Below are 57,671 nucleotides of genomic sequence, written 5' to 3' on the forward strand. Positions count from 1 at the left end.
CCGGTACGTTGGAAAACGACCACGTTGGTGATGCTTTTCACGCCAGGGTTTTTCAGCGCGTCGTCGACGTTCTTTTTCAGCGGCACGGCACGCCCGGCGCGCAGGCCTTCGTCAGCGGTGATAACCAACTTGGCGTTGGAGTCGATAATACGGCCGGCGACCGCCTCTGGCGAGAAACCGCCAAAAATGACCGAATGCACCGCACCGATACGTGCACAGGCCAGCATGGCGACCGCGGTTTCCGGCACCATGGGCATATAGATAGCCACGACGTCGCCTTTTTTGACGCCCAACTTTTTCAGTACGTTGGCGAACTGACAGACATCGTGATGCAGTTGTTTGTAGGTCACCTGTTTCGACTGGGTGGGATCGTCACCTTCCCAGATAATGGCGGTCTGGTCACCGCGTTCGGCCAGATGGCGATCGAGGCAGTTGGCCGCCAGGTTCAGTGTACCGTCTTCAAACCAGCGGATACTGATATGGCCCGGGTCGAACGAGGTATTTTTTACCCGGCTATAAGGTTTGATCCAGTCCAGAATTTTTCCTTGCTCTCCCCAGAATGCTTCTGGGTCTTGCACCGACTGTTGATAATATTGTTGGTATTGTTCTGGGTTAATCAGGGAATGCTCTGCTATGGCAGCGCTAACAGTATCAGAAGAAATCTTCACCAAAACTTCTACTCCTTGAAATATTTAGTTAATATAAACAACTTAAAAGATGGGAGTGTATCACCATAATAAACATGCCATCAAAATTTCATACTTCCAAATACGAATCCCCCGCTAACAGTCTAATTCAATCGAAATAAAACAGTTACAGAATTAATGACATCACTATAGGAAAAGAATATTTTTGACCGTTTCAATCATAAATTATGTATACTTTCACTCCCACACAGCCTTAGAACAATACCGACAAACTCTCACTTTCAGATTACTTCAAAACACTCTAACTTAGGATGATCAATATACATATGCCGATTTCCACCACTGGTCTTATGTACATTTTTGAAGTGTTCAGAATGAACCCAATCCATGAACTTCTCCTTGCTCTCCCACTCTGCATATGAAGAAAACAAGACATACTCTTTTTTCGAACTATCCATTCTAAAAAATTTGAACTCCATAAAGCCAGCCACATCACTTACTTGAAGCTTGGACTGTACCCTCTCCCAAACCTTAAGATAATCATCTGCATACTCAGGCTTTATTTTAAAGCGGTTCATTGTCACATACATGCTACACCTCCAAACCATTATTTTGTTAACAACAAAAATCGACACGTACTGAGCGCCAACAATAAATAGATCAGATAAAATCAATGTTCACTACCCAGCACAAAAATATGTTTAAAGATTTATTCTGAGGATTGACATTCATCACAAAGGCAAACAGATATATTCTTATATCCTTTCAATTTTGCCTGTCTGATTGCTTGAAATGGCGAAAAAAAAACCCCTAAAGCATCCAACTTATCAGTACACGGTTTTTTATTACAAGATGATTCATGTATGAAGTGGGGTATATCAACATAACTTTTTTTTGTAATGTAATAATATTTTTGCACTCCCTCCCCTCCAAAATTCTTTCTGGTTTTTAAAATTCACCAACCTTCATAACACCGATTTGAAATAGTGAAGGTATAAAAAAACCACCTTCACTTTTACAAACTATGGATTCTGGCAGTTATGACAAGAGCACGTAACTACACTTTCAAAACCACGTTTTATTGCTTCTTTTTCAGCATCGCGAGGAGTTTCAAATAGCCCTAAACACTCACGATAAATAATGCAAGGGATATCTTTACACCAGCCAGAATGAATATCATGTTTTCCGGCAATATTAGTCAACCTATTAATATAATAATAGTCGCTCATTGAACTCATTAGCTCACCTAAATGAAAATAGTTTAAAATTAATATTTCCCCTAGGAATATAGTGTGATTTTTTTATTTTTAGGTTGTAACTCAAGGGATAAATTTAAACCATCACTAATTTAAAGTTTCCTTTAGCTTTCTTTTCACCTTCCACATCCCCCAGCTCTTGCTACAGTTGCAATCCTAGGGGAATGTACTAAGGATTGGGATTGATTCGTTGCCTCCTTTTCTTCTATACGCGACACGACTACGAACAAAGCGAATCATTAAAAAATCTAATCATTAACTTGGTCTGCATACTAGAACATCAGTTAAGTACTGTAAATACCCTGATCACCTAAAAAAACACAAAAAGACAAAATAGAACTCTGACACTCATAACAATTTCAGGCTAAAGCATCGAAAAAACAACAACACTCAGCACATCAACCCACAAAATATTTGCATAAATATACCCCTTTCCCCGCTCTACTCAGCTTTAGTGACTATTCTCAGAAGCTGGTCAAAAAGCCCACCATGGATAAATTAATTTAAAAATCAATCACAAAGAATAAAAAAGAGAAGATTGGATTGAAAAATGACCAGGAGAATTGTCATAATTCAATATCGACATAGCACTCTACAGAGAAAAAGAGGGTTTTATTTGATGAATTTTAGAAAGGTACAATTCAATTTTTGCAACAAAAAACATTAAAAAAAGTGATGTAATGAAATGTCATTTAGCTAGCGTTTAGATTTTTCCTTTCATCTACCGGCAGCGAACACAGTTAAATTAGCGACAGGGGATAACCCAGAAAATAAAAAACCACAAATAACGAATAATAATTCAATTCGTAAATATATATACATGCCATTTAAACTCCTGGAACACCTATCAGACTTGTTACATCTTACTGCGTACGAAGTTAAGAGCGTTCGACATTACCTCTTCTTGAAAGTGAGGGAATCTTCACCTATGGAGAAAAGGATGATAAATCAGTATCGCCCTATAGGTCGCTGGTTTCCAGCAATCAGGCTTAGCCCTGGGATACCTGGAAACAAGCTTACGCTATGGCACATTTCAACCCCAGCATTGCCAAAGACAATGTCCGCGCAGTGTTCGCCTTCCAGATCCAGCCCAATGATTCGGTTCGACCGTGGGATGCTGGCTTCATCCCAGATCTCGTTGCCTATAATTTCAGCCCGGAACGCGGCGGCAATGGCGGCAACTGACAAAACTGGCAAGTGAACTTTGCCGAGAGCCGTAGACCAGGCTAGCTATATGTACACCGACAATAACTATCTGGCCCATATGGCGGCTATTGTAGGGCAGAACGCCAAGGCCGCAACATTCTGGGCCGAAGCCGATAAGCTTGCTGACTACATCAACACCTGCATGTTCGACCCCAAAAGTGGTTTCTTTTACGATATTCGCATCGAAGAACGGCCGCTGTCGAACGACTGTGCCGACAAACCTATCGTAGAACGTGGTAAAGGGCCTGAAGGATGGTTACCACTGTTCAACGGTGTGCGGTAATCCTCCCATTCTCATGCACTCTTTAACACAGTAGTCATTACCTGATATCACTTCGCATTACACTCGACGTATCAGTTAGGGGTATGAGGTAGCCATACGGATCGCTCGTCTCTCAATGGTCGGGGATTTCCTTCCCTCTTTTTGACATAGACAGACCTACAAATAAGAACTGTATATAAAGAGGAAAGGGACAGCGTTAAAATATTATTTATAAAGTCGGAGATAAAGTTAACATCACCGCTGCCATTAATATTGGGAAATGATTATAGGCAGTATTATGAACATATTTTCTGAAAGGCCGCTTGTCCCATACGCTATAGACAGGGTGCTTTAGCAGGCTTCAGGCAACAAAGGTGGTGCTGTTTATATTACTTCAGCCGTGACGCCACCGGTGGCAAGACTGAAAGCGCCGAACACACAACCTGTTTTCAGGACTGCCGCTCGGCAATCAACGTCAGTTTTTCATCGGTTGCTTTCTCTTCTTCAAGCGTCTCCCCCAATAATTTTACGGCTTTGGTGTAACCCAACTTCGCGGCCAGAGCACGCAGCGTGCCATAAGTTGCAATTTCGTAGTGTTCCACTTTTTGCGCCGCACCGATTAAGCCCGCATCTCTCACCGGGCCTGCCTCGACCGATTCAATAAGCTCTTGGGCTTCTTCCACCAACCCTTCTAAAGCGTGGCATTTCATACGTTTGATCTTCAGCCCCTCTTCACTTTCGACCAGTTGATCGAGACGTTCAATCTGGCCCTGGGTTTCTTCCAGATGTTGTTTAAAGGCGGCAATAAGTTTTTCATCCGTCGCGGCTCGAGCCATTTTCGGCAATGCACGAGTGATTTGTTTTTCAGCGCTGTACACATCTGATAAGTCGTGAATAAATAGTTCTTCCAATGTGGTGATTTTCATATTTAACTTCCTATCATTGAGGGAATAGTATGTTCTGATCAGACTGAGGATATTTTTAGTGAACATTAAGCATAGTTCAATCCGCAGAAATAAGCAGTAACCACAGGGTTCTTATTTTTATTTAACGGACCAATCAGCCCTATTGTTCAACAAAAAAAACGCTTATGCCCCTGATAAAAAAACCAACAAATAAATTGTCTTACAAATAACCCCCCCTCGTAAAAATAGCATCAAAAAATTGAGTGCTATAATTAACCCAGCTTAGCCACATTCATGAAAGGATGGTAAGACAGAATAGAGGTGATTGTTGTTAACAGGTGCCGTATGAACTACGCTTTAATTGGAAAAAACATTTTCATTGCATTGACAAGTAGTAAAAGAAGCCATTTTTATCATTAATGAATGATAAAAAGAGAGATACGAAACGGTTAGCGTCTCCCCTCTAACCTTCACAAATATTTAATCCATCACCTGGTTTTTTCAAACAGTTATCTTATGAGAAACAAAATGAAACACATCACACCAAGATTTATCAAAAAAGCGCATCTTTCCATGTCATTTTTGTGGTTGATTTTAGCTATACCCTCAGTCATTTGGTGGAAAGACAGCGTATTATGGGTCATCATCATCAGTATTTATGCCAATATTGTCGGCCATTTATCCGGCTATACTGCGGCAAGAGCCGACGAGGCCGCCGAAGAAAACGAGCAGACGGAAAAAGACAAGGGGCAAGAAAAACATGAAAAACCGAGCACGTAAAAGATACAGTTCACCCTTTATTTACCTCATGTTTTCACCCTGGCCGGTGTTATTTTTCTAAATGAGTTTCTCGCTAACATCTGATTATCGCTTCAGTCAAAACATTCAATTAAATGACAACCAATCACACTGATTCAAAATCGCTTATCTATAGGAGAAACTGACGCATGCTATTGATCATCATCAAGCGCCACATTTTTTAACGGGATAGCACATGACTTTTCTTGGTTGGATCGCAGCAACAGGCATTCTATTTTTATGTATGTCGCTGGCATCGGGCTGGCTTCATCGCGGGCCCATCACGTCATTCGGGTTATATCTGCTGACAGGCATTGTCTGCGGCCCCTGGGTCTTGGACTTAATTCGGATAGACGTTGTCACGCATGCGGAATCGATGAAGCCGATCACGGATGTCGCCATGGCCGCGTCACTGTTTATCACCGGTTTAAAGCTGCGCCAACCCTTTAGCACCCAAGCCTGGCGCATCGGTTGCCTGTTGGCTTTCCCCACCATGTTGCTGACCGTTCTGTCGATGATGGTCATAGTGCATTACCTGACCGGCCTTCCCTGGGCATTGTCGCTTGCGTTTGGTGCCATCGTTGCCCCTACGGATCCGGTCTTGGCCAGTTTGATATCCGTGAATAACGCACGGGATGATGACTCGCTCCGTTCCTCGCTCTCTGTCGAAGCCGGCCTCAATGACGGGTCCGCTCTGCCCTTTTTATTGCTGGCTCTGCTGTTATATGGCAGCCAGCAAGATCCCTGGTCCTGGACGCTCTTTGCCCGATGGGGGGCGATTGATGTGATATGGGCTTTGTGTGCAGGCCTGTTGATTGGTTATTCACTAGGATGGTTGATCGGCATGCTGGCGGCGCGGATGCGGCACATTTATCAGGACAGCACACCTAATGATCTGATTGCGCTGGCGTTGATTGCACTCAGTTATGCCGCAGCGCAATACGTTGACGCCTCCGGCTTTCTTGCGGCGTTTGCCGCCGGCGTGGGATTGCGACAAGCGGAAAAAAGGATTATCAGCCGCCATCCGCCTGACGAAATAGCGCAAGATGACGAAACTCCGCCCGCCGAAGAACTGGTTAACCCCAACACGCGGCACAGCCAGCAAAAGAAAGGCCGCGCCAAATCGGTCGGCTTAGTGGTCGGCGACGCCATATCCTTCGGCGGTACGCTGGAACGCCTGTTCGCCGCCGGCATTGTGATCGTCCTGGGCGTCACCCTGGCCCAACATTGGGATCCCAGAGGTCTCTATTTAGGTTTGATCCTTTTTGTGTTTATACGTCCCATAACGGTATTTTTTGTCACCCTGGGCAACCGCATTCCCCCCTCGCGACGCATTTTACTCGGCTGGTTTGGCATCAGAGGCATCGGCAGCATTAACTACATTGCCTACGCCTACTTGCACGGCATGAAGGACGCCGCCAGCGCTGACATGGTAAACATGGCGTTAACCTTGGTGATCACCAGCGTAGTCTTGCATGGCATCACGGTTGCCCCCATTTTAAATTCAAGCAAATTTAAAAATACCGAATAAATCGGCTCAATGATGAAAGCAACATTTTCTCAATCGAAGATAGAGCCTCCATGAGCGGGTGTATCCAGATGAAAATAGGCCAGGTTTTCCACCTGCTGACTCATGATGCCCCATCTCAACGTTAAAAGTTCATTGGGCAAAATCTTACCGTTTTCCATCGCCATTTTTCGGTAAAGAGCACAGTAATTTTTTCGATGGTAAACCCTAAAACGCCGGGACCCTCCCCTCTTTCCAACAGCGGCAATATTGTTTAATCTTTCTTTTGGCGAAATAGCGGTATAAAAAAGGCAGAGTAACAACGAAATAAACAACATCAATAAAACAGGGGCCTGCTCATGAAAAAATCAACTTCATGAAGTCGCTGCGCCAGTGAAAATGAGTTGCCCCCCTTCATCGCTGAAAACAGATTAATGGCTGAAGACATACCTAAAATCAGCAATCCAAAAATCACAATAATCCCTCTCAAGTAAAAGCAAAAAAACAAAACATCAGGACATCCTTTAAAACATATTGAAATATTAAGTTAACGTTGAAAAAACGTATATACCGCCGTAATACACTCACTGTCAACATGGATAACATGATAAATAGGACGATTTACCTCTCATTCCAAATAAGCCTGAACAAAAGAGAAGCGACACGCGTAAAACCCAGTTAAACCGATTATTTCCATCACGTAATTAAAAATCACCAAAAAACAAAGAACTGGCTAGCTTGTTGTGAAAACTCATTATTTAGCCTACGCTTAAATCTGCAACGAATTAATTCAAATATTATTTCATATGAATTACATGAGGTGAGTTAATGGCGAGTAAAAATAAATCTCCGAAAAGTGGAGAGGCAACTGTTTCATTACAAAAAGAAAAAAAAGAATTATTAAATGACGGCTTGCACTTGAAAGATACCGCACCTGCAGACAATGCGCACACGCCGGACAGCAAACCCACGCCCCCTGGAAAGCAGCCAACGGCCCCCGGCAGCATGAAAGAAACCGGGGCGGTGAGCGATAAAATTCGGCAACTCGAACACAACCGTAAATATGATCAGCATCAGCCGCTGACGACCAATCAGGGCACCAAAGTCTCCGACGATCAAAACTCCCTCAAGATGGGCGTACGCGGCCCTACCTTGCTGGAAGATTTTATAATGCGTGAGAAAATTACGCATTTCGACCATGAGCGCATACCGGAACGCATCGTTCATGCCCGCGGTTCGGCAGCGCACGGCTACTTTGAGCTGTATAAAAGCCTGGCTTCGGTCACGAAAGCAGACTTTTTGCAACACGAGGGCCAACAGACGCCGGTGTTCGTGCGCTTCTCGACCGTGCAAGGTTCACGTGGTTCCGCCGATACGGTACGTGACATTCGCGGTTGGGCCACTAAATTTTACACCGACGAAGGCATTTTCGATCTCGTCGGCAACAATACCCCGGTATTTTTCATTCAGGATGCGATCAAATTCCCTGATTTTGTCCATGCCGTAAAACCGGAGCCTCACAACGAGATCCCGCAGGGGGCTAGCGCCCACGACAGTTTTTGGGATTACGTTTCCCTTCAGCCGGAAACCTTGCACAACGTCATCTGGGCGATGTCTGACCGTGGGATCCCACGCAGCTATCGAACGATGGAAGGCTTCGGCATACATACGTTCCGGTTGATCAATGCCCAAGGTAAAGCCACCTTTGTGCGTTTTCATTGGAAGCCGGTTGCAGGAAAAGCCTCTCTGCTCTGGGACGAGGCGCAGAAACTGGCGGGTAAAGACGCAGACTTCCATCGCCGGGATCTCTGGGAAGCGATAGAGGCCGGCGATTACCCGGAATACCAGCTCGGTCTGCAATTGATACCGGAAGAAGACGAGTTCAAATTCGATTTTGATTTATTGGATCCGACGAAGCTCATTCCCGAAGAATTGGTGCCCGTGCAACTGGTCGGGAAAATGGTGCTCAATCGCAATCCGGATAATTTCTTTGCCGAAACCGAGCAGGTGGCCTTTCATCCGGGGCATATCGTTCCCGGCATGGACTTCACCAACGATCCGCTGTTGCAGGGGCGGCTGTTTTCCTACACGGATACGCAAATCAGTCGTCTGGGTGGCCCTAACTTCCATGAAATCCCCATCAACCGCCCAACCTGCCCTTATCACAACCTGCAGCGTGACGGCATGCACCGCGTCGAGATTGATACCAATCCGGCCAACTATAGCCCCAACTCGCTCAACAATAATTGGCCCAGAGAGACGCCTGCAGCGGCCAGCGGCGGTGGTTTCTCCAGCTATCCGGAGCGCGTTGATGCCCATAAAATCCGCGAAAGAAGCGACTCTTTCCTCGAACACTACGCCCATCCAAGGTTGTTTTGGCTTAGCCAAACGCCGGTTGAACAGCAGCATATCGTGGATGCCTTCTCCTTCGAGCTCGGTAAAGTGGCACGCCCCTACATTCGCGAACGGGTGGTAGAACAGCTGGCGCATATCGATACCACCCTGGCCGGCCAGGTGGCCGTCAAGCTGGGTATCACCCTGTCTGCCGAAGTATTGAATACCTTGCCGCCCAAACCGGTTAACGGACTGGAGAGCGATCCGAGTCTGAGCCTGTATGCCTTGCCGGGCGGCAGCGTCAAAGGGCGTATTGTCGCTATTTTGCTGGCGGATCATGTTTTGTCGGCAGATGTGCTGGCGATCCTGAAAGCTCTGAAAAAACGCGGCGTGCATGCCAAATTGCTCGCGCAAACCCAGGGCCGTATAACGGCGGACGATGGCTCGGCGATCGCCGTTGACGCGACCTTCGCCGGCACGCCATCCATAACGCTCGACGCCGTCATCGTGCCCGGCGGCGTGGCGGAGGCCTTATTGCGCAGCGGCGACGCGAAGCACTACCTGCTGGAAGCGTACAAACATCTGAAGGTCATTGGGCTCAGCGGCGATGCGAGTCGTTTAAAAACCCTGTGGCAGAACGAATCCGCTGCCGAGGAAGGGATTATCGAATCGCCAACGGTGAAAGGCGTAATGATGGAGCGTTTTATTGAAGCCCTGGCCGGCCACCGCATTTGGAGCCGCAGCGAGAAAGCGGCAGCCGTCCCGGCTTAGCCCACATTAGTTTCACAAGTGACTTCATTGCGTTAGACAGAGGACGAATCATGACTGACATAGTGAAATATCAAAACAATCTGGTTAAAGGAGCCGAATTGTTGCCTTCGCCCCATCCTATGGATGGCAGCAGCAAAAGCAGCATCCTGATCTATGGCGACCAAGAGCCAGAGCTGAGCGAGACGTTGAAAGCGCTCAGCGAGGGGGAAGAGGTTTTTTTCGACGTCAACGATGAAACCCTGTCGTGTCGGATTGAATCAGTTGATCGGCAACGAAACATTATCGTACTGAAAACCGAGCAGCAGCAAAGCGAAGCCGATACTCCCTATCAGCAACCGACATAGATGTAGCCGCTCTTCCCTGCACCTTTACTTTTTGAACGGAGGAAATATGGAACAGACACAACAACCGGCGCAGCATCAGGATCGACAACCGGGGTTGGAAAGCGACATGACCCCCGAGCCAAAATATGACGATCCGCTTTATCGGCCCGGCGGCAAACTCACCGGAAAAGTGGCGATAGTCACCGGTGGCGACAGCGGCATCGGCCGTGCCGTTTCCATCGCGTACGTCAAAGAAGGTGCCAAAGTCGTGGTGGTCTATCTGGACGAAGATCAGGATGCTCAAGAGACGCAAAAAAGCGCCGAACGCTATGGCGGCGATGTTTTATTGCTGAAAGGCGATCTTCGGGATCGGAGTTTTGTCCGTGAAATCATAGCTAAAACCATTGAGAAGTACGGCCACCTGGACATTTTGGTCAACAACGCAGGCGAACAGCACCCGGTTGAAGAACCGGAAATGATCACCGAGCAGCAGTTGGAAAAAACCTTCCAGACCAACTTTTTCAGTATGGTGGCACTCTCATTGGCCGCGTTAGAACATTTGCCGGCTGAGGGCGCGATAATCAACACTTCGTCGGTCACCGCCTACCATGGCAACCCGGCGTTGATCGACTACTCTTCCACCAAAGGCGCCATTACTTCGTTTACCCGCTCTTTGGCCCTCAAGCTCAGCGAACGCCAGATCAGGGTGAATGCTGTCGCACCCGGCCCTATCTGGACGCCGCTCATTCCTTCGACCTTCAGCGCCGAAAAGGTAGCCAAATTCGGCAAGGACACGCCGATGAAACGGCCGGGCCAACCCAGTGAACTGGCCGCCGCCTACGTCTATCTGGCATGCAATGACTCTTCGTATATGACAGGGCAAACCCTGCACATTAACGGCGGTATCATAGTCAATAGCTGACCTGCGCTAATGGCCTGATATTCTTTTATCAGGCCACGCTCTTTTAATTTATTTAAAAGCAATTACCGTTAATCCAAGAGCAGCGGAAAAAACTGTACAGAATAAAAAGATAGCGTGGAGATAACCCGACGCCCTATCAGAAGGTTACCCATACATCACGTTATAAAACAGCAGCATGAGAACCATGATCGCCGCAATGATATACCCTCGATAAGGGCGTGGCCCCTTTAATCCGGTTTTGGAGGCAGGCTCTCTCTGCGCCTCGTTTTTTATTGAACATGGCAATACCTCGTAAAAGCTAAGTTAACGCTGGCCGTTTTGCACCGACCAGTTAACGGCGTAGACAGTTAATTAAGCCGCCTGATTAAAAATCAGTTTAACACCCTGCCCTCACAGAATTCGGTTTGGATCACTGTTGCAATCCGCACGGCAGGACTCACTATCCTTCAGACTGTCACATCATTATATTTAACGCATTGAATTAACTGTATAAACATCAAACACAGTCAAAAACACTGTTTTATCTTATTTTTAAGCTATTTTTTTATAAAAAGAACAATGATTAAAAAACATTCCATTGCGCAAAGTGATCATGAGTGGCTAAAATTAAATAAATCAAGATTAAATTATGACAATACTCGCACTTGGTCGTTTACCCTTTTTTATTCTGCCGAGGTATATCATGAATAGAGTATTGGATGACATGAAATATGAAAATATTGATACGCTATCAAAAACACCAAATGAATCAGGCGGTAAAGAGGTTATCTTTGGCTACCTAATTGCTGAAAATGTTTTATTTGACATAAAAAAATACAACCTAATCAACATCAACTGCAAGAAAATAAAAAGTGTTTCGACCTTTTCTGGCATGCGAGAAACCATGTCAAGACTGTTGATTTACCTTCTGGAAAATTGCACTCGTGAACATATCAGCATAGAAGACATTTTATTCAATGTATGGGATAAGTATGATCTACAATCATCAACATCCAGACTTTGGCAGGTAATGCAAACACTTAAGATAAATTTAAATGAAATCGGTGTGCCACAAAACTTTATCACACAAACCAATAGTAACGCTTATACGATAAAAACCGATCTCGTTAGAGTTTTATATTATTGCGAGCCGCGGACAAACTGATACCGCCTCAGTTCACACTGTGAATGTTCATGCGAATAAGAGTCATGTTTCAGAAAACAAAAACAGTCACCGATAGCTTATCCGTTATCAGCGACTGCGCCTGCATCATTTTTATCTGTTGTACCTGATATTGCTAACGAAAATACCGGGCGACCTGCGAAATATCCTGCTCATTGAGCTCCCCCGATAAACTTTGCAGGGCCACCCATGCCTTCAAATAGGCATATTTAGCTTCCGCATACTCTTTCTGCGTCATATAGCGCTGTTGTTCGGCGTTCAACACGTCCACGTTCACCCGCATGCCGGCCTTTACGCTCTCGCGCGTCGCCACCACCTGTTTGTCGGCGGCCTGCAACGCCAGTTCGTAAGCCTTAAGCTTGGTCTCGCTGCTGCGACAGAGATTGTATTGTTGCTGCAGGTCGGTGAGCGTTTTGTCTGACTGCGCCGCCATTTCATATTTTGCCTGCATATAGCGCGCCGCCGCCTGCTCCGTCGAGGCCGAGACGCCGCCACCCGCATATATCGGCACGCTCACCTGCACGCCTATTGAGTTGGTGCGGTACTGCTGGCCGACGGTGTTGTCGCTGTTTGAATCGTTCTCCGAATGTGATGCATACAGCGCCACCCGCGGGAAATGGCCGGCCCGGTTTCTCTCCACTTCATAATGCGCCACCTCGATGCCTTGTCGTGCGGCACGTAATTCCGGGTTGTTGCTTCTGGCCTGGCGTTGCCACGCATCCAGCGTCGGGAACTTCAACGTCAGCGGAGCAAAGGGGCCTTTTTGCGCCTCGATAGCATCAATATTGCCCGCCGGCACGCCGATAATGCTGCCGAGTTTGCCCTGAGCGGCGTTCAGCGCATCCTGCGCTTCGATCACCTGCGCTTGAGACAGGCTGTAACGGGCCTGAGTCTCCGCTTCGTCGGTGACCGTGCCTTCCCCCAGGTTGGCCAACCGTTGGTTAAGCGACAGTTGTTCACGGTAAGTAAAGGCTTGCGCCTGCGCCACGGCGATGTTCTCACGCCGATAGGCCACATCAATGTAAGCCTCCAACAGGCGCGTCGTCATGTCTTGCAGCTTACCGCGATAGCGTTCGTCCGCCATCAGCGCCCGCGCTATCCCACTCTGGTAACGCGCCCAGGCTTCGTAATCGAACAGCGGTTGGGTGACGGTCACCGAAAGCGAGTTGCTGCGGTAACGGGTGTTAACGTTTTGCTCCTGAGTGTCCCCCAGAATATCAGTAGCCTGATATTTCTGGTTCTGCCAGTTGCGCGGTGCATTCTGGTAGTTGGCGGAAACCTGCGGCAACAGGCCCGCTCGTCCAATGGCTTTGTCTTGCTCGCCGGCCAGCTTCTCCTGCACCGCCGCCTGCAGGGTCGGATCGTTGTGCAGTGCCAGCATAAAGGCCTCTTTCAACGTCAAGGCATGTGCTGGCGTAGCATAAAACCAACAGGCGGCAAACAAGGCGGCGATTATCCCAATCGTAATACGATGGATCATGTTCTTTATTCCTCCGTCAGGGACATATGCGCGCGATCGACCACCGGTTTAAACAGGTAGTTGAGCAGAGAACGTTCGCCGGTGCGCACGAACACCGATACCGGCATGCCGGGAACTATGGTTTTCTCTCCCAGTCGCTTGATTTGCGCCTGCGGTACCGTCACTTTCATGTTGTAGTAAGGTTCGCCGCTGCGCTGATCGGTCAGACGGTCGGCAGAAATCAGCGCCACCTCACCTTGTACCTTGGGGGTCGCATTCTGGTTAAAAGCGGTAAACATCAGGTCGACCTGCAAACCAGGCTGTACCTTATCGACCAGATTCACCGGCAGTTGGACCTCAACGTCGAGGCGGCGGTTGCTGGGAACGATATCCAGCAGCGGTTCGCCGGTGCTGACCACGCCGCCCGCCGTGAACACCTTCAGGCCGACCACGGTGCCGTCCAGCGGCGCACGAATTTCGGTATACTGCAGATCGTTGCTTGCCATCGTCAGCTTGCTGCGGTATTCGGCGATATCCATCTGGGTCTGGGTCAACTGCGTGCGCACCTCTTTCTGATAGTCGGCCTGGCGACGGGCGATATTTTGCTCCCCCTCCAGCAACTGCTGTTTGAACTGGCCCCGTTGCCCTTGCGATTGCGCCTGGATGCTGCGTATATCCGCGTACTGGCGCTGTATTTCCAGATAACGGTTGCGCGGCAGATAACCATCGGCAACCAGGCTCGCCATGTTATTGAGTTGTTCGCGGAAGCTTTGCAGCTGTACTTGCCGGCTGCCCTGGGCATTTTCTACGCCCTGCAACTGGAAGCGCACGCCGGCCATCGACTGACGGTAGGCTTCCAGTTCGCTGTTCAGCGCGGTCCGACGCGAGAAGAACAGCTGATCCTGAAGTGCGAGAATTTCACCCAGGCGAGGGGTGTTTTGCACCTGCTGCTGTAACTCTGCGGGGTAGTCGACGCGCGGCTTGCCGTCGCGCTCAGCCAGCAAACGGGCTTCCATGGCACTGGAGGTCAGGTAGTGCTCGCGATAGGTATCGACTTGCGCCTGCGCCTGTACGGTATTGAGCTGGATCAACAACTGGTTGGCACGCACCCGCTCCCCCTCTTTGACTTTGATGGCCGCAATGGTGCCGGCAGCAGAGGACTGCACTGTTTTACTGTTGCCGGCCACCTGCACGATACCCTGCGCGGTCACCCCTTGGTCCAGCGGCGCGAAAATTGACCAGAGCAGGAAGCCGCCCAGACCAAACAGCAAAACCAGCCAACCGAATCGGCCATAATGCTGCACGTCGTTGGCCGCGGGAGGGTTTTGCTGCCCGGAGTTCTTCAAGCTATCAGGCTGCACCATGCGGTATCTCCTCACTGCTGTCGTTAATGGCGGCCTGTTGCGGTTTCGCCCGTTGTAGGGCGGCGATCACCTGTGACGTCGGGCCGAAAGCCAGCATTTTGCCGCCGTCGAGCAACAGCAGGCGGGTGGTGGTAGCGATCAACTGCGGGCGGTGGCTGACCAGCACCAGGGTTTTGCCCGCCGCGCGCAGTTGCATAATCGCCTGATTGAGCGCCAATTCGCCGGCCTCGTCGAGGTTGGCGTTGGGTTCGTCCAGTACGATGAGCACCGGATCGTCATAAAGTGCACGCGCCAGGGCGATACGCTGTTTTTGCCCGCCGGACAGGCCGTTTCCGCCGTGGCCGAGCTGGGTGTCATAGCCCGCGGAGAAGTGCAGGATCAATTCATGTACCCCGGCGAGCTGCGCCGCAGCCACCACTTTTTGCGGGTCCACCGGCTGAAAGCGCGAGATGTTTTCCGCCACGGTGCCGGCAAACAGTTCAATATCCTGTGGCAGGTAGCCAATGGCGGCACCAAGCTGATCCTTGTTCCACTGGTAAATATCGGCTTCATCGAGACGGATGTGCCCCTCGGAAACCGGCCAGACGCCGACCAACAACCGTGCCAGGGTGGATTTCCCCGAACCGCTGGCGCCAATCACGCCGAGCACCTCGCCGGGTGCCAGTTGAAAGTTGACGCCCTGCAACACAGCCATTTCCGGGGCTGTCGGCGTACCTGCGATGATCTGTTCCACATGCAAATGCCCCTGCGGACGGGGCAGGCTCATGCCGACACTGCGCGGCGGGAAAGCGTCGAGCAGCTTGACCAGGCGCAGATAGGCCAGCTTGGCGCCGCTCCAGCTTTTCCAGACGTTGATGATCTGTTCGATCGGCGCCAATGTGCGGCCAAGCAAGATAGAACCGGCGATCATCATGCCGGCTGAAATATGGCCGTCTATCGCCAGCCAGCCGCCCAGCCCCAGCACCAATGACTGAAGTGTGGTACGCACCACTTTGGTCGCGGCGCTGATGCCGGCAGCGCGTTCGCTGGCGATCCGTTGCGTATCAAGGAAACGATCGTGCAGGTTACGCCAGCGCTGTTTCAGGGCCGGCAGCATCCCCATCGCTTCGATCACTTCCGCATTGCGCAGCCCGGTGCTGGCGACCTTGCCGGATTCGATCGAAAAACGGTTAGCCGTTGCCAGGGGGGCGTTGGTTCTGACCTGATTGAGCACCGCCAGCGCGATCAGCAACAGCACGGCCACCAGGGCAAACAGCCCCAGCCAGACGTTGAACAGAGTGATCACCAGCAGGTAAATCGGAAACCAGGGCGCATCGAAAAAGGCAAAGATGGCACTGCCGGTCAAAAACTGGCGCACCGTGGTCAAATCGCCGAGCATCTGGCCGGCATCGGTGCTGTTGGATCTCAGGTTGGCTTCGAAGGCGGCGGTGTAAATGCGATCGTTGAGCGTCGCATCGATATGGTTACTGATGCGGATAACCATCATGCTGCGCACGTATTCGAGCACGCCCATCATGATGAACAGAAACAGGACTATCAGGGTGAGCATCAGCAGCGTCATGCCGTTGCGCGAAGGTAGCGCACGATCATAGACCTGCAACATGTACAACGACGGCACCAACATCAAAATGTTGATGACCGCAGTAAAACAGCCAAGGCTCCAGAAGGCGCGGCGGTGTTTGCGGATAGCGTTGACTATCTCATTGGGTTGGACAAGTTCAGAAAACTTCATAACTTACTCTCTGGAAAGTGAAAATCGGCAAAGAACTCATCTCTTGACGGATGATTGGCACAAGGGGCCACGGCCGCCCCAAATAAAACAGAGGGGGAGAATTCCCCCCCTCTGGGTTCTACTTATGCAACCACGCCAGTAGACGCGGTGCTGATACAGCGCAATTACGCGTAGTGCAGGTTGCTGATCAGGTCAGTATGGGTGCCACCGACCAGAGCCACCACGGTATCGGTGGTGTCCAGCAGGTGGTTATCGTTTTCATCGATTAACAGGAAGTGCGTGTTGTCGACGCTCGACACCCCTACCTTGGCGCTCAGAGTATTGTTGTTCAGACCAAACAGTGCGCCAACGAAACCGCTGAATGCGGTGCCAGTGAAAAGACTGAGTGCGTCGACCAACCCCTGACCGGTCTTGCTGCCGTAATCCGCTACCTGGGTACCGGTATCGGTATCGGAGACCAGCAGGCCGGACTTCACGTCCAGGATGCTGTTTTTCGCGTAGTTGTAGTCGCTGATGGATACCGATGATTGCGAGCCGCTGGAAACGATCTCAAACGTGTCGGTGCCGCCGTTGCCTTTAATCGCGGTGTTATCGCGCACGGTGAAGGTATCGTCCGCTGCAGTGCCGGTGATATTAACGTTGCTGCCATTCAGACCGAAAAGCGTGGTGAAGATCGGGCCGAACGGGAACAGGTTGATAAATTGAGCGATGAAGCCCGAACCGGTGCCGCTGACCTGAGCGTCGATATCCACGCCGGCGGTGTTAGCGCTGGCGTCGATGGTACGCACGTTGCTGTACCCACTACCTACAGTCAGATCCAGCGTATGATCGCCAGTCACGTTCAGGGTAGTCACCTGAGTGTTGGTGCCGGTCAATGACAGGATATTACCGAAGTCGCCGGTACCGCCGGAGGCAACGTTCACCGTACTCAGCGCTGTGCCGAACAGCGCTGCGCTGCTGCTGGCCAGGCTGACCGAACCGGCATTAACGTCTGCATCGCTGGTCGCAGTGAACGCAATGTCAAACTTATTGGTGGCGTCCTGCAAGAAAGTAAAGGCAACGCTGCTGGCTGCGGTGGCATTACCGGTTACTTCCAGTTGCGCCACGGTGCCACCGGCAACGTTGATCACTTTCACCGCATCGGCCAGGCCGGACAATACGAAGCCCTGTGAGCCGGTGGTTGAGGTTGCGGCCTGGTTTACGGTCCCGGTCAATGCGCTGGTTTCTGTAGAAGCCCTACCCGTCAACACACCAAAGTCGAAGGTATGGTTTGCCGCGGTTGACCCTGAGCTTACCGTTGCCTTACCGATGTAACCCGCCAGATCAAGTTTCTCGAAGTTGGTGAACTGCGCCGCATTGGAGACGATGGTTGTGGCACTGAACAGATTGCCAACGTTGACGTTCTTGGTAATAAAGTTGGCGGAAAGCACGTCGGTACCCGCACCACCGTTGCCGCTGATGCCGGCGCCTACGGTGTTGGCGCCGTTGGCCGCCGCGTTACCGGCCCACTTCAGCGAGTCGTTGCCTGCACCCAGGTTGAAATCACCGGTGCCGGTGTTGACCGCTGCCGCGCTGGTGACGGTAACCTTGTCCGCGCCAGAGCTGGCGTTGAGGATCACATTGGCGTCGTTAACCGTAACTGCAACACCAGGGTTAACACCGTCGGTTGACAGATTGACCGTCGACGCGGCAGTGCCGTTGACGGTCAGGTTGGCCAGGTGATCGGCGAACTGCAGGTTGGCGGTCGTTGCGGCGTTGGCGTTGAGGATCACGTTCTGCAACACGGCAGTTTCCGCATTGCTCAGCACGTGGCTGCTGCCGGTGTTGACCGTGCCGGTCGCATTGCCGCTGGCAGCAGAGGTGCTAAGCGTCGCGGCGGTTTTGTACAACAGGCTGCTACCGATATCGGCTTCAAAGGCATGCTGTTGCGATACGGTGGCGTTGTCCGTTGCGGTGGAATTGCGCAGATCGTTGATGATGGCCAGAGTCACTGCCGTTTTATCTGTCCCCAGTGCGGTGTAGGTCGCCAACTGCGCTGCCGTTGCCGCTACGCCGTGCACGGCGGTGAAGACGTGTTGAGCAAAGGCGCTGCCTGTCAGGTTGGCACCCTTGGCCTGGAACTCGGTTGAGTTGATCAGTTTAGTGGTCAACGCATTATAGGTGACGCCATAGGCTAACTGTTTGCTCCAGGTGTCCAGCCCCTGAGCATCAACGCCACGATCCGGCACCCCCAGATACAGGGCAGCGACCTGCTCCTGATAGGACAACGCAGGCAATTCACCGGCACTGTAAACATGGGTCGCATTGATAAACTGCGTCTGTGCAGCCGCATCAGTCGCAGTAACGACGCCACGCAGCGTGCCGATGATTTCCAGCAGTACATCGGCGCGGGTTGCTGTGCCGGCAGCCAATTTGTTCACATAGTAGCTGGTTTCTACCGCAGAAGGATCGCGCAGGTATGCGTTGTGATACAGGAGAGAGACAAATTGTTGATCGTTGTACAGGGAGGCCGGCGCCTTCGCGTTGACGAAAGAGGTAGCCAACTGAACAAGGGTCTTGGTCCCGTTGGCGAGCTGCGTCCCGTAGGTGTTGATGCTTGCAGCCACCTGAGTTGCGCCCACAACGTAGAATAAGGCTTGCACATCCGCAGCGTTCGCTTTCGCCGTTGAGGACGCAGCGGAATACAATGCGGTTTCGATTTGTGTTTCAAACGTCTGTTGTGCCGTGAGCGTGGTGCTATCGAACCCACTGTAATACAACACGTCGGTCACCATTTTAGCCACTAGGGTGTTAACGCTTGCGCCTGAATTCAACAACGACTGGATATAACTGGCGTCCGCGGTTGTTTTATAAATATTGCTGTAAACCTGGTTTAAGATAGCGGCATCTGTTTTTCCGGCATATTTTCCAGCCCCTTCGCTGCCGCTGAATAACGCGGTGACAAAGGAATCGGCGGTGCGAGAGCCATTCTCAAGCTGCTTGCCAAAATATTCATAGCTTGTTTCATCCAAATTGCGGCCTAAAACAGCATAAGCAAGCGCAACAGCTTCTTGTTGATAAATTAAACTGGCCATATAGATTACTTCCTTAATAAGGATATTGATATCAATGTATGTCAATGAACGTGCGAGTTCGAAGCTCACCCGTACCCGAACCCCGTTGCCATGGCAAAAGGGTTTAGATTTATTAGGTTATTAAAAATAGTGCTATTACACGTATTTAATAACTGATCATTTTGATGCTGTTATTGGCAATGTAGTTTTGATAGCCAACGAAAGAAAAAGAACTGGCGTGCCCTAACCCTATTTTCTTTAAAGCATTACGGCGGTGTGCATACACTGTCTTCATTGAAATATTGAAGATCTCCGATATCTGTTTAAAGGATTGACCTTTCAGAATTTCCTCCATCACTTCTTTTTCACGTTGTGTCAACAGTTTGGTCTTGTTTCCCGAGTGAAAACTTAGGGTTTCAAAACTGGGTAACAGTAGGCTAACAGGTATTTTTTTTGACAGAAATCCGCGCATCCAGCTCACCGAGGAAAAGGTTTTCCAAGGTAAATCAATGAACAACATCACTTCTGCGCCGATGCACGAAAGCCGCTCGAGCACCTTTTGCGTCCTGAGGTGCGAGCCCATGGTGACCAGGACAATATCGCCTTCAACGATTTCTTCATTCAATTCGGCAAGCCATGACCTTTCTGGCGGTATGCTATTTAATTTGTAGCCATTTATATGAAATATGGCCTCACATCCCAACGAAAAAAAACCGTCATCCGAGATAGAATGTATTTTCACTAGCCCGCCCAATGTTAAGAGTAAACCAGTTAACCAACGGAAAATGGTATGTTAATAAAAAAATAATCCGATAAACGGCAATAAATAACAAAACCATAAAAAACAGCAGTTTATATTATTTTTTATTAAAATATAAAGGCTCAACAAGCTCTTCTCTTACCTTGTACGACTTACTGTCTTGACGCACTATAAGATCATCAGGCACGCCCACGGAAATAAGGCGAGACTTTAATGCCTGCATAACCTGCCAAAGCCGTGGAGTTGATGATTGAAGGCCATACTGGTCCCAAACCTGAAACAACAGATCATCCATGTCTATCGATGCCTTCTCTCCGTGATCAAGTAAGTACACTAACAGCCTATACATGGTCTCTCTTAAAACAATGTTATGCGCTCCAACTCCAGTCCGTTTTGCATTGATACTAACCAAACTGCCATTGTGCATATCAAATAAAATCTCACCAGAAATTAAGTAACCAAAAATAATCTGACTCAACATTCAGTTCCTTCTAAAGCTCCTCTTATAAAGCCCCTTAACCCCTCCCCCCATCATAGGAATCATTCTGACTGATGACCTGATGAGTAACCGCAATAATATTAATGTATAAAATTTCACTTCGAATGGATATCAACTATAAAAACAAGATAAAAAACCACAAAAAACAACAATAATAGCAGTTAAATTCAGATAAAAATCTGAATACAACACATAACAGCAAGAAAAGCAAAAATTGCGATACAAACTTAAAATAAAAAAACAAAAATACAATAAACAAGTAAAACTGTTTATCACATATTAATAGATTTTAATTTCTAATTTTAAATAAATCGCAGAATTTTAATCCGAAATGTATAAAAAGTGATTTATATCAACGCATTGCAATCATTACAAACCAGCGCACACCAGGTATCTCCAGGGTTACAATTAGTTACACCATTCGTCAATTTAAATGGTGAAAATTCATTTTTTTAAATCAGAAAATTAAAAATCAATACACCAAACATCTATCGGCCGATCTGAAAAAAATAATAATCACCAACCAAGCTGGAGTTCTTCTTTCTTTTACTTACTTAACAGAGAGGCCATTTAGCCATGAAAAGGTTCGCAGTAGCGAAACGTAAATTACTTTTTCCCTGAAGCAGGCTGAAGCCGGTACACATGTAGCTGAAGCCTACCTGAAAATGGGTATTTCTGAGGTCACTTTTTATAATTTTAAAAAGAAATTTGGGGGGAGGCATAACGGCTGTGCGGGCAGGATGTCTGAACATCCATGGGTTTCTGTAGACGGGAGATACTTAAGGAGAGTTATAACGCAGGCAAGAAGAATATAGCCATGTCGTGGCTCATTCTTCAATAAACATTCTGACTCCGGCAGAGTTTACGCGAAGCTATCGCAAGCGGCAGCTCTTATAATTTTACCTGGAATGGAAGTGGGAAGGACGTAAAAAACGCAACATTACAACTCGGCAATTAGCCCCCTTGAATTATAGAGAGGCCAATAATTTCAACAAACCCGAAACCACTGAAAACCCAGCCCCCATCACCCCCGAAGACTTTCGGTTGGATATGACGATGAGTAAGATTGAGTGTAACATCGAGGATACTCGTTTTATTACTCATCTTTTCCCCGCCATTATTTATACGGCGTGTAGATTTTGATGGGAACGTATAATATTGACTGTGAGTTTGAAAAAAACATTTCTCGTCGTTAAAAATAACGTTACAGGTATCTTGAATACACGGGAAATCGGCTAAATCAAGAAATAACAGCTTGCTGCAATGCCTGCCAGAGATCGGCAACATGCTCGTGTTCTGTCGGTATTGCACCAATGGAAACTCGTACCATCCAACGATCATCCAGCGTTGCCGGCGTGACATACGCAAGCCCCGAGCGATTTAATTTCTCAGCCCAGGCAAGCGTAAACGCATCGAGATCCGCAGCGTGCAAACCTGCGGGTTCATATCTAATGCAAAGGGTTTGCAAGCTAACAGGTGCAAGTAATTTCCAGTTTGGCGCACTCTTGATCTCCGTAGCTAACCACTGAGCATTATCCAGATCTCGCCTTAATCTTTTCTGGAGTTTTTCTACGCCTTCACTCCTCAATAGAAACCACAGTTTAAGCGCTCGGAATCTACGGCCCAGTGGGATGCCCCAATCTCTCAGGTTTTTGACCTCGGAATCGACGCTAGTCTGCAAATACGTAGGGTTGGTACTCATGACTCTGATCAGATGCTGTGCATCCTTGACATAATACAACGAGCAATCGAACGCGACGCCAAGCCATTTATGTGCGTTAATCACCAGTGAATCCGCCTGCTCAATCCCCTCCCACATCCACCGATACTCAGGCAAAATCATTGCAGAGCCCGCCATAGCACAATCGACATGCAACCAAATACCGAATTTTTGCGTAATTTGGCTAATGGGCTTAATAGGATCAATCGCGGTAGAAGTGGTAGTACCCACCGTTGCCACCACCGCACAGGGAGTCAAACCGCCGGCTTTGTCGGCGATGATCGCAGCCTCCAAAGCGGCCGGATCTAAACTGTAGTTCTCGTCGGTTGGAACATAGCGAATATTATCTTTGCCAAAGCCGGCCAGAAGGGCTGCTTTATCGACACTGCTGTGGGCGTGTGCCGACGTATAGACAACAAGAGGCGCCGCCTCAGCTTGAACCCCGCCAGTAACCAAGGAATAGCGAGACGTTTTTTCACGCGCACTAATAAGCGATATCAGCGCACTCGTAGACGCAGTATCCTGTATGACGCCGCTCCAACGGCTAGAAAGCCCCAAAAGTTCTCTCATCCAGTCAACCGTCTTTTCTTCCAGCTCTGTGAGTGCAGGACTGGACTGCCAGGACAACCCCAAAACACCCAGCCCGGTACTGAGAAAATCCCCCAATATTGAAGAAAGAGCAGCGTTGGCGGGGAAATACCCATAAAAGCCAGGATGTTGCCAATGCGACAAACCCGGTAAGATCAAGGAATTAAAATCATCCATAATCCTTTCGAAGGATTCTCCGCTGACTGGAGCATGAGCTGGAAGCTTCTTTAATACTTCTCCCGGCATAACTTGAGACATTACAGGCAGATCGGCAACTCCTGCGTGATAATCGGCAATAGTATCGATAAGTTGATGAGCACAGGCTCTAAACTCTTCTACGTTCATTCCGCTCTTCCTGTAAGAATCAAAGTCAGATCAAATAAAACATCTGTCCTTGACCATACGGGAAACATTATAATCTGTACATGCACCAACTATCATAGCTTCCATGTCAAAAATAAATACTCCAGTCTTACATATTACTCGAGTTATATTTCGTTATCCCAAAACTAGAGCCGGCCACTATTTCACGCACCACATTACGAAACCACTTATGCTCAGGTGCCATATGTGTTCTTTCATGCCAAATCATCCAATAACGATGGCTTTCTTTAACAAAGTCAATCGGACACCACGTCACATTATATTTCTCAGACATAATAATCGCGATATGTTTTGGAATGGTCACCAATAAATTACTGTTCGACACCACCTCCATCGCCGCACTAAAAAAAGGAACCGTGAGTACGATCTGTCTATATACTCCATATTCTTTCAATTCACGATCAACAAAACTGTCTTTATCCCCTCCGCCTGAAACTCTTACATGCCGCCAAGATGCATAATCCTTAGCTTCCAGGGCCTTACCCGCTAGCACATGGCGCGCAGACATCACGCAAACAGGAACATCCTCACCGAGTATTCTTCCCCGCAATCCTGAGGGCGCTTCTTTTATCATGGTCGTTGCCAAGTCTAATTCGGCATTGGCTAAAAGTGGGTAATCATTTGGCTTCCAGGTAAAATACTCCACGGATACTTTCGGCGCGACTGTCTGCAAGTAATCAATCAGCTGCGGGAGCATATGCTCAGCAACATAATCAGAAGATGCAAATCTGAAGCAACGACTACACAACAGCGGTTCAAACTCCGGTTTCTGTGATAATTCTTTTAATTCGTTTATTAATTTTTCCAATGGGAAAATGATCTCTTGCCCCCTTGGACTGAGAACATATTCCCGGCCATGCCTGACCAACAAAGGGTCACCGAAAGCCTCACGAAGTTGCGCTAACTGCCGGCTGACTTGCGGCTGACTACTGTTGAGTTTCTCTGCAGCATGACTGAGATTTCTGGTCGTCAGAACGGCATGTAAAACCTGCAACATATGAATACTGAGGGCTGCAAACTGAGTGCGCATTTCTTTATTCACCTTGAAATATATCATCAGTATAGCAATAAAAATTCCGGACATTTCCAGCGTTCAGCGTCATTTAACAGGCCTGGGAAATCCTTGATCAATGGCTCCTTCAGCACTTGTTACCTATTAACCTTTGGAGGGCAGTCCAACCAGAGAGCAGGATCGCCAACCGGGGTGAGGACAACCCACTATACTTGATTGCCAGATGAATAACCTTTCGTACCGCGTCATCCGTCGGGAACACTTTGCGTTTCTTTATCGCCTGCTGGAGCACGCTGGAAACAAGTTTGTGCTTAGTGCGCGCAGCATTACTCGCTGATGGGCTCTGACACCCCAGCCATTTCCCACTTCCATGATTAACCTGACGTTGGCTGTGTCGGATGCTGCTCAAGCTTCTCTGGTAACCCATTGGTTCGCGTCAGCGCCCCAATATTGTCGCTTGAGTGAATCCTGTCGTTCAGCCAAGGTTTTAATGTGGTTGCACCACGTCGATGCCATCCTGCGGCGCCAGCGCTTTCCGTGCCTGCTCAAGCCGGGCAATACGCTGATCGACATGTTTGATAGCCCCTGTACCGACGAGGCCTGCAACCACCCGCCGGTTGCCATTCCAGCAGAAAAGATGCACTGAAGTAACAGCGGTCAAACAATGTCAGGGAATGGTCAGGCGCAGCAGAAACGAGGCGATGAGCCAAACGGCCGGTTCGGCAGGGAAACGGCGAGGGCGAATGCCGGCCTTCTGGCAGGCATTGAGAGCTTGATGGACCCACGCAAGGTCAAGGTAACGGGAAAAGGCATTCAGCTCAGACGAGAAGACATCCGGAACGAAATCGATATCGAGTGCAGACATAAAAAATCCGGCGTCAGGCGTCAGGGAACTGACTCCGGGTTGCCTCTTACTGGCAGGATCGTTCAAGTACTCTTAAACAATCGGCATTACCCGCCGGAGGGGCAATTTTCAATTGGCGTAACCTACCTGGTGCGCATCACTTGCCGGCCCCCGGGATTGCTGACGCCGCGCGCGATTGCACGCGCAGCGTGAATCGAACCAGCGGTACGGTCAGCGCCGTCGTCACCAGCGCGAACACCACAAGGATCGTGTAGACCTTTGGCGGAAGGATCTGCATCTGCAAACCGATTGACAGGACGATGAGCTCCATCAAGCCACGCGTATTCATCAGCGAGCTCACCAACATCGCATCGCGTGGCGCAAGCCCGGTGGCACGTGCGCCCAGATAACTGCCGCCGAACTTGCCGATGAATCCGCCCGCAAAGAATACACCGAACCACATCCATGATGCCGCGTCGTCGATCGTGCCGACCGACGCATGCAGCCCCGCATACGCGAAAAACACCGGCATCAGCACAAGCCTGACAAAACCTTCGACGTTGTCCCGCCACTCATTCGCGATGCCGGGCACGCGCCGCACGAACAGCGCCGCCGCAAGTGCGCCAAATGCGCTATGAAATCCGATCAGCGACGTCGCCAGTGCCGACGCCATCACGAAGCATAACAACACGGCCAAGCGGTCGCGCGCCGCATGCGCAGTCGATGCGAGCCGCACAAGCGTCGGTCGAACCACGAAGCGCACCAGGAGCGCGCACAGCACCAGATACGCGAGCAGGCTGAGGAACATGCGCGCAAATGCCCAACCAGGCCCGCTCGATAGCGAAGCAATAGCTGCAAGCAGCATCCATCCGAGCGCATCCGTCAGCATCGCGGCAGACATTGCGTGCCGTGCGCCCACCATGGCGTTGAGCGCCAGGTCGTCGACGATGCGCGCCATCACCGGTACCGCCGATATCGCAAGCGCGACACCGCAGAAGAGTATATAGGGCAGCGCCGGTGCGTCGCCGGCGAGCATGTCTTTCGAGACAGCGGCGACGATCATGCCGATCGCGGCCGGTACGACGAGCCCGCCCGCGGCGATCGCGACGGGCATGCGCCAGCGCTTGCCGCGCAGCGTCTCGCCCAACTCCATATGCAGACCCACCTGAAACATCAGCAGTATCAAGCCGACTTCCCCGACCTGCCCCATCGCCGACAGCGTGCTTGGGCCGAACAATGCGTCATAGAAATCCGGTGCGATCACGCCGAACAGCGAAGGCCCCAACAACAAACCGGCCGCGATCTCACCGACGACCGCGCACTGGCCGAGCCGTTCGGCAATGCGGCCGCAGACGTTGCAGAGCGCGATCACCAACACGAGTTGCAATAACCAGACCGTCATGAATACCTCGGAAAGAGCGACGCCGACACGCACCCGGTAGCGGCGAGCCCGACCTGGCCCGCCGCGCTATACACCCTGATGCCGCTCGTCAGGTTCGCGAACGCCTGGCGGAACGTCGTGTCCGAAACCGGCTCGGTGAGGGCCGCCGACTCACGCATCACCGCTCACTCTCAACGCGGTCGACCCAGCCCCGGTAGAACGCACGGTACTTGAGCACGAGCTTATCGTACTTGCTGTACGCGCCGCCGCCGTCCGGCCTCATCCCGTTCCAGATTTTGACGTCGTACTTCGCGGCCTGTCTGGTCTGCAGCCCGAACAGCACGTAGTCGGTCGCCCGGCGCAGGGCGCCACCCACCTTCTTGATCGAGATGAGCATGTGCATGACGTTCTTGCCGTCGCTCACCGGCGTCACACACTGGAGCAGCTTGTATTTGAAGTCTCCGTCCAGGGAGACGGTCATGACGCACCCGCCGGGGTAGCCATCGAAGTGCAGGTTCATCTGCGACATGTTCAGGCCGAGCACACGTGCCAGCATGCCGGAGGCCCCGAAATACCGATCCACGGTGAAGTCGATCCCGGCACCGAACCATGCGCCCGCCTGTGCCAGAGACTCAACCTCCGGCCACTGGCGCCAATCGTCGAAGAGTTTGAGCTCGAAGGCCGAAATCGGGAGTTCGTGCACGGGGGATGCGTGCTGCGCGTCGTAGAAGTTCTCTACGATCCGCAAGACCGCCGTCGTCGTCTCGAACGCGAAGTGCAGGTGCATAAAGTCGCCGTTGTCGACGTCGGCTGCGGCGATTTCGGGCAGCGGGTGCAGCGGCTCCGGGGATCCGTACCAGACCCACACGTAGCCGTATCGCTCGGCGGTGACCAACGTCGGCTGGCGCACCGAGCGCGGCACGGGCTCCAGCCGGCGCACCGTTTGATTGTGACCGGGGATGTGAACGCACTGGCCCTGCTCGTCGTACCGCCAGTGATGAAACGGGCACTGGATGCACCCGTCCTTGACCTGCCCGTCGGCCAGGTTCGCACCGAGGTGCGCGCAGTGGCGGTCCATCACCACGGCCTGCCCCGTCGCGCCGCGCCACGCCACGCACGGACGGCCGAAGAGCGTCAACGCCGTCGGTTTGTCCTTGAGGTCATCCGATCGCATCGCGACGTACCAGCTCGCGGCCACGCTCGTGGTCGCGTCGTACGCCCTCGAAGGGGGCTCCTCGGCGTGCACTTGAACCAATTGAATGTCGTTCATCATTTTTGTGTCCTCGATGGCCGGCTACTTCTTCCGAGTCAAGCTGATGCGGGTCGTGATGTACGCCTTGAGCAGCGCGAACATCGGGTTATAGTCGAAGTATTTTTTCACCTCTGCCGGCGCGCTGGTTTGTGTCCAGTGCATCAGCTTCATCGCCGGCAGCAGGCTGTACTTCGAGTTGTTGAGCTGCGGCTTGTCACCGGTGATGCAGTACCCGAAGCCGAACATCTGCTTGGCGAAGTCTCGTTCGTCGATGAGGGCATGGATCCGCGCCGCGGCTTCCCCGGCCGGCTTGCGCCCGGCGTTCACCGCTTCGATCTCGGCTTTGGCGTCGTTGAACAACTGGTAGTACCCCTCCATGTCCGCGCACAGGTACCCAAGGTACGGAGGGTCGTTATCGAGGTGATCGAGGTCGCCCTCGTCACGCGATGCGCGGAACCTCGCGTGGGCTTGCACGAGCCGGAACTGCCCGAGGATCGTGCCGACTGCCCACAGCCTGTGGAACGCGTCCCACAGGCGGAAGTCCGAGAACGCCGTGTAGCAACAGCTGACGAAGTCGTCGTTGTGGTCCAAAAGCTTTTGCTGCAGGCGCTCGATGTACTCGAAACGCTCAGGGGAAAAGTCATCGTCACGCAGCGCCTTGATGAGGCGAGCCGCGAGCGCGTGGATGGTCACCGCGGTGTTCTCGAGCCCCCGGGAGAAGAGCGGGTCGATGAACCCGTTCGCGTGCAGCATCAGGCAGTAGCGGTCGCCGACGCAGCTGGCCGACGAGAACTGCAGCCGGTCGGTCTTGACCCAGTCGCGCACCGGTATGGCGTCCCGGAACTGCGCCCCGATACTCGGGAACCGCGCGAGAAACTCGTCGAACTCTTGCTGCGCGGAGATGTCCGTTTTCGGGTAGACACGCGGGTCGAGCTGCAGGCCGACGCTCACCAGGTTGTTGGTCGACCGCGGGTGGTTGTTGAATGGAATCACCCAAAGCCAGCCGCCCTCGAACATGTGATGCAAGGTCCCCTCGTGCCAGCGCCAGCGCTGCCCCTTGACCTTGAAGATGTCGTCGAACGGCTTGACCCCGAGCATGTGCGTGTAGAGGCTGCGCGAGTGCGTCTTGAAGCGGCACGGCTCTTCGCGGAGATTGAACTTGGTCGCGAGCGGCGCGCGGGGTCCTCCGCAGTCGATCATGTACCGGCCGGTGAACCGTTCGTCCTCGGCGGTGGTCACCGCGACGCCGTCCTTATCGGCATGGTATTCGGTCACTTTCGTCTTCTGGCGGACCGTGCAGCCGTATTTAATGGCGGCCTGCAACAGATAGGCGTCGACGTCTTGCCGGTAATAATGGCTCTCCGGCCCCCAGGGCAGTTCGGGGATGACGCACTGCGTGAACTCCTTCGGGTCGTGCTCCATGCCGGGCTTGTGGAACACGAAGCCAAAGTTGCGTTTGATGCCCGTGCTCGACGAGACATAACGTTGCGTCGAGTAGAACGACGTGATGTGGTCGAGCTCCGGAATGCCGTAGCGATCGGCGATGATGCGGTTCATCAGCGACGTCTCGGGAATCGACGATTCGCCGATCGTAAACCGCGGGTGCGACGACTCCTCGATGATCAGCACGCGAAACTGCTGTTTGGCCAGGATAGCCCCCATCTGGGTGCCGGACATGCCCGAGCCGAGGATGATCACGTCGAAGTGGTTGTTATCGCGCCCGTGCGCGGGGCTCTTCTGAGTCATGAGGGCAAATCTCCTTAATGAGATGGAACAAATGGCCGTGCGTGTCAGGACTCGTTGAGAGCGGTGCGGATGCGGGAGCGCGCGGCAAGCGTGAGCGTGGCCAGATCGCCGAGCATGTTGGGCGCGTACCCCCCACTGCCGATTGCCGGGCCGCTTCGCCCGACTTCGTACACCCGCTCCGCCAATTGAACATGAGGTGCCCGGAAGCGCAGCAGGACCACGAAGACCCGGTTGAGGGCCGCCAGCCCGGCCCGGACGGGCTCGCTCTGCGCACCGACTCTCGCCTCGCCGATCGCGCGGTCGACGAGCGACGGCCTCCCGGCGAACCGAGCGTAGACCGCCCGGTACGCGGGAAGCACATAGGGCAAGTACGTCTCTTTGAATTCTCGATAAGCCTGGTGGTCCGATTGCGAGCCCCACAGGACGTGATCGAGCACGAAAAGGGGCATTTCTACGGCACCGGGGCCAAGGTAGCTCTGGCCCCCGACGCGAATCGGTTCGTAGAAGGGGCGGAGCTCATCGTAGAAGACCTGCGGCGAGATGAAGCGGTACGCGTAGACGATCGATTCGACCATTTTTTGCAGATAGGTCGCCAGCTCGTCGCACCCTTGCGCAAACGCGGGCGACCTCAGGGGCACGTCGTGCAGCTCGACGGTCACCGCGATGGCCGCCTCGAGGGCCGCCATCGAGATGCGCACGCTCTCGAGCAGGTGCGCTTCGTCGCTGAGCCCAGTGTAGCTCCGTTGCGCGTCGGCCGCTGCGGGGTTCCAGACCGTTACATGCAGAAGCGTCTCGCGCGGCGGCAGGTCGGTTATGCGCGCCAGGTCGAGCAGCACCGGTTCGAGCCCGGGCACCACGTCCACAGGCTCGTGTCCATGCCGCTTGAGCGATCCCAGAAAGAACCCAATGTCCCGCATCGCGGCGGCGGCTTCGACAAAGCCCCAGCCGGAGGGCACGCCGCGCAACGGGAGGAACTCGCGCAGCAGGCCGACGATGCCGGGCACGTCCTTGTTACGGTTCAGGCCCGGCAGTTGCAGAACGAACGAGCGCGCCTGCAGCGGATCGCAGGCCGCCACGGCAGCGTGCGTGGCCGCGAATTCACATACCCGGCCCAGAGCGCGCTCCACTACAGGATCTCCGGCGACGCGGGCCTCTGCCCGGGTCGAGACCGCCCCGCGTCACCCTCGCGCAACGACCGCAGGTAGTCATAGTTCGTCGGCAGGTTCGCCCGCAGACGTTCGGCCTCGCGCTGGATGCGGGCGAACATCGCCTCGGCCTTTTCGATCGACTCAGGTCGCAGTTGCAAGAGCGGCAGAGAGCGGTCGGGCAGCATGCCCAAGCCGGCAAAGATGCAGTAGTAGTTTCCGTTCAACCAGAAGTTCTTGAATTCGTAGTCGAAGGTCTCATAGTACGTGGAATCGTCGAACGACGTGGTGGTCAGCGGCAGCCCCGCCTTGTAGCGCTCAATCTTCTCTTGGATGGCATCAGAGAGCCGCAGTTCGTGACGGTTCGCGAGCCAGAACGGCGTGTCTTCGCGCGACGAGGTGAAATAGTGCGCCTGAACAAAGTCTCGGCAGTCGTCGAACATGTAGACGATCTCGGCGTTGAACGCGTCGGCCAACCGCGGGTCGAACGCGGTGTCGGGGAAGTGCTTCACGAGTTGGTAAAGCGCCGCGTAGATGAAGTAGATCCCCGTCGATTCCAGGGGCTCCAAAAAGCACGACGACAGCCCGATGGAGACGCAGTTGTTGACCCACGCCCGCTTGTTGCGCCCGACCCGGAACTTGATCTGGTTGAGCGGCTGATTGTCCGAGAGGCCCCAGAGGTTGAGGAAGTCGGTGGTAGCCTGGTCGCGGGAGGTGAACTTGCTTGAGAAGACGTAGCCGCTGCCGAACCGGCCCAGCATCGGAATCTTCCAGGTCCACCCCGCGTTCATGGCGATCGCGGAGGTATAGGGTTCGACCCCCACTTGCGCATCGTCGTTGGGGACGGCGCTGGCGACCGCGCTGTCGCACAGCAGGTAGTCGGACATGTCAATGAAGGGCTCTTTCAAGGCCTGGTTGATCAAAAGCCCCCGCATACCGGAGCAGTCGATGAACAGGTCCGCCTCCAGCATCCGGCCCTCCTTGGTGATCAGGCTGGAGATGAAGCCGCGGTCGTTCAGGTTAACCTCCACGACCTCGTCGACCACGCGGTTCACCCCGCGATCGACGGCCCAGCGCTGCAAGAAATCGGCCACCAGGTGCGCGTCGAAGTGCCACGCGTGGGACATCTGACGGGTGCCGTCGTGCAGGCACGGTGCCAGATTGCCGTCGAGCGCCCCGGGCTGCGGGTAGCAGGCGTACGCCATCGACTGCTGAAAACCCTGCTCGCGCTTGCGCATCCAGTAGTGGGTCAGCGGCACGCCGTCGCAGTTCGGCACATTGCCGAACAAATGGTAGAAGTAATCGTTGCGCGAGTGGTCGGGAGACTTTCTCCAATTCACGAACTTGATGCCGGCCTTGAACGCGCCGTTCACCTGGGGCATCCACTCCTGTTCCGGTATCCCGAGGAAGTCGAAGAACACCTTCTGCAAACTCGGGATGGTCGCCTCGCCCACGCCAATCCGGGGGATCGCCGCAGATTCGATGAGCGTAATGTTAGCCTGCTGTTGGAGCGCCTTGACGAGGTACGAGGCGGACATCCAGCCCGCAGTGCCGCCACCCACGATGACGATATTCTTGATCGGTTTGCTCATGACACTCTCCCATAGGAGCTAATGGAGATGTTAAATTAGGTTCTAATTCAGACTAGAATCTAATTTAAAAAGTGCAAATTCCGTTTCAGAATTAACTCAGCGATATATCCTCACGCAAAGCGTCCACCAAAACCCTAATTCCGCACTGACCATCAACCGGTTAAAGATATTAGTTTCAACCGGTGAGATTACGGAAAAATCATAAAAAACAAGAGTGATTCATTATTCACCATAATAAAACCAAGCCTTACAACCCCCTTTTTTACCCAAAAAAAAACCGCACAACTCACTGTTTTTACTTATTTATGACAATAAAAAGGCAACACGTCCTATCCAAAAGGTCATGTTCGAGCTTTCAATCACTGCCGGTGCCGCTTTGGTCTAATCCTTTAAATAAACGCCCTGTCCATTAGATATTAATACATTTGGAATTGATAGCATGCTCACAATCCTATAAATTAAACACCCAGTTAGTTATAGGTGATGCATTATCAACTTGCCAACCGACAAAAAAAATAATCGATTCCGATTCATTCGTTAATTGCGTATAAAAATACCCCTAAAATAATATTATTTGCACAATCAAGCATTCAGTCTGAAAACAATTACCCACCTAATTTTCATACGAATATTCAACAACATTCGGAAATTCTTTTCTGCCTCAAATGCCCATTTTCTTCATCCGAGAAAGCAGGGTCGTGCGTTTCAGACCCAGCCGCTGCGCCGCGCCACGCGGTCCACCGACCACGCCGTTGGTTTCTTTGAGTACCCGCACAATCCTTTGATATTCATCTTCGCCCGCTATCGCCTGCGATGGCGCTGCGATTGCTGCCATTGAAGGCTGCGTATAGCGCAGTTCCGGCAGTTGCAAATTCAGCACCGTGCCGCGCGTCAGCAATATTGCCCGTTCAATGACGTTTTCCAGTTCGCGCACGTTGCCCGGCCAGGGCATTTGGCTCAGCAGGCGCAGCGTTTCGGCCGGAATGCTGTCGATGGTGCGTTTCATGCGCCGTGCAATCTTGTAGGTAAGAAATTTCACCAGATGCGGAATGTCCTCCGGCCGTTCGCGCAACGGCGGAATGAGTATCGGGAAGACATTGAGCCGGTAATAGAGATCGCTGCGGAATTCGCGGTCGGCGACCATCTGCTGCAGATCGCGGTTGGTGGCGGCGATCAAACGCACGTCGACGGAAACCAGCTTGTTGCCGCCAACCCGCTCAAACTCGCGCTCCTGAAGCACACGCAACAATTTAGACTGCGACTCGATCGGGATTTCCCCCACCTCGTCCAAAAACAGCGTGCCTTTGTCCGCCAGCTCGAAACGCCCCATACGCTGGGTGCTGGCGCCGGTAAACGCCCCCTTTTCATGCCCGAACAGATCGCTCTCCAACAGCCCGGCCGGCATCACCGCGCAGTTCATCTTCACCATCCGTTGATCGCGGCGCTCGCTCAAGTTGTGAATGGCGCGGGCAATCAACTCTTTTCCGGTGCCGGTTTCGCCGAGGATCAATACCGAACAGTCACTTTTCGCCACCATTTCTACCTGTTTCAACACAGTGGACATCACCGCGCTGCGGCCGACGATCTCGCTGAAATCCGGGTTGTTGTCATTAATCTGTTCGGTGAGATACAGGTTTTCATGCACCAAACTCTCTTTCAACCGGCTGATTTCCTGATAGGCCAATGCGTTATCGACCGCAATGGCAATACGCTCGGCAATCTGCCGCAACACCCGCAAGTTGGCGGCATTGAAATTATCCGGCTGGCATTGCGCCAGCTTCAGCACGCCGAGGGTCTTCTGGCCGAAAATCAGCGGCAGTACGCACAGCGTCTGAATTTGCTCATGCCACAGATCAAACAGCTGCCGCTCATACTCGGCCAACGGATCCGAGTGTTTCAGGTTCAGCAGCAGCATTTCGCCGCTCTGCATCACCTTTTCCGACAGCGTACCGGCCAGGGGTACGCTGTATTGCTGACGTTTAGCCTGGTTATCTTGCAGATAATGGGTGGCGTAGATCGTCACGCGATCGTCGCGATCGCCCGGCAGCACAATGCTGATGGCATCGGTTTTGAAGAAACGGTGGATCTCGCTGGAGATCTCGCCAATCAGATCGTCCAGATCCAGCTTGGAGAGCACGGCGTTGGTGACATCCACCAGCACGCGAAAATCATCGCGCTCATGGCGTAACTGGCGCTGCTGCCGTTCGGCGGCTTCGTGCAGCTGTATCTGCTCCACCGCCAGCGCCGTCAACTCCATCAGGGTAGTCAATGAGTCAAGCTCCGCATCGCTGAACGCTTTGCCGTCGTTACGCGACAGTTCGCAACCGCCAAGCAGTTGCCCGCCGGCACGCAGCGGCATCAGGCAGTAATGGCTGAGCGGCGGAGACAATGCCAGCATCGCCAACTGCGGATAGCGCTGGTGCAGATCGGCGCCACACAGGCACAGCGGTTGCGCATTCTCGCGTAATAACGCGATCGGCCCATTGGCCAACAGCGTTTCATCCTGATAGTTCAGCGGCTGGCCATTCCCGTCCTGGCCGTGGAAACTGACTCGCGCGCTGTTCGGGTGCAGCAACACCAGCGCCATGTCGTCCGCCAGCTGCCGGCGCCGAACGATCTGTTGCAGTTGGGCCAGCAATTCGCCGTAATCACGCTGGCTGAACAACAAGCGGGTAATTTCCAGCAGTTCCTGTTTTTCTATGCTTGCATTCGACATTGACCATCACTCTGCCCATCACGGCATCCGATTGCGGTAATTGAATTTTTTTATTTTTATGTGAGCTACGGCGCAAAGTTTACTGCCGACCGGCAGCCGCTTCCCCCGACCGGATCAACAAATGCGAGGTAAAGGCTCGGCATGCGGTAAATCGAGCAGCCGGCTGATGCCATAGGCTCCGCGCAGCCGCACCTGTTTGCCCCCCTCGGTTACCCGGCCGATCACCGCCGCATCCGCGCCCAACGGATGCCCCTGCAACGCCGCCAACACAGCCGGAACCGCCGCCTGCGCCACCGCCAGTACCAGCTTGCCTTCATTGGCGAAGTTAATCGCGTCCAGCCCCAGGAGTTCGCAAACGCCGCGTACCGCCGGTTTCACCGGCAGACGCTGTTCGTCGATGTCGATGCCGAAACCGCAGGCAGCGGCATATTCGTGCAGTATGGCGTTCACGCCGCCGCGGGTGGCGTCGCGCAGCGCGTGTACGCCGTCAATCGCCCGCAATGGCGCAATCAACGGCGTTAGCACCGCACAATCGCTGGTGATGTCCATCGCCATGCCGAGCTGTTCGCGCAGGTTAAGAATGGTGGCGCCGTGGTCGCCCAGGGTACCGCTGACGATGATCGCATCATCGGCTTGAATGCGCTGCGCCGACCATTCGATGCTCTGCGGGATCACGCCAATGCCGGCGGTGTTGATAAACAGCTTGTCCGCCGCGCCGCGCTGCACCACTTTGGTATCGCCGGTCACGATCTGAATGCCGGCCTCGCGGGCGGTTACCGCCATCGACTCCACCACCCGCGTCAATTCCGCCAACGGCAGTCCTTCCTCCAGAATAAAGCCGCAGGACAGATAGCGCGGCGTCGCGCCGCTGACCGCCAGATCGTTGGCGGTGCCGCATACCGCCAGCTTGCCGATATCGCCGCCGGGGAAAAACAACGGATCGATGACGTAGCTGTCGGTGGTAAACGCCAGCCGATCGCCCTGCCGCATTAACGACGCCAGTGCGATACGCGCCTGATCTTCACGCTGTTCCAACTGCGGATTGGCGAAAGCGGGCAGAAAAAGCGACTCCAGCAGTTGCTGCATAGCTTTGCCGCCGCTGCCGTGCGCCAGGGTAATAACCGAATTCATGCGGCGGTTTCCTCTGTTTCTCGACGATATTGATACCAGGCGGCACAGGCCCCCTCGGAAGACACCATCAGTGCGCCAAAAGCGTTTTGCGGCGTGCAGACTCCGCCGAACAGCGGGCAATCGCGCGGTTTGCAGCGGCCGGTCAGCACCGCGCCGCAGCAGGCGCGCGGGTCATCTGCCACCTGCTGCGGCTGGGGGCGGAAACGGCGTTCGGCGTCAAAATCGGCATAGGCGGAGCTCAGGCCGATGCCGGAATCGGCAATGGTGCCCAATCCGCGCCATTCGCTGCTGCCGCCGATCGCAAACACCTCCGCCATCGCCTGTTGCGCCAGCAGGTTACCGCTTTGCGGCACCACCCGGCGGTATTGGTTTTCGGTGCGGCTGCGGCCATCGCAGAACTGTTCGATCAGCATCATCACGCCTTGCAAAATATCCAGCGGTTCAAAACCGGTCACCACCAGGGGTTTATGATGTTCGCCGCTGATAAAGCGGTAGGGTTCGGTGCCGATGATCATGCTGACGTGGCCCGGCGCCAGGAAACCGTCAATGCGTACTTCCGGCTGTTGCAGCAGGCTGCGCAATGTCGGGATCAGGCTGATGTGTTGGCAGAAGACGCTGAAATTCCCAATGCCCTCCAGGCGCGCCTGTTGCAGCGTGACGGCGGTCACCGGCATGGTGGTTTCAAAACCGAGCGCAAAGAACACCACCTGACGCTGCGGATTGGCGCGCGCCAGTTGCAAGGCGTCCAGTGGCGAATACACCACCCGCACATCGGCACCGCGTTCCCGCGCCTGCATCAGTGAACCCTGCTTGCCCGGCACCCGCAGCGCGTCGCCAAAGGTGCAAAAAATCACCGCGGGGTTGGCGGCGATTTCATGGCAGGCGTCGATGCGCCCCATCGGCAGCACGCACACCGGGCAACCCGGTCCATGAATAAACTCCACCTGTGGCGGCAGCAGTTTATCCAGACCAAAACGGAAAATGGCGTGCGTATGGCCGCCGCACACCTCCATCAACTGCAACGGACGTTCGGCGCTGAACGGCAGCGTTGCCGCCCGCTGCGCAATGCGCTGCAGCAGGGATTTCACCAGCTGCGGATCGCGGAATTCATCAACGTATTTCATCGTTGCCTTCCCCTGTCATAAACAGCGCCACGTCGCTTTCCACTTCACCCATCGCCTGTAACGCCACCAGCATCTCCGCCGCCTCCCGTTCATCCAGCCGGCTCAGGGCGAAACCGACGTGGATCAGCACCCAACAGCCCAGCAGCGCCTCACGCGGCTGGCCGGCCTGGCATACCAACGCAATGTTGATTTCACGCCGTGCGCCGCACACCTCGGCCCATACATGTTGCGGTTGCCGTGGATCCAGCGCCACAACTCGCCCCGGAATGCCTATGCACATCGTTGCGCCGCCAGCCAGTTCATCCACTGATCCATCCCGTCGCCGCGGGTGGCGGACAGCGTGATGATTTCAATCTGCGGATTGACCCGCCGGGCATTGGCGATGCAGGCATCGAGATCAAAATCCAGGTACGGCAGCAAATCGATCTTGTTCAGCAGCATCAGCCGCGCCGCCGCAAACATATGCGGGTATTTCAGCGGTTTGTCCTCGCCTTCGGTCACCGACAACACCGCCACCTTGTGCCGTTCGCCGAGATCAAACCCGGCCGGGCACACCAGGTTGCCGACGTTTTCGATAAACAGCAGGCTGTGGGGTTGCAGCGCCAGGCGGTGGGCGGCGTCATGCACCATTTGCGCGTCCAGATGGCACCCCTTGCCGGTATTGACCTGGATCGCCGCCACGCCGGTGGCGCGAATGCGTTCGGCATCGTGGGTGGTTTGCTGATCGCCTTCTATCACCGCGCACGGCACGCGGTCGCGCAGTCGCAGCAGGGTTTGCGTCAGCAAGGTGGTTTTGCCGGAACCGGGGCTGGACACCAGATTCAGCGTCAGGATCTGTTGCGCGGCGAAATGTTCGCGATTGTGCGCCGCCAGGCGGTCATTCTTCGCCAACACGTTGGTTTCGATTTCCAGCATGCGCCGCTGGCTGATGCCCGGCGCGTGGGTGCCGGCCGCGCCAAAGCCATAATGCAAATCGCCTTTCGGGTTCTGACGTGGGCGGAACGGCACCCTGGCGGGCTGAGCGTCGCCTTCAATGGTCAATTCGCCCTCGGCGCAACCGCATGTGCTACACATAAGCTTTCCCCTCGGTGGTTATTCGATTTCCAGACGTTTTATTTGTATGCCGTCATCGGCCTGCACGCGCAGGTTGTGGCCTTCGCAATGCGGGCAGAGGCGCACCTGCGGCAACGGCAACGTCACTTCGCATTGGCAGTCGTGGCACCAGCTCAGCGCCTGCTGTTGCTGCAAATGCAGCGTGCAGCCTTCGGCCAGCGTGCCGCGGCACACCATGTCGAAACAGAAATGCAGCGCCTGCGCCTCGACGCAGGAATACGCGCCCACCTCGATCCACACGGCGGTAATACGCCGCGCCTGCTGTTGCTGCGCATGCTGCTGCATAATCTCCAGCGCGTAATGGCAAAGCGTTATTTCGTGCATGCGGTCTCCGGTAACGGCAATAAAACGGCCAACTGAAAATACCTGTGCAAATACGGTGCCAGTCAGGCACCGACATATTTGTCGAGTGTCGATGTCATCGACAGTAAAAGCCGCCACACCGCAATGCGGAGCAGTTAAGATGTTTTCTGGCGAGTTCAAGATTCTTTTCGGTCGATACACGAGCGAGGCACCATGAGCCCCAGATGCCTCGACCGAGCCAGGGGCCGTAGGCGCGGCCCCTGGCAACCCGCACCTTTGCCCTATATCAGCCGGTTGGCTGCGCCAACTACTCTCCCTCCGTCACGTCGCATCACGGCCGGCTACGACAGGCGTCCCTGCCTGTCTCGCCTGAAACCGCCGTCCATGGCGGTTTCGCCTATGCGCCGCTCCTGCGTTCGCCGTCTTCAATGGGCGTCCAACACCGTGCTCATCTCACGCTTTTCACTGTCTTTCATCTCGTAATATCAAACCGAAGGGACATGTTGCCCGGTGGCAACAAATTCGGGTGTTGACCTTTTCGCGCATCGCCGACTGCCGAGCAAAACGGCGTTGTCAGGGCAACTGGCCAGGGAAGGCCGGTTGAGGCGAGACAAACAGGGACGTTTGTCGTAGCCGACCCGCCCGACAACGCGGGTGCAGCGAGGGTATCTGCGTAGCGGCCCCGAAGGGGCGAGGCCCAGGGATGGGCCGAGTAATACCGCGCAGCAGACAGACGGAGTTAAGCGGGGGCGCGGGTGTAGGGGCCGCGCCTACGGCCCCTACAATTGCCGTTCATTGCGGCTACAGAGAAATGCGGGATATTGACGGCAATTCCAATTGCACCGAACGCACAGAGACCGAATAAAAAAATGCCAGTCAGGCTTAACTGACCGGCAGTGCGCCACACCGCGTTACCCCACGCGAAAATAATTCGCTGCATCATTGAATTTAAAGTCATTAATTAAAACCAAACCAAGCTGGCACGATTTATGCCCTATTAGCGTCACCACAGGAAATGTCGACACACCGGGTGACACTGATGAGCACAATAAATGAACTGACCAGCCAGGCCGATTATATCGCCGGCAAAAACAACCGTTTAATGGCGCAATGGCAGCATTACCACAACACGTTGGTCAAAGCGGTAACTACCGCAAAACAGAATATCAATCATGAGTTTATCTGCGGACAGGGGCAGGACATCCGCTTCACGCTGTTCAATCACTTCACCTTGCGCATTCAATTGAGCGACGGTTTTTACAGCCGCGACATCTGCTACAGCATTAATTTGGCCGCGCCAAACGAAGAGGAAAATTTCGCCCCTTTCGCCCACGCCACGCTGGATGAAAGCGGCCTGATTGACGGCCAAATCAATAACCGTGACAGGCAGGCCGTGCTGGAACATTACCTGAATAAGATCGCCGTCATTTACCAATGCTTATTTGATTCGTTGCATGGCGACTGCGCCATTCATGAAGAATTGAAAAAAATTATTCTGCCGGCCTGAATAACGCCGCTTTATTGCTGACAGTGACTGTCGAAACGTCATTTTTACTGTCGATTTCGTCAAAAGTGACGAAGTCGCAAGGAGTGTGCATGAACCGCTTTCTTATTGCGGATGCCAAATTATGCATGGGTTGCAATACCTGCATGGCCAGTTGCGCGACCGAACATCGCCTGGCCGGTTTGCAAGCCTTGCCGCGTTTACGGGTGATGCGTAATGCGCGCGATTCCGCGCCGGTGATGTGCCGCCAGTGCGAAGACGCGCCCTGCGCGCAGGTTTGCCCGGTGAACGCGATAACGCATCGGGATAACGCCATCGTGCTGAACGAAAGCCTGTGCGTCAGTTGCAAACTGTGCGGCATCGCCTGCCCCTTTGGCGCCATTGGTTTTGGCGGCAGCGTGCCGCTGGCCATTCCCGGCGATTGCCAGACCGCGCTGGCACCGCCGCCCCCCGCCTCCGCCCGCCCGGTCAGCGCGTTTCTCGATTGCCAACCGGGGGTGCGTGCGGTGGCGGTGAAATGCGATTTGTGCGCCTTCAGCCCTGACGGCCCGGCGTGCATTCGCACCTGCCCGACCAACGCCATCCGGCTGGTTGCCGACCAGGATGTGCGTCAGGCCAGCGAACAAAAACGCCGTAATGCGATGCAGGCGTTAGCCGCCGAGTTGCCGTTTGTCAGCCCCCCCGTCGCCCGCAAGGAGCCGAACCGATGATCACCGATTTTCTGCCCGATCCGCTGCTGTTGCTGACGCTGTCACTGAGCGGTTCGCTGCTGCTGACCGCACTGTGCTGGCTGCTGGCGATCTGGCCACGTTTTTGCGCCGGCGTCTGCGGCATCGGCACGCTGCTGGTGTCGCTGGCCGCCACGGTGGCGGCCCTGCCCTGGCTGTTCACCACGCCTCATCCAGCCCGCCTGCCGTGGCTGCACTATGCGGTGGAAATCAGCGGTCTGAATGCGCTGTTGCTGCTGGTGATCGCGCTGAGCAACCTGTTCGTGGGGCTGTACCTTTGCCATTGGCTGACGACGCTCAACGATCATAACCGCACCCGGCAGGGCAGCCTGATGCTGTTGATGCCCGCCGCGCTGAGCGCGGCCGTGATGGCGGACAACGCGCTGGCGCTGGTGTTGTCGCTGGAGCTGGCGGCGCTGTGCGGTTATTTCCTGATTGTTCGGCGGCAAGACGCCAAGAGCCAGCAGGCCGGCCACAGCCAATTTCTGCTGATGCGCTTAGGTACGCTGCTGCTGGTCGCCGCTTTTGCGTTGATCTACAGCCAGACCCACAGCCTGCAATTCAGCGCCATGCGCGAGATAGCCTTGCCTTCGGCGCTGCGCAACGGGGCATTCTTGCTGGCGCTGGCGGGGTTCGGCATTTACGCCGGCGTGATGCCGCTGCACGGCTGGGTGCCGCAAGCGCACGGTAGCGCACCCGCCCCGGCGGCCTCGCTCTTTTCTTGCGCGCTGATGAAAGTCGGGCTGCTCGGCGTGATCAAAATCGGTATGGATCTGCTGGGCACACCGCCGCTGTGGTGGGGGTTGCTGGTGCTGGTGCTGGCGGCCGGCACCGCCTTTTTCGGCGGGCTGTATGCGCTGATGGAGCATGACCTGCGTCGGCTGCTGGCTTACCACACGCTGGAAAATATCGGCATCATCCTGCTCGGCATCGGCGGGGCAATGGTCGGCCTGGCGCTGCAATTGCCTGAACTGACCGCGCTGGCGCTGATGGGCGGCCTGTTTCATCTGTGCAATCACAGCCTGTTTAAATCGGCATTGCTGCTGGCCGCCGGTGCTGTCGAACAGCAAACCGGGCTGAAAGACATGGAAAAAATGGGCGGGCTGGCGCGGCTGATGCCCTGGACCTGCATCGCATTGCTGGTCGGGCTGGTATCGATGGCGGCGCTGCCGCCGCTCAACGGTTTCGCCAGCGAGTGGTTGATTTATCAAGGCCTGTTCCAGTTCAGCGCCGCATCGGCCTTTGTCGGCCGGCTGCTTGGCCCGTTGCTGGCGGTGGCGTTGGCGATCACCGGCGCGTTGGCGGTGATGTGCGTCAGCAAAGTGTTTGGCGTGGTGTGCCTGGGTGCGCCGCGCTGTGAAGCCGCCGCCAACGCCCGGCCGGCGACGTGGCCGATGATGCTCAGCCATCTGCTGCCGGCCTTGCTGTGCCTGCTGTGCGGCATTGGCGCGCCGTGGCTGATCCCGCTGTTTGCCCGGCTGGCCGCCACCTTGACTCCGCAAACGCCGCTCGGCGCACATCTGCTGGTTTCCCCGCCGCTGATCGCCATTTTGCTGTTGGCGATGCCGCTGCTGCCGTTGCTGATCGCTGCGGTTTATCGGGGGAAACGCCAGGCGCGCCGCACGGGCGGTGAAGCCTGGGCCTGCGGCTACGGTCACGAAGCCTCGATGGTGATCACCGCCACCGGTTTCGCTCAGCCGCTGCGGGTGATGTTCGCGCCGCTGTACGCCCTGCGCCAAACCTTGCAACCGGTCGCCTTACAGCGCTGGCTGCATCGCGCGCCTCTCAACGCGTTTTGCCGTGGCGTCGCCGCCATCGAGCTGGCGGTGCTGCTGGTCGTGGCGCTGGCCTAAGGAGAACCTGATGACTTATCCCACTTTACTGATTGGCATCGTGCAGGCGTTGTTGCTGCTGGCCATCGCGCCGCTGTTTGCCGGCGTCAGCCGCCAGTTGCGCGCCCGCCTCCACAGCCGCTGCGGGCCGGGCGTATTGCAGGAATACCGCGACATCGCCAAGTTGCTCAAACGCCAATCCCTCGCCCCCGCGGCAGCGGGAATCGCCTTCCGCGCCATGCCTTATCTGCTGACCGGCACACTGCTGGCCATTGCCTGCGCGCTGCCGATGCTGTTGCAGATCTCTCCGCTGCCGGCGATCGGCGATGTCATCACGCTGATTTATCTGTTCGCCGTGGTGCGCTTCGTGTTTGCCCTCGCCGGGCTGGATACCGGCAGCCCCTTCACCGCCATTGGCGCCAGCCGCGAAGCGGTGCTGGGCATTCTGGTGGAACCGATCCTGCTGCTTGGCCTGTGGGTGGCGGCGCTGGTCGCCGGTTCTACCCAGCTCAGCGCCATCAGCCAGTGCGTCGCGGAGTGGCCGCCGTACGCCAGCGCGCCGCTGCTGTTGGCGTTGCTGGCCTGCGGTTTCGCCACTTTTATCGAAATGGGCAAATTGCCGTTCGACATGGCGGAAGCCGAACAGGAATTGCAGGAAGGCCCGCTGACCGAATACGCCGGCGCGGCGCTCGGCATCCTCAAATGGGGCATCAGCCTGAAGCAACTGGTGGTGCTGCAGCTGTTTATCGGCATGTTCGTGCCCTGGGGCCAGGCCACTACATTGACTCTGCCCGCACTGGCGGCGGCGCTGGCGTTATCGCTGTGCAAGCTGCTGCTGGCGGTGGTGGCCGTCGCCGTAGTGGAAAACAGCGTCGCACGGCTGCGCTTTTTAAAAACCGCTCGCACCACCTGGGCCGGCTTCGGCCTGGCATTTTTGGCGCTGGTTTCCTGGCTGGTCGTCAGCTAATTCACAAGTAGGAACATCATGATTACTGAACATCTGGGCCAAGATTATCTGACGGCGCTGCAACGGCAATTCCCGGCAGCCGTGCTGGCGGCAGAATGGCAAACCGCCGATCAGCTCACGGTAACGGTGAAGCTGAATGCGCTGCCGGAGGTGGTGGAATGGCTGTATTACCAGCAGGGCGGCTGGCTTTCGGTGCTGTTCGGCAACGACGAACGCACGCTGTGCGGCAGCTATGCGCTGTATTACGTGCTGTCGATGGAGCAAGGGGTCAAATGCTGGATCACCGTGCGCGCCGAAGTCGACGCCCAAACGCTGGAGTTCCCGTCGGTAACGCCACGGGTGCCGGCGGCGGTGTGGGGCGAGCGCGAAGTGCGGGACATGTACGGTTTGCGCCCGGTGGGGTTGCCGGATGAACGGCGTCTGGTGCTGCCGGACGACTGGCCGGATGACCTTTACCCGCTGCGTAAAGACGCGATGGATTACCGCCAGCGGCCGGCGCCGACCACCGACGTCGAAACCTATCCGTTTGTCAGCGAAGCCGGCGCCAAGGCCAACGTGGTGCCGATTGGCCCGCTGCACATCACCTCGGACGAACCGGGCCATTTTCGCCTGTTCGTCGACGGTGAAGACATTATCGACGCCGATTACCGCCTGTTCTACGTCCATCGCGGCATGGAAAAGCTGGCGGAAACGCGTATGGGTTATAACGAAGTGACCTTCCTGTCCGACCGGGTTTGCGGCATCTGCGGTTTCACCCACAGCGTGGCGTACACCAGCTCGGTGGAGAACGCCATGGGCATTCAGGTGCCGGAACGGGCGCAAATGATCCGATCGATCCTGCTGGAGGTGGAACGGCTGCACAGCCACCTGCTCAACCTCGGTCTGGCTTGCCATTTCGTCGGTTTCGACAGCGGCTTCATGCAGTTTTTCCGCGTGCGCGAGAAATCGATGAAGATGGCGGAAATTCTCACCGGCGCACGCAAAACCTACGGCCTGAATCTGATCGGCGGCATTCGGCGCGACATATTGAAAGACGACATGCTGCAAACCCTGCGGCTGGCGGCAGAGATGCGCAGCGAGCTCAAGGATCTGGTGGATATTCTGCTCAGCACGCCGAATACCGAGCAGCGCAGCATCGGCGTCGGGCGGCTGGATCCGCAGATCGCACGCGATTACAGCAACGTCGGGCCGATGCTGCGCGGCAGCGGCCACCGCCGGGATACCCGTATCGATCATCCGTTCGCCGGTTACGCCAAGCTGCCGGTGGAACTGTGCGTCGAAACCGGCTGCGACGTGTATTCGCGCCTGAAGGTGCGCATTCACGAAGTGTTCAACTCGCTCGGCATCATCGAATTCGGCCTGCAAAGCCTGCCCGCCGGGCCGCTGGCGGTGGAAGGCTTTACCTATATGCCGCACAAGTTCGCGCTGGGCTTTGCCGAAGCGCCTCGCGGCGACGACATTCACTGGAGCATGACCGGCGACAATCAGAAACTGTTCCGCTGGCGCTGCCGCGCCGCCACCTACGCCAACTGGCCGACGCTGCGCTTTATGCTGCGCGGCAATACCGTTTCCGACGCCCCGCTGATCATCGGCAGCCTCGATCCCTGCTACTCCTGCACCGACCGCATGACCATCGTCGACATCCGCAAACGCAAGTCTGTCGTGGTGCCGTACAAGGAAATCGAGCGCTACGGCATCGAGCGGAAAAACGCACCGTTTTAAGGGGACGACACCATGCTGAAACTGATTAAAAAAGTGCTGAAAACCGGCAAGGCCACGGTGGCCTATCCGGCGCAGCCGCTGGCGGTGGACGCCAACTTTCGCGGCAAGCCGGAATATACCCCGCAGCAATGCATCGCCTGCGGCGCCTGCGCCAACGCCTGCCCGTCCAACGCGCTGACCATGGAAACCGATGTCGAAAACGGCGTCATTCGTTGGCAGTTCTTTTTGGGCCGCTGCATTTTCTGCGCCCGCTGCGAAGAAGTCTGCCCGACGACCGCCCTTCGCCTGTCGAATCAGTTCGAACTGGCGGTATGGCGCAAAGAAGACCTGCTCGAAAGCGCCGATTTCGCCCTCTGCCACTGCCGCCAATGCGGCAAGGCTTATGCCCCGCAGAAGGAAATCGATTACGCCCTGGCGCTGCTCGAACTCGGCGAGCAGCGCCGCGAACAGTTCGAAACCTGCCCCGCCTGCAAGCAGCAACAAAGCCTGACCCAGGCCGACCGTATCGACGTCGGCCGCCATTTGACCCGGGAGGTCGCCCAATGAGCCAGACGCTGATTGGCCCGCGTGATGCCAACGGGCAGCCGGTGCCGATAACTCTCGACGACAGCATCGCCCAGCTAAAAACCACCTTGCTGAAAGACATCCGCCGCTCCGCCTACGTCTATCGCGTTGACTGCGGCGGCTGCAACGGCTGCGAGATCGAGATTTTCGCCGCTATTTCACCGCTGTTCGACGCCGAACGCTTCGGCATTAAAGTGGTGCCCTCGCCGCGCCATGCCGACATTTTGCTGTTCACCGGCGCGGTCACCCGCGCGATGCGCATCCCGGCGATCCGCGCCTGGCAGGCTTCGCCGGATCCGAAAATCTGCATTTCCTACGGCGCCTGCGGCAACAGCGGCGGTATTTTCCACGACTTGTACTGCGTATGGGGCGGCACCGACCGCATCGTACCGGTTGACGTGTATATCCCCGGCTGCCCGCCGACGCCCGCCGCCACGATTTACGGCTTCGCCATGGCGCTCGGCCTGCTCGAGCAGAAAATCCACCGCCAACGGCACGATGAAACCGAGGGCGAGGCCACCGCGCTACTGCACCCGCAACTGCCGCAGCCGCTGCGCGTGGCGGTGGATCGTGAAGCGCGGCGCCTGGCCGGATATCGCTACGGCCGGCAAATCGCCGATCGCTTCCTGCAACTGCTGGCCGCCACCGACGCGCAAACGGCGGAACAACGCGTGATGACGTATTTGCAACGGCAAGACGACCCGCGGCTGACGGAGATCGTCGGCCATCTGTTGGCCCTTTATCAGCGCGTGCAGCGCGGGGAGTTGCGGCTATGAGCGCGGTCTGCCACGTAACCTTTTATTCCCTCAGCCGCAAGTTCGTGCAGGAAAAGAAAGCGCCGCCCAAAGCGCAGGAAGTGATCTATTACAGCCTGGCGATCGGCCATCACCTGGGGGTGATCGACTGTCTGGAAGCCAGGCTCGATTGCCCGCTGGCGGCGTTTCGCGACTGGATTGCGCACCTGCCGGCCGAGGGTGCCGCCAGGCGCAAGCTGGCCGGTGTCGAACGCTTTGGCGAAATCTGCATCGACAGCAGCCACACCCATTTGCTGGCCAGCGCGCTGAGCCGCGCCGCTGAACGAATGACGCAGCAGCAGCAAGAGTGGAGCCAACGGTTAATCGCCCTGTTGCAGTCCATCGAAAACGAACCGGCGATTTATCTGATGGTCAGGAGGCACCATGGATAGCGTTTTGTTATGCGTCGGCAATTGCCTGATGGGCGACGACGGCGCCGGCCCACTGCTGGCGGAACTGTGCCAGGCCGCTCCCCCCGCCGGCTGGACGGTGATCGACGGCGGCGCGGCGCCGGAGAATGACATTCACGCCATTCGCCAACTGCGGCCGCAGCGGCTGGTGATCGTCGACGCCACCGACATGGGGCTGGCGCCGGGCGAAACCCGGGTGATAGATCCGGCGGATATCGCCGACATGTTCATCATGACCACCCACAATATGCCGCTCAGCTTCCTGATCGACCAACTGCGCGCCGACATACCGGACATTACCTTCATCGGCATTCAACCGGAGGTGGTGGCATTTTACTACCCCATTGGCCCGGCGGTGCAGCAGGCGGTGAAAACCCTGCATCAGCGCCTGGGTCACTGGCAGGCCCACGGCGGCTATTCGTCATTGACCGTGACGACGGCCTGACATCGTCATCGTCACTTTTGTCGGCTCTTTCGTCATCATAAAACTAACCTTTTGTTTTTATTGATATTAGTGGATTGGCACGCTTTATGAATAGACCTTGTCATACCGCCACCGCCCACCCCGTAAACCAGGAGTTCCTGATGAACCGGTTCATCATCGCCGATCCGAAGAAATGCATCGGCTGCCGTACCTGCGAAATCGCCTGCGTCATGGCGCACAGCGCCACCCAGGACATTTCGGCGTTGACCGCCGCCACCTTCGCCCCACGGCTACACGTGATTAAAGGCGTTAACGTCAGTACCGCCGTGTTATGCCGCCAGTGTGAAGACGCGCCCTGCGCCAACGTCTGCCCCAACGGCGCCATCAGCCGCCAAAACGGCATGGTGCTGGTGATGCAGGAACGCTGCATCGGCTGCAAAACCTGCGTGGTGGCCTGCCCCTACGGCGCCATGGAGGTGATCACCCGCCCGGTGATCCGCCAGAACGGCGCGCAACTGACCGCCATCAGCGACAAAGCCGAAGCCCACAAATGCGATTTGTGCACCGGTCGCGCCGCCGGCCCGGCCTGTATGGAAACCTGCCCCACCAAAGCGCTGCACTGCGTCGACCGCAATTTGTTGCAGGAAATGAACGCCGAGAAACGCCGCCGTGCCGCGCTCGACAACCTGTCGTCTCTGTTTTAGGAGCTGAACCAATGAAAAAAATCACGACCGTCTGCCCTTACTGTGGCGCAGGCTGCAAAATGAAACTGGTGGTGGATAACGGTAAAATCCTGCGCGCAGAAGCCGCCGACGGCGCAACCAATCAGGGCGAGCTGTGCCTGAAGGGTTACTACGGCTGGGACTTTCTCAACGACACCAAACTGCTGACGCCGCGCCTGACGCAGCCGCTGATCCGCCGCGAAAAAGGCGGCAAGTTTGAAGCGGTCAGTTGGGACGAAGCCATCCGCTATACCGCGCAGCGGCTGAAAGCCATCAAACAGCAGCACGGCGCGCGCGCCATTATGCACACCGGGTCCTCACGCGGCACCGGCAACGAAACCAACTACGTGATGCAGAAATTTGCCCGCGCGGTGATCGGCAACAATAATGTCGACTGCTGCGCCCGCGTCTGCCACGGCCCGTCGGTTGCCGGTTTGCAAGCTACGCTGGGCAACGGCGCCATGAGCAACTCGATCGGCGATATCGAAAACTCCAAATGTTTGCTGATCATCGGCTACAACTGCGCCGACTCGCACCCGATCGTCGCCCGCCGGGTTCTGAAGGCCAAAGAGAAAGGCGCGCAAATCGTGGTCTGCGATCCGCGCCGCATTGAAACCGCACGCATCGCCGATCAGCATCTGCAAATCAACAACGGCTGCAATATGGCGCTGGTTAACGCCTTCGGCCACGTGCTGATCGAAGAAAACCTGTATGACCGCGATTATGTGGCGAAATACACCGAAGGCTTCGACGCCTATCGCCAGCAAGTGGCCGATTACGCGCCGGAAACGGTGGAACAGCTGACCGGCGTCAGCGCCCGGCAAATCCGCCAGGCGATGCGCACCTACGCCAGCGCGCCTTCCGCCACCATCATGTGGGGCATGGGCGTCACCCAGTTCGGCCAGGCGGTGGATGTGGTCAAAGGGCTGGCCAGCCTGGCGTTGTTGACCGGTAACCTCGGGCGCGCCAACGTCGGCGTCGGCCCGGTGCGCGGCCAGAACAACGTCCAGGGCGCCTGCGACATGGGCGTGCTGCCAAACGAATTCCCCGGTTATCAATCCGTTACCGACCCCGCCGTCCGCGCCAAATTCGCCGCCGCCTGGGGCATTGACGCCGCCGGTATGGATCCGGATATCGGTTATCGCATCACTGAAGTGCCGCACCTGGTGCACGAAGGCAAAGTGAAAGCCTATTACATCATGGGGGAAGATCCGTTACAGACCGAAGCCGATCTCGGCCTGGTGCGCAGCGCGTTCGATGCGCTGGAGTTTATCGTGGTGCAAGACATCTTCATGACCAAAACCGCCGAACGGGCGGACGTGATCCTGCCATCCACCTCCTGGGGCGAACACGGTGGCGTGTTCTCGTGCGCCGATCGCGGTTTCCAGCGTTTCGAAAAAGCCATCGAGCCGCAGTACAACGTCAAACGCGACTGGGAAATCATCAGCCTGCTGGCGACCGAACTGGGCTATCCGATGCATTACGAAGACAACCAGCAAATCTGGGATGAAATGCGTGAGCTGTGCCCGCTGTTTTACGGCGCGACCTACGAAAAAATGGGCGAACTCGGCCACGTTCAATGGCCTTGCACCACGCTCGAGAGCCCAGGCACGCCCTATTTGTATCAGGGCAATCAATTCACCACCCCGTCCGGCAAGGGGCAACTGTTCGCCACCACCTGGCGCGCCCCGGCCGAAGTGCCTGACGCCGCTTATCCGCTGGTGCTGTGTACGGTGCGTGAAGTCGGCCACTACTCCTGCCGTTCGATGACCGGCAACTGCGCCGCCTTGCAAACGCTGGCGGATGAGCCGGGCTTCGTGCAAATCAACCCGCAAGACGCCGCCGCCCTGGGCGTTGGCGATCAACAACTGGTGTGGGTCGCCTCGCGGCGCGGCAAGGTGATCTCCCGCGCCAACTACAACGAGCGCATTAACCTGGGCGCGGTATACATGACCTATCAGTGGTGGATTGGCGCCTGCAATGAATTGACGCAGGAGAACCTCGATCCGATATCCAAAACGCCGGAAACCAAGTACTGCGCGGTCAAGCTGGAAGCGATCGGCGATCAAAACTGGGCGGAAAATTACGCCAGCCAAAGCTACAGCGACATGAAAGCCCGCCTGCGCAGGGCGGTGGAAGACGTGATGTGATCGTTAACCAAACCGGGACGAACCTGTTCGTTCCAGATAGCTGACCAAGCCCGTTATTAGGGAGAGCGTGCCGAAGGGGTCGTAACGGCCTTGGCCGTCGACCAATTTGCCGGGAGCAAATTGGAACGACTTCATGTCGGCCCGGAGGGTGGGACACAGGGATGTGTCCCATAATGGCCCCTCGGTGCGCTAGGCCCGGGTATCTCGGACTCAAAGACCACTCTGTTATTAACCTCGGACGAACCTGTTCGTCCCCTACTTATTGGGTGGGTAAGATGTCCAAGTCACCGTCAGGATTATTGCTTCGCATCAGCGGCAAGGTGCAGGGGGTGGGATTCCGCCCCTTTGTCTGGCAACTGGCGCAGCGCCTCGGCCTGCGTGGCGAAGTCTGGAACGACAGCGCCGGGGTCGAAATTCGGCTGGTGCAACCGGTGGATATCGATATGTTCCTGCATATGCTGCAGCGCCAGGCACCGGCGTTGGCCCAGATTGATAATATCGGCCTGCGCCCCTTCAACTGGCTGCAGCCGCCGCAGGACTTTGCCATTCGCCATAGCCGACAAAGCCAAATGGCTACGCAGGTCGTGCCCGATGCCGCCACCTGCCCCGATTGCCTGCGTGAAATGAACGATCCGCACGATCGTCGCTACCGTTATCCCTTCATTAACTGCACGCATTGCGGCCCACGCTTCACCCTGATTCGCTCTATGCCTTACGACCGCCCGGCGACCAGCATGGCGCCGTTCGCGCTGTGCCCGCACTGCGCCTGGGAATACCACACGCCGCAGGACCGGCGTTTTCACGCCCAGCCGGTGGCCTGCCGCGAATGCGGGCCGCAGCTCTTCAGTTGCCACGCTGACGGCAAAGCAATCAACCTGGCGGACATGGCGTTGCAACAGGCGGCGGCGCTGTTATGCGCCGGCGAAATCGTCGCCATCAAGGGCGTCGGCGGTTTCCATTTGGCCTGTGACGCCACCGATCAACAAGCGGTGATGCGCCTGCGCGACCGTAAACGGCGGCCGGGCAAACCGCTGGCGGTAATGTTGCCGGATATCGGCTGGCTGACGCGCTGCACCGGCAGCCACTCGCTGGCGCAACTGAGCGAAACCCTGCTGTCTCCGGCCGCACCGATCGTCCTGGTGCCACAGCGGCCCCACTCCGCGCTGTGTGACGCCGTTGCGCCGCATCTGGACGAAGTCGGCGTCATGCTGCCGTCCAATCCACTGCATCATCTCCTGATGCAAGCGGTGCGACGCCCGCTGGTGATGACCTCCGGCAACGCCGCCGGGTGCGCGCCGGCGTTGACCAACGAACAGGCGCTGCGCGATCTGACCGGCATTGCCGATTTGTGGCTGATGCATAACCGCGAGATCCTGCAACGCGCCGATGATTCTTTGCTGCGACAACACACGCAGGGCACCGAGATGCTACGCCGCTCGCGCGGTTATGCGCCGGACGCCCTGCCGCTGCCACCCGGCTTTCCGGTTCAACCGCCGCTGCTGGCGATCGGGGGCGACAATAAAAACACCTTTTGCCTGGTGCGCGGCGACAAAGCGATCCTCAGCCCGCATTTTGGCCACCTGGCGCAGGAGGACGTTCAGCAACAGTGGCAGCACGCCATCGCCCACTTCCTCAGGCTATATCACTGCCGGCCGCAGCGCATCGCCGCCGATGCGCACCCGGATTATGCCGGCCGCCGCTGGGCGCAGCGTCAAGCGCTCCCCTTGACCGAGGTCCTGCATCATCACGCGCATCTGGCGGCCTGCCTGGCGGAGCACCGTTGGCCGCTCGATGGCGGCGCGGTTATCGGGTTAGCGCTGGACGGCCTGGGATACGGCGAAAACGGCCAGCTGTGGGGCGGCGAATGCCTGTGGGTGGATTACCGGCAATGCCGTTCGCTCGGCGGGTTGCCGGCGGTGGCGCTACCGGGCGGCGATCGCGCCGCGCAAGCGCCGTGGCGCAACCTGCTGGCGCACTGCGCGCGCTTTGTCGAGGGTTGGCAACGGCTGCCGGAAACGCAGTTTTTGCTGCAACAACCGTGGCAACCGCTGCTGAAAGCCATCGACGCCGGTATCAATGCCCCCTTGGCATCGTCGTGCGGTCGGTTGTTTGACGCCGCCGCCGCCGCGCTAGGCTGCGCGCCCTTGCAACTCAGTTGGGAAGGCGAAGCGGCCTGCCGGCTGGAAGCGCTGGCGCATCAGGCGACCCATTGCCGCCACCCGCTGCATCTGCCGATCAAAGACAATTTGCTCGATCTCGCCGCCTTCTGGCAGCAATGGCTTGGCTGGCGCACACCGCCGGCGGAGCGCGCCTGGGCGTTTCACGACGCGTTGGCGCAGGGGTTCGCCGCCCTGGCCCAACGTTTTGCCGCACACTACGGCATCAAACAGGTGGCACTGAGCGGCGGTGTGCTGCACAACCGGCTGCTGCGCCAACGACTGGTGCATCATCTGGCGCCGCTGCAAGTCCTGCTGCCACAGCGCATCCCCGCCGGCGATGGCGGGCTGGCATTCGGTCAGGCGATGGTCGCCTGCGCACAACAATCCCCTCTTTCTTCTTCTCTTTCTGACAGGACGTAACATGAATTACCCTGAGTTCTTCCAAAGAAATACCCGCGCCTTCTGGCTGCTGTTGGCGTTGATCGCCGTTAATCTGCTGGCCTGGGCTGCGGCCTTTGCCGCATTCCATCATCACCCGGCGCTGATGGCCGCCGCGCTGCTGGCATACAGCTACGGCTTGCGCCACGCGGTGGATGCCGATCACATCGCCGCTATCGACAACGTGACGCGCAAATTGATGCAACAGGGCCAACGGCCGGTTTCCGTCGGCGCATTTTTCTCGCTCGGGCATTCGAGCATCGTGATTCTGGCCTGCGCGGCCATCGCCGCCACCTCGCTGGCGTTCGGCAGCCGCATCGGCTGGCTGCATGACTACGGCTCCACCCTCGGCACGCTGATTTCTTCGCTGTTCCTGCTGGCGATGGCGGCGCTCAACGGGCTGATTCTGCGCGATGTTTACCGCACCTTCCGCCGGGTGAAAAGAGGAGAAAAACTGACGGATGAAGCGCTGGCGCACCGGCACGGCGGCCTGATGACGCGGTTGTTCCGCGTGACCTTCAATACCGTGAACAAAAGCCGGCATATGTATCTGGTGGGATTTTTGTTTGGGCTGGGGTTCGATACCGCCACCGAAGTCGGCCTGCTGGGCATTTCCGCAGCCGGCGCAGGTGCGGGCATGTCAGTCTGGTCGATCATGATCTTCCCGCTGCTGTTTGCCGCCGGTATGGCGTTGGTGGATTCGCTGGATAATTTCGTCATGATTGGCGCTTACGGCTGGGCGTTCAACCAACCGGTGCGCAAGCTGTATTACAATATGACCATCACCGCCACCAGCGTGGCGATTGCGGTGCTGATTGGCGGCCTGGAAGGATTGGGGTTGCTGGCCGAAAAATTGAACCTGCACGGCGCCGTTTGGGATGGCATCGCGCTGCTCAATGACAACATGGGCAGCGTCGGCTACGCCGCTATTGCGCTGTTTGTCTTGTTCTGGGTACTGTCGGCGATCAACTACCGGCGCAAAAACTATGACGCGCTGGCAGTTTGATCATCCTTGATATCCTGATCGCCAGACGTCAAACGGTGCGAATAAAGTGAGGTTCTATTCATTATGATCCCCGCCGCAGTGGAAAAGCCGCTGCGGCCACCGGATTGCTCATATTTGCGTGTAAAGGTGACGGCAAAACGAAAAAACCTCCTTTTTATCACGCCAAAGGAGGTGTTCCAGAGCAGAACCAATATCACGAAGCTTGCGATGACAAGCGGGGCATATCTTAATAAACAACCCCACATAATAAAAATGCAATATTGCGTTCTGAACATGCAGAAATTCACCTTTTAAAGAATAAAATTACTTTTTAAAGATGCGTTGCCGGGTATTTATATAAACGCAAACAATAAAAGTCATAAACCGTATTGAAAGCGTAAGAAATACGTAAATATTATATTTATGGGAAATAATAAGGCCGATAAGCATAGGCGTGATTCTGTTGCGCGCTAACTGACGGCAGCAACGTCTGAACATTTAACGTTGAGCGGGATAATGTATAACAACGGAAGATAGCGGCTCCCCTTTGGCAAGTTGACTTGCTCTACCGGTGGAGCCTTGAATAGCAGATTTACGTTCCTGATGAGGCCCTGGTGAGGCGCAATAGGAATAGGTTACCGAGCAGGGCCTGAAGCTATTTATGCGTGTACTACGCTATTGTTTTGCCCCGTCACGTTCAATATAACCGCTGCTCCGGCTGACGGGAACGGGTGAAAAGCACCCTTGTAATACATTATGAAAAGTGATAATTAAGCAGGTTGGGTGAATTCCATTTAATTTCAACACAAATTATTACCAAGGGAAAGTATATTACGACCATGAATATCAATGTGACGGACCAGCCAAACCCACAGGACGAAGAGTACGTTATCGACAACCTTTGGGCACACAACGAAAATTATCAACCCGTAGACATCCATCCGCTGTTTCTGACCGTAACCGATGACGCCGGTAAAATCGTCGCCGGATTGGTGGCCAGAACCTGGTGGGGCGGCCTTGAAGTGCAATATCTCTGGGTCAGCGATGACCATCGCAAAAGCGGTTATGGCCGCCAACTGATGAAAAAAGCTGAAGAAGAAGCCCGTCAACGGGGTTGCCACATGGCCTATGTCGATACGTTCGACTTCCAGGCCAGGGGCTTTTACGAAAAATTGGGTTATCAGGTCTACGGCAATTTAGGCGGCTATGCCAAAAAGCATACGCGTCATTACCTGGCGAAAGAAATTTAACGCAATTTTAATCGGTGAGGTCAGAGTGGATTCGCCCGATAAAAATAACGAGTTTTATTTGAAGGGTCTTATTGCCATGATGGAGCACTTAAGTGATCCCTGGGGCATTAAGGATCTGGAATCCCGTCATATCTATATGAATAAGGCTGCCTATCTCTATACCAATACGCCGTTGAGTTTCGATATCGCCGGCAAACGGGACGACGAGTTTCCCGCCGACTGGGCCGACTGCGCAGACGATTTCATAGAACACGACAAAATGACGGAAATGTCGCGGGATCGGGTTGCCGTAATAGAAACGCATTATTGGTACGGGAAAGACAGCCTGACCCCCTTTATCAGCGAAAAACTGCCTATTTACAACGATAAAAAGCAGGTGTTCGGGGTGATGTGGAATGCCAAACCGCTTAACTCGCTAACGCCGCTAAAATACATCAACCAGCAAAAACCCAGCGTGCTGACCACCGAGGTGAATAATAGTATTTTCACCCAATCCGAGCTTGACGTTATATTTTTGATGCTGCAAAGGCTGTCGGTAAAAGAGATCGCCAAAATATATAACATCAGCACTAAAACGATAGAAAATAGAATATATAACATCTATCAGAAATCTGACGTCCATACGTTGCAACAGTTTGAGGAATTTTGCAAATATGCGCGTCTGGACAGCTATATTCCCGATCGCCTGATAGCAAAAGGCATCCAGTTTATCTGAACAGCAAGGAACACCTTATCGTGATCAAGATTGAAGACTACCCGTTAACGCGGGTACCGCAGGATAAAAGAGTCTCCTTTTTAAGCGTGGCCATCGTGCATATGGGCATGCTGACCGCCCTGGACCAATTTATGCTTGGGGCGGTGCTCGGCCACTCCATGACGTTGTTTGATGCGTTCAGCGCCATTTTCATCGGCAGCCTGATATTTGGCGTGGTGACTTACGGCCTTGGGCTGGCGGGCATGCGCGAAGGGATCTCCGGCAGCCTGCTGGCCCGCTGGTGCGGTTTCGGCCGCCTGGGTTCGGTGCTGATCGGGGTGGTGGTGGCCATCAGCCTGCTGGGCTGGTTTGGCATACAAAACGCCATCTTCGCCAAATCGCTGGATTTTGCCCTGGGCAATAAGCTGGGCTTTGGCCTGGCCGCCGGCCTGTCCGGCACCCTGTTGACGATTCTGGTGGCGTTTGGCTTCAAGGCATTGCGCATTGCCGCCCGCATTGCGGTTCCGATGTTCATCATGCTGGTGGCCTATATTTCCATCACCGCCCTCTCCGGCCATAATCTGCAGGAAATTATCCAGTTGGCACCGCCGGGAGAGCCGCTGACCATCAGCGCCGGCATCACCATCGTGGTCGGCGGCGCCATTGTGGCGAGCCTGATGACCCCCGATCTGACCCGTTACTCCAAAAACGGCAAGCATGTGTTTGGCGTGACCATTTTCACCATCGTCGCCGGTGAGTTCGTGGTCAATGGCCTGGCGATCCTGATCGCCAAAACGCTCGGCACGGCGGATGTGGTGACCATCATGTCCCAGGCCGCCGGCGGTGCAGGCCTGCTGGTGGTGGTGTTCTCTACCTTAAGGGTCAATGACCTCAACCTCTATTCTTCCTCGCTCGGCATCGTCAACGCCGTCGAAGGCATGACCGGTAAAAGACTCAAATACACCGCCACCACGCTGGTTATCGGCGTGCTGGGCACCACGCTGTCCGTGCTGGGGATCCTGGACCGCTTCGTCGATTTCCTGACGGTGCTTGGCGTGGTGTTCCCGCCGATTATCGGCATCATGCTGGTGGATTATTATCTGCTGCGCACCCACCGCAAAATTCTGGATGAGAGCCGGCGTGCAGGCAAATTGCCGGACCAGACGCCGACGATTGGCTGGACGGCGATCATCGCCAGTATTGTGGGCGGCATCGTCGGGTTGGTTACCGAGTGGGGCGTGCCAACAATCAATTCACTGCTGGCCGCCAGTCTCTTATATTGGGCATGCAAGTTGGCGCTGGGCCGTTATCAAAAAC

45 protein-coding genes and 3 pseudogenes (1 of these 48 running past the window's edge) are annotated in these 57,671 nt (G+C 55.2%); 25 read left to right on the top strand and 23 right to left on the bottom strand.

All coding sequences use genetic code 11. The features are described from left to right. A partial coding sequence (locus V2S86_RS18110; RefSeq protein WP_442996193.1) for an AMP-binding protein occupies nt 1-671 on the bottom strand: 671 nt, incomplete at its 3' end. A 257-nt stretch (nt 672-928) separates the two neighbouring features. Then, a complete protein-coding gene (locus V2S86_RS18115) occupies nt 929-1,237 on the bottom strand; it encodes an antibiotic biosynthesis monooxygenase family protein (RefSeq protein WP_330763569.1) in 309 nt (102 codons plus the stop codon). Between the two features lie 1,630 nt (nt 1,238-2,867). Between V2S86_RS18115 and V2S86_RS18120 the strand changes: the two are divergent. Further along, nucleotides 2,868-3,383, top strand: a pseudogene (locus tag V2S86_RS18120) (MGH1-like glycoside hydrolase domain-containing protein); the annotation flags it as partial. A gap of 437 nt (nt 3,384-3,820) precedes the next feature. Here the strand turns inward: V2S86_RS18120 and V2S86_RS18125 are convergent. Next, entirely contained in the window at nt 3,821-4,297 is a 477-nt protein-coding gene (locus V2S86_RS18125; RefSeq protein WP_330763570.1) for a YciE/YciF ferroxidase family protein, read from the bottom strand. Between the two features lie 507 nt (nt 4,298-4,804). On the opposite strand from V2S86_RS18125, the gene V2S86_RS18130 reads away from it, so the two are divergent. The 6 genes from V2S86_RS18130 (at nt 4,805) to V2S86_RS18155 (ending at nt 12,075) form a co-directional block, all read left to right on the top strand. Beyond that, nucleotides 4,805-5,056 carry a hypothetical protein gene (locus V2S86_RS18130; RefSeq protein ID WP_330763571.1) on the top strand — a complete coding sequence of 84 codons (252 nt, stop codon included), beginning with the start codon at nt 4,805-4,807 and terminating at the stop codon, nt 5,054-5,056. 214 nt (nt 5,057-5,270) lie between these two features. Further along, a complete protein-coding gene (locus V2S86_RS18135) occupies nt 5,271-6,605 on the top strand; it encodes a cation:proton antiporter (RefSeq protein ID WP_330763572.1) in 1,335 nt (444 codons plus the stop codon). Between the two features lie 804 nt (nt 6,606-7,409). Beyond that, a complete protein-coding gene (katE, locus tag V2S86_RS18140; protein ID WP_442996189.1) occupies nt 7,410-9,686 on the top strand; it encodes a catalase HPII in 2,277 nt (758 codons plus the stop codon). A gap of 50 nt (nt 9,687-9,736) precedes the next feature. Beyond that, nucleotides 9,737-10,030 (top strand): hypothetical protein, encoded by a 294-nt coding sequence (locus V2S86_RS18145; protein WP_330763574.1) that lies wholly within the window; start codon nt 9,737-9,739, stop codon nt 10,028-10,030. Between the two features lie 46 nt (nt 10,031-10,076). Continuing rightward, nucleotides 10,077-10,931, top strand: a complete 855-nt coding sequence (locus V2S86_RS18150) for an SDR family oxidoreductase (RefSeq protein WP_330763575.1) — start codon at nt 10,077-10,079, stop codon at nt 10,929-10,931. 628 nt (nt 10,932-11,559) lie between these two features. After that, nucleotides 11,560-12,075 carry a hypothetical protein gene (locus tag V2S86_RS18155; RefSeq protein ID WP_330763576.1) on the top strand — a complete coding sequence of 172 codons (516 nt, stop codon included), beginning with the start codon at nt 11,560-11,562 and terminating at the stop codon, nt 12,073-12,075. A gap of 133 nt (nt 12,076-12,208) precedes the next feature. Here V2S86_RS18155 and V2S86_RS18160 read toward each other — a convergent pair whose 3' ends face one another. The 6 genes from V2S86_RS18160 to V2S86_RS18185 form a co-directional block, all read right to left on the bottom strand. Beyond that, on the bottom strand, nt 12,209-13,573 hold the full coding sequence (locus V2S86_RS18160) for a TolC family outer membrane protein (protein WP_330763577.1): 1,365 nt from the start codon (nt 13,571-13,573) through the stop codon (nt 12,209-12,211). 5 nt (nt 13,574-13,578) lie between these two features. Further along, entirely contained in the window at nt 13,579-14,916 is a 1,338-nt protein-coding gene (locus V2S86_RS18165) for an HlyD family type I secretion periplasmic adaptor subunit (RefSeq protein WP_330763578.1), read from the bottom strand. Further along, nucleotides 14,903-16,648: a type I secretion system permease/ATPase gene (locus V2S86_RS18170; RefSeq protein ID WP_330763579.1), complete on the bottom strand. Its 1,746-nt coding sequence runs from the start codon at nt 16,646-16,648 to the stop codon at nt 14,903-14,905. The genes V2S86_RS18165 and V2S86_RS18170 overlap by 14 nt, the downstream gene beginning before the upstream one ends. 164 nt (nt 16,649-16,812) lie before the next feature. Then, entirely contained in the window at nt 16,813-19,722 is a 2,910-nt protein-coding gene (locus tag V2S86_RS18175) for a DUF4214 domain-containing protein (RefSeq protein ID WP_330763580.1), read from the bottom strand. Nucleotides 19,723-19,867: 145 nt separating this feature from the next. Next, nucleotides 19,868-20,443, bottom strand: coding sequence for a helix-turn-helix transcriptional regulator (locus tag V2S86_RS18180; RefSeq protein ID WP_330763581.1), 576 nt, complete (start codon nt 20,441-20,443; stop codon nt 19,868-19,870). A 115-nt stretch (nt 20,444-20,558) separates the two neighbouring features. Further along, nucleotides 20,559-20,942 (bottom strand): hypothetical protein, encoded by a 384-nt coding sequence (locus tag V2S86_RS18185; protein ID WP_330763582.1) that lies wholly within the window; start codon nt 20,940-20,942, stop codon nt 20,559-20,561. A 623-nt stretch (nt 20,943-21,565) separates the two neighbouring features. On the opposite strand from V2S86_RS18185, the pseudogene V2S86_RS18190 reads away from it, so the two are divergent. Beyond that, nucleotides 21,566-21,676, top strand: a pseudogene (locus V2S86_RS18190) (IS3 family transposase); the annotation flags it as partial. A gap of 524 nt (nt 21,677-22,200) precedes the next feature. Here the strand turns inward: V2S86_RS18190 and V2S86_RS18195 are convergent. Both V2S86_RS18195 and V2S86_RS18200 read right to left on the bottom strand, forming a co-directional pair. Then, nucleotides 22,201-23,613, bottom strand: a complete 1,413-nt coding sequence (locus V2S86_RS18195) for a pyridoxal phosphate-dependent decarboxylase family protein (protein ID WP_330763583.1) — start codon at nt 23,611-23,613, stop codon at nt 22,201-22,203. 127 nt (nt 23,614-23,740) lie between these two features. Further along, the gene (locus V2S86_RS18200; protein ID WP_330763584.1) at nt 23,741-24,736 is read right to left on the bottom strand and encodes a LysR family transcriptional regulator; all 996 of its coding nucleotides are present in this window, start codon (nt 24,734-24,736) and stop codon (nt 23,741-23,743) included. A gap of 418 nt (nt 24,737-25,154) precedes the next feature. Here V2S86_RS18200 and V2S86_RS18205 point away from each other — a divergent pair, with 418 nt between their 5' ends. Beyond that, nucleotides 25,155-25,310: a hypothetical protein gene (locus V2S86_RS18205; protein ID WP_330763809.1), complete on the top strand. Its 156-nt coding sequence runs from the start codon at nt 25,155-25,157 to the stop codon at nt 25,308-25,310. Between the two features lie 99 nt (nt 25,311-25,409). On the opposite strand, the pseudogene V2S86_RS25495 reads toward V2S86_RS18205, so the two are convergent. From V2S86_RS25495 to hypA, 12 genes and pseudogenes are all read right to left on the bottom strand, one after another. Then, a pseudogene (locus V2S86_RS25495) lies at nt 25,410-25,529 on the bottom strand (hypothetical protein); the annotation flags it as partial. Between the two features lie 136 nt (nt 25,530-25,665). After that, complete coding sequence (locus V2S86_RS18215; protein WP_330763586.1) at nt 25,666-26,910, bottom strand: cation:proton antiporter; 1,245 nt, start codon at nt 26,908-26,910, stop codon at nt 25,666-25,668. A 157-nt stretch (nt 26,911-27,067) separates the two neighbouring features. Then, entirely contained in the window at nt 27,068-28,162 is a 1,095-nt protein-coding gene (locus V2S86_RS18220) for a Rieske 2Fe-2S domain-containing protein (RefSeq protein WP_330763587.1), read from the bottom strand. Nucleotides 28,163-28,183: 21 nt separating this feature from the next. Further along, nucleotides 28,184-29,887, bottom strand: coding sequence for an NAD(P)/FAD-dependent oxidoreductase (locus V2S86_RS18225; protein WP_330763588.1), 1,704 nt, complete (start codon nt 29,885-29,887; stop codon nt 28,184-28,186). Between the two features lie 44 nt (nt 29,888-29,931). Continuing rightward, on the bottom strand, nt 29,932-31,014 hold the full coding sequence (locus V2S86_RS18230) for a monodechloroaminopyrrolnitrin synthase PrnB family protein (protein WP_330763589.1): 1,083 nt from the start codon (nt 31,012-31,014) through the stop codon (nt 29,932-29,934). Then, on the bottom strand, nt 31,014-32,624 hold the full coding sequence (locus tag V2S86_RS18235; RefSeq protein WP_330763590.1) for a tryptophan halogenase family protein: 1,611 nt from the start codon (nt 32,622-32,624) through the stop codon (nt 31,014-31,016). Before V2S86_RS18235 ends, V2S86_RS18230 begins: the two co-directional genes overlap by 1 nt. A gap of 661 nt (nt 32,625-33,285) precedes the next feature. Continuing rightward, nucleotides 33,286-35,340 (bottom strand): formate hydrogenlyase transcriptional activator FlhA, encoded by a 2,055-nt coding sequence (gene flhA, locus V2S86_RS18240; RefSeq protein WP_330763591.1) that lies wholly within the window; start codon nt 35,338-35,340, stop codon nt 33,286-33,288. Nucleotides 35,341-35,454: 114 nt separating this feature from the next. Beyond that, on the bottom strand, nt 35,455-36,471 hold the full coding sequence (gene hypE / locus V2S86_RS18245) for a hydrogenase expression/formation protein HypE (protein ID WP_330763592.1): 1,017 nt from the start codon (nt 36,469-36,471) through the stop codon (nt 35,455-35,457). Further along, nucleotides 36,468-37,595 (bottom strand): hydrogenase formation protein HypD, encoded by a 1,128-nt coding sequence (gene hypD / locus V2S86_RS18250; protein ID WP_330763593.1) that lies wholly within the window; start codon nt 37,593-37,595, stop codon nt 36,468-36,470. The genes hypE and hypD overlap by 4 nt, the downstream gene beginning before the upstream one ends. After that, the gene (locus V2S86_RS18255) at nt 37,582-37,875 is read right to left on the bottom strand and encodes a HypC/HybG/HupF family hydrogenase formation chaperone (RefSeq protein ID WP_330763803.1); all 294 of its coding nucleotides are present in this window, start codon (nt 37,873-37,875) and stop codon (nt 37,582-37,584) included. The genes hypD and V2S86_RS18255 overlap by 14 nt, the downstream gene beginning before the upstream one ends. Further along, the gene (gene hypB, locus V2S86_RS18260) at nt 37,866-38,669 is read right to left on the bottom strand and encodes a hydrogenase nickel incorporation protein HypB (RefSeq protein WP_330763594.1); all 804 of its coding nucleotides are present in this window, start codon (nt 38,667-38,669) and stop codon (nt 37,866-37,868) included. Before hypB ends, V2S86_RS18255 begins: the two co-directional genes overlap by 10 nt. 18 nt (nt 38,670-38,687) lie before the next feature. Next, entirely contained in the window at nt 38,688-39,032 is a 345-nt protein-coding gene (hypA, locus tag V2S86_RS18265) for a hydrogenase maturation nickel metallochaperone HypA (protein ID WP_330763595.1), read from the bottom strand. A gap of 1,018 nt (nt 39,033-40,050) precedes the next feature. Here hypA and hycA point away from each other — a divergent pair. The 16 genes from hycA to V2S86_RS18345 form a co-directional block, all read left to right on the top strand. After that, nucleotides 40,051-40,518, top strand: coding sequence for a formate hydrogenlyase regulator HycA (gene hycA / locus V2S86_RS18270; protein WP_126485247.1), 468 nt, complete (start codon nt 40,051-40,053; stop codon nt 40,516-40,518). Nucleotides 40,519-40,607: 89 nt separating this feature from the next. Beyond that, nucleotides 40,608-41,225 carry a 4Fe-4S dicluster domain-containing protein gene (locus V2S86_RS18275; RefSeq protein WP_330763596.1) on the top strand — a complete coding sequence of 206 codons (618 nt, stop codon included), beginning with the start codon at nt 40,608-40,610 and terminating at the stop codon, nt 41,223-41,225. Continuing rightward, entirely contained in the window at nt 41,222-43,096 is a 1,875-nt protein-coding gene (locus V2S86_RS18280) for a proton-conducting transporter transmembrane domain-containing protein (RefSeq protein ID WP_330763597.1), read from the top strand. The genes V2S86_RS18275 and V2S86_RS18280 overlap by 4 nt, the downstream gene beginning before the upstream one ends. A gap of 10 nt (nt 43,097-43,106) precedes the next feature. Continuing rightward, a complete protein-coding gene (locus V2S86_RS18285; protein WP_330763598.1) occupies nt 43,107-44,042 on the top strand; it encodes a respiratory chain complex I subunit 1 family protein in 936 nt (311 codons plus the stop codon). Between the two features lie 18 nt (nt 44,043-44,060). After that, nucleotides 44,061-45,764 (top strand): hydrogenase large subunit, encoded by a 1,704-nt coding sequence (locus V2S86_RS18290; RefSeq protein ID WP_330763599.1) that lies wholly within the window; start codon nt 44,061-44,063, stop codon nt 45,762-45,764. Nucleotides 45,765-45,776: 12 nt separating this feature from the next. Next, entirely contained in the window at nt 45,777-46,310 is a 534-nt protein-coding gene (locus V2S86_RS18295) for a formate hydrogenlyase complex iron-sulfur subunit (protein ID WP_330763600.1), read from the top strand. Next, nucleotides 46,307-47,104 (top strand): NADH-quinone oxidoreductase subunit B family protein, encoded by a 798-nt coding sequence (locus tag V2S86_RS18300; protein WP_330763601.1) that lies wholly within the window; start codon nt 46,307-46,309, stop codon nt 47,102-47,104. The genes V2S86_RS18295 and V2S86_RS18300 overlap by 4 nt, the downstream gene beginning before the upstream one ends. Then, nucleotides 47,101-47,514 carry a formate hydrogenlyase maturation HycH family protein gene (locus tag V2S86_RS18305; RefSeq protein ID WP_330763602.1) on the top strand — a complete coding sequence of 138 codons (414 nt, stop codon included), beginning with the start codon at nt 47,101-47,103 and terminating at the stop codon, nt 47,512-47,514. The genes V2S86_RS18300 and V2S86_RS18305 overlap by 4 nt, the downstream gene beginning before the upstream one ends. Next, the gene (hycI, locus tag V2S86_RS18310; protein WP_330763603.1) at nt 47,507-47,977 is read left to right on the top strand and encodes a hydrogenase maturation peptidase HycI; all 471 of its coding nucleotides are present in this window, start codon (nt 47,507-47,509) and stop codon (nt 47,975-47,977) included. Before V2S86_RS18305 ends, hycI begins: the two co-directional genes overlap by 8 nt. Before the next feature lie 140 nt (nt 47,978-48,117). Beyond that, nucleotides 48,118-48,660 (top strand): electron transport protein HydN, encoded by a 543-nt coding sequence (hydN, locus tag V2S86_RS18315; RefSeq protein ID WP_020439812.1) that lies wholly within the window; start codon nt 48,118-48,120, stop codon nt 48,658-48,660. A gap of 11 nt (nt 48,661-48,671) precedes the next feature. Beyond that, a complete protein-coding gene (gene fdhF / locus V2S86_RS18320) occupies nt 48,672-50,828 on the top strand; it encodes a formate dehydrogenase subunit alpha (RefSeq protein ID WP_330763604.1) in 2,157 nt (718 codons plus the stop codon). Between the two features lie 275 nt (nt 50,829-51,103). Next, the gene (gene hypF, locus V2S86_RS18325; protein WP_330763605.1) at nt 51,104-53,407 is read left to right on the top strand and encodes a carbamoyltransferase HypF; all 2,304 of its coding nucleotides are present in this window, start codon (nt 51,104-51,106) and stop codon (nt 53,405-53,407) included. A 1-nt stretch (nt 53,408) separates the two neighbouring features. Next, the gene (locus V2S86_RS18330; protein WP_330763606.1) at nt 53,409-54,431 is read left to right on the top strand and encodes a HoxN/HupN/NixA family nickel/cobalt transporter; all 1,023 of its coding nucleotides are present in this window, start codon (nt 53,409-53,411) and stop codon (nt 54,429-54,431) included. Between the two features lie 818 nt (nt 54,432-55,249). Further along, a complete protein-coding gene (locus V2S86_RS18335; protein ID WP_330763607.1) occupies nt 55,250-55,660 on the top strand; it encodes a GNAT family N-acetyltransferase in 411 nt (136 codons plus the stop codon). A gap of 25 nt (nt 55,661-55,685) precedes the next feature. After that, complete coding sequence (locus V2S86_RS18340) at nt 55,686-56,375, top strand: helix-turn-helix transcriptional regulator (protein ID WP_330763608.1); 690 nt, start codon at nt 55,686-55,688, stop codon at nt 56,373-56,375. 20 nt (nt 56,376-56,395) lie between these two features. Next, nucleotides 56,396-57,671, top strand: the 5' portion of a protein-coding gene (locus tag V2S86_RS18345) for a cytosine permease (protein ID WP_330763609.1). 26 nt of this gene lie beyond the right edge of the window; the window shows 1,276 of its 1,302 coding nt (coding positions 1-1,276); its start codon is at nt 56,396-56,398; its stop codon lies beyond the right edge, outside the window.

The organism is Serratia sp. C2(1) (genome assembly GCF_036352655.1).
Taxonomy (GTDB): Bacteria; Pseudomonadota; Gammaproteobacteria; order Enterobacterales; family Enterobacteriaceae; genus Serratia; species Serratia inhibens.

Excerpts from the sequence above, each read along its gene's own strand:
- V2S86_RS18115 (WP_330763569.1), bottom strand. The coding sequence starts at position 1,237 with ATGTATGTGACAATGAACCGCTTTAAAATAAAGCCTGAGTATGCAGAT.
- V2S86_RS18125 (WP_330763570.1), bottom strand. The coding sequence starts at position 4,297 with ATGAAAATCACCACATTGGAAGAACTATTTATTCACGACTTATCAGAT.
- V2S86_RS18130 (WP_330763571.1), top strand. The coding sequence starts at position 4,805 with ATGAAACACATCACACCAAGATTTATCAAAAAAGCGCATCTTTCCATG.
- V2S86_RS18135 (WP_330763572.1), top strand. The coding sequence starts at position 5,271 with ATGACTTTTCTTGGTTGGATCGCAGCAACAGGCATTCTATTTTTATGT.
- katE (WP_442996189.1), top strand. The coding sequence starts at position 7,410 with ATGGCGAGTAAAAATAAATCTCCGAAAAGTGGAGAGGCAACTGTTTCA.
- V2S86_RS18145 (WP_330763574.1), top strand. The coding sequence starts at position 9,737 with ATGACTGACATAGTGAAATATCAAAACAATCTGGTTAAAGGAGCCGAA.
- V2S86_RS18150 (WP_330763575.1), top strand. The coding sequence starts at position 10,077 with ATGGAACAGACACAACAACCGGCGCAGCATCAGGATCGACAACCGGGG.
- V2S86_RS18155 (WP_330763576.1), top strand. The coding sequence starts at position 11,560 with ATGACAATACTCGCACTTGGTCGTTTACCCTTTTTTATTCTGCCGAGG.
- V2S86_RS18160 (WP_330763577.1), bottom strand. The coding sequence starts at position 13,573 with ATGATCCATCGTATTACGATTGGGATAATCGCCGCCTTGTTTGCCGCC.
- V2S86_RS18165 (WP_330763578.1), bottom strand. The coding sequence starts at position 14,916 with ATGGTGCAGCCTGATAGCTTGAAGAACTCCGGGCAGCAAAACCCTCCC.
- V2S86_RS18170 (WP_330763579.1), bottom strand. The coding sequence starts at position 16,648 with ATGAAGTTTTCTGAACTTGTCCAACCCAATGAGATAGTCAACGCTATC.
- V2S86_RS18175 (WP_330763580.1), bottom strand. The coding sequence starts at position 19,722 with ATGGCCAGTTTAATTTATCAACAAGAAGCTGTTGCGCTTGCTTATGCT.
- V2S86_RS18185 (WP_330763582.1), bottom strand. The coding sequence starts at position 20,942 with ATGTTGAGTCAGATTATTTTTGGTTACTTAATTTCTGGTGAGATTTTA.
- V2S86_RS18195 (WP_330763583.1), bottom strand. The coding sequence starts at position 23,613 with ATGAACGTAGAAGAGTTTAGAGCCTGTGCTCATCAACTTATCGATACT.
- V2S86_RS18200 (WP_330763584.1), bottom strand. The coding sequence starts at position 24,736 with ATGTCCGGAATTTTTATTGCTATACTGATGATATATTTCAAGGTGAAT.
- V2S86_RS18205 (WP_330763809.1), top strand. The coding sequence starts at position 25,155 with ATGTGGTTGCACCACGTCGATGCCATCCTGCGGCGCCAGCGCTTTCCG.
- V2S86_RS18215 (WP_330763586.1), bottom strand. The coding sequence starts at position 26,910 with ATGACGGTCTGGTTATTGCAACTCGTGTTGGTGATCGCGCTCTGCAAC.
- V2S86_RS18220 (WP_330763587.1), bottom strand. The coding sequence starts at position 28,162 with ATGATGAACGACATTCAATTGGTTCAAGTGCACGCCGAGGAGCCCCCT.
- V2S86_RS18225 (WP_330763588.1), bottom strand. The coding sequence starts at position 29,887 with ATGACTCAGAAGAGCCCCGCGCACGGGCGCGATAACAACCACTTCGAC.
- V2S86_RS18235 (WP_330763590.1), bottom strand. The coding sequence starts at position 32,624 with ATGAGCAAACCGATCAAGAATATCGTCATCGTGGGTGGCGGCACTGCG.
- flhA (WP_330763591.1), bottom strand. The coding sequence starts at position 35,340 with ATGTCGAATGCAAGCATAGAAAAACAGGAACTGCTGGAAATTACCCGC.
- hypE (WP_330763592.1), bottom strand. The coding sequence starts at position 36,471 with ATGAATTCGGTTATTACCCTGGCGCACGGCAGCGGCGGCAAAGCTATG.
- hypD (WP_330763593.1), bottom strand. The coding sequence starts at position 37,595 with ATGAAATACGTTGATGAATTCCGCGATCCGCAGCTGGTGAAATCCCTG.
- V2S86_RS18255 (WP_330763803.1), bottom strand. The coding sequence starts at position 37,875 with ATGTGCATAGGCATTCCGGGGCGAGTTGTGGCGCTGGATCCACGGCAA.
- hypB (WP_330763594.1), bottom strand. The coding sequence starts at position 38,669 with ATGTGTAGCACATGCGGTTGCGCCGAGGGCGAATTGACCATTGAAGGC.
- hypA (WP_330763595.1), bottom strand. The coding sequence starts at position 39,032 with ATGCACGAAATAACGCTTTGCCATTACGCGCTGGAGATTATGCAGCAG.
- hycA (WP_126485247.1), top strand. The coding sequence starts at position 40,051 with ATGAGCACAATAAATGAACTGACCAGCCAGGCCGATTATATCGCCGGC.
- V2S86_RS18275 (WP_330763596.1), top strand. The coding sequence starts at position 40,608 with ATGAACCGCTTTCTTATTGCGGATGCCAAATTATGCATGGGTTGCAAT.
- V2S86_RS18280 (WP_330763597.1), top strand. The coding sequence starts at position 41,222 with ATGATCACCGATTTTCTGCCCGATCCGCTGCTGTTGCTGACGCTGTCA.
- V2S86_RS18285 (WP_330763598.1), top strand. The coding sequence starts at position 43,107 with ATGACTTATCCCACTTTACTGATTGGCATCGTGCAGGCGTTGTTGCTG.
- V2S86_RS18290 (WP_330763599.1), top strand. The coding sequence starts at position 44,061 with ATGATTACTGAACATCTGGGCCAAGATTATCTGACGGCGCTGCAACGG.
- V2S86_RS18295 (WP_330763600.1), top strand. The coding sequence starts at position 45,777 with ATGCTGAAACTGATTAAAAAAGTGCTGAAAACCGGCAAGGCCACGGTG.
- V2S86_RS18300 (WP_330763601.1), top strand. The coding sequence starts at position 46,307 with ATGAGCCAGACGCTGATTGGCCCGCGTGATGCCAACGGGCAGCCGGTG.
- V2S86_RS18305 (WP_330763602.1), top strand. The coding sequence starts at position 47,101 with ATGAGCGCGGTCTGCCACGTAACCTTTTATTCCCTCAGCCGCAAGTTC.
- hycI (WP_330763603.1), top strand. The coding sequence starts at position 47,507 with ATGGATAGCGTTTTGTTATGCGTCGGCAATTGCCTGATGGGCGACGAC.
- hydN (WP_020439812.1), top strand. The coding sequence starts at position 48,118 with ATGAACCGGTTCATCATCGCCGATCCGAAGAAATGCATCGGCTGCCGT.
- fdhF (WP_330763604.1), top strand. The coding sequence starts at position 48,672 with ATGAAAAAAATCACGACCGTCTGCCCTTACTGTGGCGCAGGCTGCAAA.
- hypF (WP_330763605.1), top strand. The coding sequence starts at position 51,104 with ATGTCCAAGTCACCGTCAGGATTATTGCTTCGCATCAGCGGCAAGGTG.
- V2S86_RS18330 (WP_330763606.1), top strand. The coding sequence starts at position 53,409 with ATGAATTACCCTGAGTTCTTCCAAAGAAATACCCGCGCCTTCTGGCTG.
- V2S86_RS18335 (WP_330763607.1), top strand. The coding sequence starts at position 55,250 with ATGAATATCAATGTGACGGACCAGCCAAACCCACAGGACGAAGAGTAC.